Consider the following 56,751-nt stretch of genomic DNA (forward strand, 5'->3'; position numbering starts at 1 on the left):
ACGGGGTGGGGGAACGTTCAGGTCGCGGCGGCGGCGATGCCGGCGCGGCGGCCGAAGAAGCTGCTGTCCCCGAGCGACGTACCGCTCGCGTAGCCGCCTGCGCACACGCCGGAGGTGCAGCGGCCCGCGGCGTACAGGCCCGGGATCGGCTCGCCGGAGACGTGCAGGACCTCCGAGTTCACGGTGGTGTGCAGGCCGCCGAGGGTGAAGCCCGCGGTGCAGTTGCGCAGGTCCAGCGCTGCGACGGGGGTCCCGATCGGTCTGACCCACTCGGGCTTCTTCCCGAGGACGGGGTCGGTGCCGGCCGCGGCGTGCCGGTTGTACACCTCGACGGTGGCCTGCAGAGTGCCCTCCGGCAGGCCCATGTCGGATTCGAGTTCGGCGACCGTCTCCGCCGCCCATTTCGGCGGGAACCGGAAGTACGGAGTGGAACTGGTGGTGGCACAGCCTTCTTCGTAGGAAGCCTCGTCGATGACGAGGTACGCCTGGTTGTCGTTGCGCAGAAGGGTGAGCTGTCCGACGCGTCCGGGGTAGGTGTCCTCGGGGACGTACCGCTGGCCGCGGGCGTTGACGAGAATGCCGCGTGCCATCAGTTGCGGATCGGCGAAGAACGCCACCTCGGTGGCGCCCATGTGCGCGAGGTCGGCGCCGAGGGCCTGAGCCATCCGGATGGAGCAGCCGTCGTGCTCCTCGATCGCGGCGGCCGGCCGGCCGATGAGCTGCGGGGCGAACGCGGTGACCATGGCGTCGTTGTACGCGAAGCTACCGGTGGTGAGCACGACGCCGCGACGTGCCCGCACGAAGACCTCGTCGCCGAACTTCTTCGCGGCGATCCCGACGACCCGATCCGCGTCGTCGACGATCAACCGCTGCACCCGGATGTCGAACACCGGTGTCACCCCGAGGGATTCGGCCGTCTCGGCCAGCGGCTTCATCAGCATGTACCCGCCGCCCTGCTCGCCGGTGCGCTTGTTGCTCATCTGCGGCACGTGGCCGCGCGGAGCGGGCGTGGCGATCTCGTTGAAGGGTGCGGAGTTCTCGCCGCCCGAGTACATCAGGCCCTCGTCGCCGGGGATCTCCCAGCCGGGCTCGCCCCAGAACGCCGATCTGAACACCACTCCGTTCTCGGTGAGCCACCGGTAGTGCTCGACGCTGCCGTCGCAGTAGTCCGCGATCTTGGCCTCGTCGGCGCCGGGGCCGAGGGCGGCGAGCATGAACGTCTTCATGTTCTCGGGGGTGTCCTCGAATCCGAGTTCGCGCTGGAGCGGTGTGCCGCCGCCCAGGTAGACGATGCCGCCGGACAGGGCCGCGGCACCGCCCCAGCCGCCGGTGCGTTCGAGGATCAGCACGTCGGCGCCGGCGCGGGCGGCCTCGATGGCGGCCGAGACCCCGGCGATGCCGTAGCCGGCGACGACGACGTCGGCCTCGTGGTCCCAGGCAGTGATCTCGGCGGCGCGCAGTGGGCGGAAGGCGGCAGTGGTCATGGAGGTGTTCCTTCTCTGTCGTGGACCGTCAGCGGGTCGAGTCCAGCGTGGCGGCGAGCTTGTCGAGGTAGGCGAGGATCTCGTCCTCGGGGCGGTCGGGCAGGCCGAACATCACTTCGGTCACGCCGAGGTCGCGCCACCGCTGGAGCCGGGCGGGGTCGGGCCGGCCGGCGAGGACCACGATCTCCGGGGCGCCGTCGCGGCCGGCTTCGGTCCAGGTGGTCCGCAGCCGTTCGACGCGGTCGTCGATGTCGCGTTCGATCGGGGTGGTGATCCAGCCGTCGGCGGAGCGGGCGATCCACGCGAAGGTGCGGTCGGTGCCGCCCGCGCCGATGAGCACCGGCGGGCGGGGCTGCTGGATCGGCTTGGGCCAGGCCCAGCTCGGGCCGAACGAGACGAACTGCCCGGCGTAGGCCGCCTCGTCCTCTTTCCACAGGGCCTGCATCGCCTCGAGGTACTCGCGCAGCGCGGTGCGCCGTCTTCCGGGCGGTACGCCGTGGTCGGCGAGTTCCTCGGCGTTCCAGCCGAATCCGGCGCCGAGGACGACCCGCCCGCCGGAGAGGTGATCGAGGGTCGCGACGGTCTTGGCCAGCGTGATGGGGTCGTGCTCGAGGGGCAGGGCGACCGAGGTGCCGAGCCGGATGGTCGAGGTGACGGCCGCGGCGAGCCCGAGCGCGACCCACGGATCCAGGGTCCGGCGGTACCGGTCGTCGGGCAGCGTCTCGTTGCCGGTGCCGGGATGTGCGGATTCGCGGCGCACGGGGATGTGGGTGTGCTCGGGGACGTAGAACGCGTCGAAGCCGCGTTCCTCGGCTGCCCGGGCGGCCCGCTCCGGCCGGATGCCGCGATCGCTGGTGAACAGGGTGATGCCGTGACGCACGGACGCTGCCTCCCTACTGGTCGAGTCCAGGCAACTGTAACGCGTTCTAGTGTGCGGTGGAACTCGTTCCAGACAGCTGTCCATTCATTCCGCACGGGTCCGGGCGCCCCGGGACGGGGAGCGCACTACGCTGGCGGACAGACGTACGAAAGGTGAGGACGATGGCGGAGGCGAGCGCAGCATCGCGATCGAAGGTGCGGCCCGCGTCGTTTCTGGGCGCGGACCTGAAGCCGGCCCAGCGCGCCCGCTACCTGAGGATCATCGAGACCGCGAAGGAGCTGGCCTCGGAAGGCGGCTACGACGCGGTCCAGATGCGCGCCGTCGCCGAGCGCTCGGGCGTGGCCCTGGGCACCGTGTACCGCTACTTCCCGTCCAAGAACCACCTGCTGGTGGTAGCGATGGTGCTGCTGTTCGAAGACCTGAGCAACCGGTTCGGCGAGACCGAGATCCCCGGTGACTCGGCGCACGAGCGGATCATGTCGGTGCTGCACGGCTACATCGGCCGGCTCGAGAGCGACCACAACCTCTACGACGCGCTCGTGCGTGCGGCGATGTTCGCGGACGCGTCGTCCTCGGCCGAACTCGACCGGCTCGGAGCGATCATGACCGGGATGTACGCCCGCGCGGCGGGCGTCGAGGTGGTGAGCGAGCAGCTGCTCAACGCGGTGCACGTGATCGCCGACGTGTGGATGTCGAACCTGGTGAGCTGGGCGGCCGGCCGGGCCACCGCGGACCAGGTGATGGCGCACATGGACAGTGTGGTCCGGCTCGTGTTCGACCGGCTGGAGAAGCTCCAGGCGATCGGCTGACGCGATCGTCCGCGTCCGGAGCGTGCACGCACGCCCCGGACGCGGCGGATCAGGCCGGGACCTCGACGATGCCCACGGTCGGGAGGAAGAAGCACGACGTCTCGCCGTTCTGCACCGTGCCGAACACGGCGGCGAGGACGGTCCCCGAGCCGGTGGCGACCGGGGCTGCGCGGACTCCGCCGAGCGGGACCGCACCGGCGAAGAAGTTCTGCACCGCGGTGGCGACGAGCGGCTTGGCGAACTCGGGCACGCCCCCGGGGACGGCGAGCGCCGCGGCCTCGGCGATGGTGCCCATGGGCACGAACCCGCCCTGGAAGGTGTTGACGTTGAACCACGCGACCTGCATCCCGGTGGTGTTCGCGCCGTCCTTCTCCACGCCCATCGGCACGAAGGCGAACAGGGTCTCCCCGGGATCGACGGCGTTGACGGGCCCGACCATCGGGATGTTCAGGTTCGGCCACGGGCCGGGGGCAGCCCCGGCGACGGCGGGGGCGATGCCGAGCGGCAGGCTGCCGCCCTCGGTGCAGAAGGGCGCGCCGGTGGGGTAGAGGAACGGTTCGATGCCGAGGCCGCGCAGGAACTCCACGGCGTCCTCGTAGGCGGAGAGCGGCGAGTCCTCGGCGACGTCGGTGGCGCCCCCGCGCGCGGAGCCGATGGCCTCGGCGGCGGCGACCGCGAGGGCATCGGCGCCCGGCTGGGCCCGGAGCGTCTCGAGGGCGCCGACGAGCGGATCGGGTGCCGGCGCGGCAGCGACGACGGGGTCCGCGGGGGGTTCGGCGGCTGCGACGGCGGGCAGCGCCAGGGCAGCGGCCACGGTGAGGGAGGCTGCGGCGGTGAGCCGGCGCAGCCCGCGCCGGGTGGTCCTGGTGGTCATGCTTCGCTCCTGTACGTGGTCGGAACCGGAACACCGTCCGCCCCGGAGTCCTGCACGGCTCCGGGGCGGAGACCTGCGAGTCACGTGTTACGTGTGTGACTCGTGGTGTTGGTGGGATCAAGCAGAACACAGCGAGAACAGACCGGCCAGTCCGGCGCGGCGTGGTGTTATGCAAACGAAACGAGTCGTGTCCGGTTCGAGACCGGACATTTCACTCGTGAGGGCGTTCGGCCGACTCCAGGCCCGAGGTGTCGTCCGGATTCCGGCGTAGATGCATCAGGCTGGCGGCGAGACCGCCCCACACCAATCCCAGTGCGACGACCATCATCGCGATCGCAGATCCGCTCACAGTCTCTCTCCCGCTTCCGTCGATTCGGTGTGCGCCAACTCGGCGTCCGTCAACCCCCACGGGGCGAACGACAGCGCCACCGCGATCACGATCACCGCCACCTGCACACCCCATCCGAAGGTGGCGACGAGCGCGTCGGGCAGGTCGCCGTAACCCTCGTCGATCCGGTCCACGATCTCGCTGATCAGCATGTACCCGAGCACGACCGGGGTGAGGACGCCGGCGAAGATCCGCCAGAGGAGGCCGACCTTGAACGACGACACCGAGTTCAGGTGATCCTGCAGCTCGGGCAGCCGGCGCAGGCCCCATGCGAGCACGACGAGCGTGGCGAGAGCGACCCCGACGATGCCGAACTGGTTGGCGAAGCGGTCGACGACGTCGAGGGTGTTCAGACCGGTGGTGGTCGGGAACAGCAGAACGGACGTGATCGTCGCGACGCTGCCGACGAGCAGGACCGCCGGCACGCGGGTGAGGCCGGTCTTGTCCTCGACCGCCGACACGCACACCTGGATGATGCTGATCAGCGACGTGAAACCCGCGAAGACGAGCGAGCCGAAGAACAGCAGGCCGAACAATGCACCGCCGGGCATCTGCGAAACGATCGTCGGGAACGCGATGAACGCAAGGCCGATCCCGCCGCTCACCACCTCGTCCACACCCACGCCCTGCGCCTGCGCCATGAAGCCCAGCGCCGAGAACACCCCGATGCCGGCGAGGATCTCGAAGCTCGAGTTGGAGAAGCCGACGACGAGACCGGAGCCCGTGAGGTTGGTCCGGTGCTTGAGGTACGACGAGTAGGTGACCATGATGCCGAAGGCGACGGACAGCGAGAAGAAGATCTGGCCGTAGGCGGCGATCCACACGCCGGTGTCCGTGAGCGCCGACCAGTTGGGCCGGAAGAACGCGTCGAGACCGGTCGCGGCGCCGTCGAGGGTCAGCGCCCGCACCACCATGCCGGCGAACAACAGCAGCAGCAGCGGCACGAAGAACCGGTTCGCGGCCCCGATGCCGCGCTGCACCCCCAGCGCCAGGATGACGAGCACCACGACCCAGATCCCGAGCAGCGGCCACGCCACACCCGGCACGAAGTCGAGGCCGAACGTGGCGTCGGCATCCATCTGCAGGAAGTCCTGCAGGAAGAAGGCTTCCGCGTCGTCACCCCACGCCCGGGTCGCCGAGAAGAACGTGTAGCGCAGCGCCCACGCGATGATCACCGCGTAGTAGACGCCGATGACGAAGCAGATGCCCACCTGCCACCAGCCGAGGCTCTCGGTCGCGCGCTTGAGGCGGTGGAACGCCAGCGGCGGCGACCCGCGGAACTTGTGCCCGATCGCGTAGTCGACGAACAGCAAGGGAATGCCCGCGGTCAGCAGGGCCACCAGATACGGCACGATGAATGCGCCGCCGCCGTTCTCGTACGCGATGTACGGGAAGCGCCAGATGTTGCCCAGTCCGACCGCCGAGCCGATGGCGGCGAGAATGAACACCGACCGGCCGGACCAGACCTCTCTCGTGCGCACCGCTGCGTCCTCAGTCACTGACGTACCTTTCCTCGGTTTCAGACTGTCGACGCTAGCGCCCGCGGGCCTGCTCCGTGGGTGATCCGGGCGGACGGGCACGGCGTGTCGGAGCGGGGCTCAGTCCTGCCACAGTTTGTCGAGTTCGGGGCCCGGTTCCTCGTCCGGCGGGGCCCCGCGGTAGCGCAGGGCGAAGATCACCCAGCCGATGGCCGCGATCATCAGAAAGCTCACCAGCCGGTACACGACGACCGCGGACAGGGCCTGCGCGCCGGTCATTCCGCTGGCCGTCAGCGCGGGCACGAGCACGGCGTCCATCACGCCGAGCCCGGCCGGCAGGAGGGGGATCGCGCGGCTGGCGGCGGTCCCCGCGGCGTATGCGACGGCGATGCCGGCCAGGCTGGGCTTGCCGCCGATCGCGTACGCGGCGAAGGCGAGGCACGCGCCGTCGCACAGCCAGTTGAACAGCGACCAGCCGAACGCCCGGGCGGCGTGGGTGCGGTCGAGTTGGACCGCCCGCAGCTGAGCCACGATGCGTTTCCAGGCCCGGGCACCGGCCTGTGCGGGCTTCTTGCGCAGGCGGTTGACGCCGCGCAGCGCGATGATGCCGATCGATTCGAATGCGTCGGGCCGGCTGGCCGCGTACTGCACGAGCACGACGAACGCCGCGAACCCGCCGAGGGAGAAGATGAGCGAGAACGGGTTGGTGGTGGCGCCCACGAGCAGCGCGCCCACGATGCCGAGCAGTGCCAGTCCTGCCGCCTGCAGCAGACCGGCCATCACGAGCTGCCAGGTGGAGACGACGGGGCTCGCCCCCCACTTGCGCATCTGCCGGTACGTGAAGGTGGTGGCCACCACCGGGCCGCCCGGCAGGGTCACGCTCATCGAGTTCGCGGCGTACGCCACCGACAGGGACTGGCGCTGCGTCACCGTGACCCCGGCCGCGGACAGCAGGGTGCGCTGCACGCGCGCGAAGCTCGACATCTCGGTCAGTGCGGCCAGGATTGCCGCGCCCACCCACCACCAGCGCAGGTCGGAGAGGTTGCCGACGCTGGTCTTCAGCTCCGGCCAGACGAGGACGACCTCGACGGTGAGGACGACGACGAGCACGAGTCCGAGCAGCCACTTGAGGCGCCGGCGCCGGGTCGGCGACATTCCGCCGTTGCCGTTGCCGTTGCCGTTGCCGTTGCCGTGGCCCGGGGTGCGGTCGTGTTCTCCCACGGCCGCGTCCCCGTTCTCACCCGCATCGGTCATGCGGGCCAATTCGCGAGCGTCTTCCGGTACAGGCCCTCCACCTCCGCGACCCGCGCGCCGAGCTCGTCGAGCGTCCAGTCGCTCACGTCGATGGGGTCGAGAACCACCACGTCGACGGTTCCCGGCCGCAGTACCGTGGAGTGCTTCCACAGCACCTCCCCGGCGTTGCGGATCACCACCGGCACGATCGGGACGCCCGCCTGCATGGCGATGTGGAACGCGCCCTTCTTGAACCGGCCGATCTCCGGGGTCAGGGAGCGGGTGCCCTCCGGCGCGATGATCACCGAGGTGCCCTCGCGCAGTGTGTCGACTACGGGACCGAGTGCCGCCTTCGCCTGCTCGGTGTTGGCCCGGTCCACGAACGCGGCCCCGACGAAGCGGAGCACCAGCCCGAACAGCGGGTCGCTCGCCATCTCCTTCTTCGTGACCCCGGTGAAGCTGTGCCGCAGCACCCGCGCCATGATCACCGGATCGAGCTGGCTCTGGTGGTTGAAGATGAAGACCGCGGGACGCTGTGACCAGGCGTTGGCCTCGTTCCGGATGTCGACATCGATGCCGGCGAGGGCCAGCGGGACCTCGCCCGCCAGGGTGGCGATCGAGTCCAGCGCCACCTTCTTGTTGCGGTTGAGCAGGCCGAGACCGACACCGGTCCACACCGAGCCGAACAGGCCGCCGTACGCGGCGAGGGTGCGGACCACCTCTTTGGTGCCCGGCGTTCCGCGCGGCCTGAATCGCAGGATCGGCCAGCCTTGCGCGGCGGCGGTGCGCTCGAGGTTCCGGTCCGGGTTGGTCGGCGTCGGATTGCCCATCGTGGCGAGGAAGTCGGCGTCCTCGCCCCCGTTGGAATACGTGTAGCTCTGCTCGCGATCGATGCTGTTCGCCTCCGCGAAGGCCAGCACGGCCTGTGCTTTTCCGCTGCGCCACAACGACTTTCCGTCCACCCGGCCCGTGAGCACCCCGTCGCGCACCTCGAGCGGGCTGAACAGGACGTGCTCGACGCCGAGCGCATCCGCCGTTGCCTGGATCTGGTAGCGCGACGCCGAGGACGCGATCACCACGGTGTGCCCCGCCGCCTGGTGCGCCCGGATGAGCTGCCACGCCTCGGGATAGATGTGGCCGGCGATCGTGGACGCGAACAACCGGCGCCCGATCTCGTACAGTTCCTCCTCGGTGTGCCCGCCCCACGCCTTGAACGCCACCGCGACGAACCGTTCGAAGTCCGCCTCGGTGTCGTGGCCGCGCAAACCGTTGAGCATGGTGGCGGCGAGTTCGGCGGCGCCGACCTTCCCGGCGAGCAACCGGTCGCGGAAGAAGTGCAGGCCGGAGAAGCCGTGGACGATCGTGCCGTCGAAATCGAAGAACGCCGCGATCTCCGGACCCTTCGGCCCGGTTCGCACCCGCTCGAGCGCTTCCTCGAGGATCACCGCTCCGCCTTTCTGTTGGATACGTCGAGAGATTCGGCGAGCCGGACCCGCTCACCCACCGCGAGCAGCTGCGCCGCGAACTCCTCCCGTCGCTGCCGGATCTCGTCGCCTCCACGTTCCAGCAGCCCGCGGTTGGCGGCAAGCTGCAGCGCCGTCGCGAACAGTTCCGACGAGACCGACTCGGGCCCGAACAGCCGGCCCTGCAGCAGCATCTGCCGGCCGACCGCGACGCACTCGTCCAGGAACGTCTTGCGGTCGACCTGCAGGGCCGGGTCACGCCGGGCAAGGCGTTCGGCGACGACGAGCTGCGCGTCCAAGAAGGACCGCAGCGCGCGGTGCGCCATGAAGAACCCGGTTTCGAGCAGCGCGGTCAGCGCCAGCTCCACATCCGGCAGGGCGTCACGCCAGGACGGCATCAGCAGGGCGATCTCGTCGCGCATGTCGGCCTCGAACCGGTCCCGGTCGGGGAAGAAGAACTCGAACTTGAGCAGGTCGCGCACCGCCTTGGCCTCCTCCCACGCCGCCCGCACCGGGTCGAGGCCGGGATTGGCGTGCGCGTGGAGGACCGCCAGCTCCATCAGGGCGCGGTTGACGAACCAGTGCACGCCGCTGTTGCGATAGAACGCGGCGACCAGGTGCTGCCCGGGCTGGATCGAGTAGACCGGCTCGTCCCCACCGGCGTAGGTGGTGACGACGCCGGCATCGCTCAGCGCGGACAGGACGTTCTCCAGGCCGCCCTCGACGTCGAGGACGTCGAGTTCGCCCTGCGGTATCCCGCGGGCGTCGATGTACCGGCGGACCGGTGCGATGACCGCCCGCACCTCGTCGAGGGTCAGCGCCCGGTCCCGGACACCGAGCAGGGCGAGCGTGACCAGGCAGTTCACGGTGACCGGGGTGTGGCAGTTGATGCCCACGGCCACCTCGAACGCGACCTTCTGCAGCGCCTTGCGGCTGCGCTCGGTGTATTCGGTCTCGTCCGCGGCGGGTTCGCCGGACAGCTCCGGGTCCCCGCTCGCGGCGAGCTGCGAGCGCATCGACAGCGGTTCCCCGAACCGCACGTACACGTTGCCCGCGCGGCGGCGCTGGTTGCGCGCGTACCTCGCCAGCCAGGCCAGACCCTCGGGCTTCTTCTGGGCGCCGGTCTGTTCGGCCGCGACGGCCGCGACCTCGGCGAGCCCCTCGTAGGTGATGGAGACCGGCACGAGCATCGCGTCCTCCACCCGGCCGCCCCGGATCGCGTTCGCGACGTAGTTGAGCAGGCCGTAGCGGGGCGAGCGGAGTTTGCCGGTGCGGGTGCGGCCCCCCTCGAAGTACCACTCCAGGTTGAACCGCTTCGTCAGCAGATATGCGAAGTACTCCTCCAGCGCCGCCTTGTACACGGCGTCGTCACCGAAGCTGCGACGGATGAACACGGTGCCGGTGCGCCGGGCGATCGGACCGATCGGCCAGAACGTCAGATTGGCGCCACCCATGAGGTGGTTCCGCGGGAAGTCGTTCCGGGCCAGCACGTCGCCGAGCACGAAGGCGTCCGCGTAGGACCGGTGCGACGGCAGGAACACCAGCGGGTAGCGGCGGTTGAGGTCGCGCAGACTCCGCAGCCCCGTTTCATCGGCGTGCACGGTCCACGCCGCGGAGTGCAACGGCCGCATCATCTCGGTGAACAGGTCCGTCACCAGCCGGGACTGGACGGCGACGAGTTCCCCGAGCGCGGAGGTCGCGCGTGCCCGCACCTCCTCGGGCGCGATGTTGTGCTCGGTGCTGATCGCGTCGAGCCGGCGCCGGAACGACGCCGAATCCATGATCTGCTCCGCTACCAGCTTCGGCACCTTGTACCGGTCGCCGATGACGGCCCGCTCGGCGCGATCGAGACCCACCACCGCGCGGTGGGTCACGAACCGGGCGAACGACTCGGGTGCCGGATCGCCGTCCTCGGCGAGGTGCCGGGACCGCAACTCGCTCAGCCGTGCCGGCTCGGCGAGGACGATCCGGAATCGGTCGGGGGAACGCCCGACCAGCCACTTCTGCAGGAACCGGTTCGGATTGCGCGGGTTGGTCAGCGCCACGATGTCGGAGAACCGGACCCGCCGCTCGCCGTCGCGAGCCTCCGGCAACCACACCACGCCCACGGGCAGCACCAGGGGATCGTCGCCCCGGCCGACGAGATCCTGCGCGAGACGACGTGGGTCGAGGTCCATCTCCTCGACCGGCCCGTCCGCGCGGTACTCTGCCGGCACCTCGTCCGACCGCAGCCAGTGCGAGATCAACCTGCGCTCGATCGGTGTCGTCGTCTCGGTGAGAACCACCGTCGGGTGCCCGCCGATGTCCGAGTCCCGCCCGTTCGTGCTCATGTCTCCCCATTCCCGGATAGTCCGAATGAAACGTACCGCGGATCGGCCGCCCGCTCCGGCGCAACCACACGAGAGACCTTCGGCACTTCTGCCGGCGCGCGATCCGGTCCACGCTGAGGCAAGGTGGGCAACGTACCGAAGTTCGACAGGCTTCATCGGGGAGGAACTCCGTGACCGGCACCGACCGATCCGAACCGGCGTACGCGGCGATCCGGGAGACCCACACCTCCGTGGTGTTCTTCGTCGGGGGCCGCGTGCACAAGCTCAAGAAGCCGCTCGACCTCGGGTTCCTCGACAACCGGACCCGGCAGGCGCGGGAGCGGGCCTGCCACCGTGAGGTCGAACTCAACCGGCGTCTCGCCCCCGACGTCTACCTCGGCGTCGCCGACGTGCACGGGCCCGACGGTCTGGTGTGCGAGCACCTCGTCGAGATGCGCCGGTTGCCCGACGACCGTCGCCTCGCCGCCCTGGTGCAGCGCGGCGAGCCCGTCGCCGCGGTCGTCACCGCCGTCGCGCGGCAGGTCGCCGCCCTGCACGCCGCGTCGCCGCACGAGCCGGCGATCGACCAGTGTGCCACGGCGCAGTTCCTCGGCGGACTGTGGCGGGAGAGCCTGGATCACCTCGACCGGCTGCCCGTCGGGGCGGAGGCGACGGACCTGCTCACCGCGATCCGGGACATGGCCGGCCGCTATCTCGCGGGCCGCGAGCGGTTGCTCGACGAGCGGATCGCCGCGGGGCGCGCCGTCGACGGGCACGGGGATCTGCTCGCCGACGACATCTTCTGCCTCGACGACGGCCCCCGGATCATCGACTGTCTCGAGTTCGACGACCGGTTGCGCTACGGCGACGCCGCTCTCGACATCGCCTTCCTCGCGATGGACCTCGAACGGCTCGGCGGTGAGGCGGCGGCGCGGCAACTGCTGCCCGCCTACGCCGAGTTCTCTGCCGACGCGTTCCCGTCGTCGCTGATGCACCACTACATCGCGTACCGGGCCGTGGTCCGGGCGAAGGTCGCCGCGCTGCGGCACGAGCAGGGCGACGAGCACTCCCGGGGCAGCGCGCTCGCGCTGCTGGACCAGACCCGGCGCAACCTCGATCGGGGCCGCGTCCGGCTCGTCGTCGTCGGGGGTCTGTCCGCCACCGGCAAGACGACCGTGGCGCACCTGGCGGGGCAGCACCTGGGCGCGACCGTGCTGCGCAGCGATGTGGTCCGAAAGGAACTGGCCGGTCTCGCCCCGACCGCCGATGCCACCGCCGCCGTCGGTGCCGGGCTCTACAGCGCCGCCCACACCGACGAGACCTACGACGAGCTGCTGCGCCGCGCCGCCGTCGCCCTCGGTCACGGCGAGTCGGTCGTCCTGGACGCGACGTGGCTCACCGAGCCCCGGCGGGAGGCGGCGCGGGCGGTCGCCGCCGCCGCGACCGCCGACCTCGTCGAGATCGAGTGCCGGGCGGACCCGGCGGTGCTGGTCCGCCGCATCGTGGCCCGGCGTGAGCGGGGCGGCGACGCGTCGGATGCCACGCCCGCGGTCCTGGACGACCAGCTCCACGTGCGCGACGAATGGCCCACGGCGCGCGTCGTGGACACGAGCGGCGACAGCCTTCCCGACGGCGCGTGGCTCGAACGGGAACTCGGCCCCCGGCCGTGGTGAGGACAGGCTCGCATTGCTACCGCGACGGGTGGAATCGCCCTAGCCTGAGGGCATGTCGACCGATCCCTCGCTCAGCCACGCCGACGTCGAACCGCATTCCGGCGGCATCTCGGCGAAACTGAACTGGCTGCGCGCCGGCGTCATGGGCGCGAACGACGGCATCGTCTCCACGGCCGGTCTCGTCGTCGGTGTCGCTGCCGCCACCACCGACGAATCGACCATTCTCACAGCGGGTTTCGCCGGCCTCGCGGCGGGTGCGGTGTCGATGGCCCTGGGGGAGTACGTGTCGGTCAGCGCGCAGCGGGACACCGAGCGGGCGCTGCTGCACAAGGAACGCCGCGAGCTCGAGGAGATGCCGGACGCCGAGCTCGAGGAGCTGACCGCGCTGCTCGAAGGCAAGGGGATGTCGAGGGTGACGGCGCGCACCGCGGCGAAGGAGATGACCGAGCGCGACGCGCTGTCTGCACACGCCGAGGTCGAACTCGGTATCGACCCCGGGGCGCTGGCGAATCCGTGGGCCGCGGCGCTCTCGTCGGCGGTCGCGTTCACCGTCGGCGCACTCGTGCCGCTGCTCGTGATCGTGCTGCCGCCGGCGGACCTGCGGGTTCCCGTCACCTTCGTGTCGGTGCTCGTGGCGCTGGCCCTGACGGGCTCGGTCAGCGCGTGGCTCGGTGGGGCGCGGCGCGGGCGGGCGATGTCCCGCGTCGTGATCGGCGGTGCGCTCGCGATGATCGTGACGTACGCGGTGGGTCTGGCATTCGGGACCGCGACGGCCTGAGCCCGGTGCCGCCCCGGGACGGGCGGCACCGGACGGTCGTCACTTCTTGCGGCTGATCATGATCGGGCAGGGCGCGTTGTGCAGCAGATTCTGGCTCACCGACCCGAGCAGCGCCCCGGTGAACTGGCTGCGACCGTGACTGCCCACCACGACGAGCTGCGCGTCCTCGAGCTGCCGCAGGATCACCTTGGCGACGGGACCCCGGTCCACGACGCGGCGGACCTCCACGTCGGGGAACTTCTCGTGCCAGCCGGCGAGAGTCTCGGCCAGGACCGCGGATTCGGACTCGCCCACCGCCTCCCAGTCCACCAGCGTCGCGACCGTGCCGACGCCGAGTGCCGCGTCGCCGATCCACGAGTGCACCGCAACCAGCGGTACACCGAACAGGGCTGCGTACTCGAAGGCGTGCCCGACCGCCGCCGTCGACAGCTCACTGCCGTCGACGCCGACGACGATGGGACGGGTGTCCGGCAACGGACGTTCGGTGTCGCCGCGCCACACCACCACCGGGCACGGGGCGTGGTTGGCCACGCGCAGCACGGTCGAGCCGAGCAGGAAGTTCTCCACGGCGTTGGCGCCGGTGGCGCCCATCACCACGAGCCGGGCGTCCTCGGCGGCCTCGAGCAGGGAGTTGGCGGCGGGGCCCGGCCCCATGAAGCCCTGCACCTCGAGATCCGGATGGTCGGAGCGAATCACGTCGGTGACGCTCGCCAGGATCGCTTCGCCGTCCTCCCGGAGCTGGTCGACCATCTGCGACTGGATGAGCACCGCGGCCTCGCTGTAGAAGATCCCTTCACTGGGCAGCGAGTGCACCAGGTGCAGGGGCGCTCCCAGCCGCGCGGCGAGGGCGGCCGCCCACCGGGCCGCACTCGTGGCGACGGCGGAACCGTCCACGCCCGCTACGACGGCATTCCGGTTGGCAAGTGTGCTCATTCGTTCTCCTTCTCGGTGCGTTCTCCGCGCTCGAGGCGCAGGACGAGTGTTTCACGGAACCAGGACCGCCGCGCCGCCGAAACGGCCCGCGGACAGGTCCTCGAGCGCGCGGTCGGCCCGGTCGAGCCCGTACGCGGTGGTGGTGACGTGCAGGTGGTGTTCGTTCGCGAAGCCGAGGAATTCGCGTGCGTCGGAGCGGGTGTTGGCCGTGACGCTGCGCACCTGCCGTTCGCGGAACAGATGCTGCTGATAGTTCAGCGGCGGCACGTCGCTGAGGTGGATGCCGGCGACCGCGAGGGTGCCGCCGGCGTCCAGTGCGGCGAGCGCAGTGGGCACCAGTTCCCCGGCGGGGGCGAACAGGATCGCCGAGTTCAACGGCTCGGGCGGCGCGTCGTATGCGCCCTGTGCCGAGGCCGCACCGAGGTCCAGAGCGAGCCGCCGGGCGGTCTCGCCGCGGGTCATGACGTGTACGCGCGCACCCCGGGCCAGAGCGACCTGCGCGGCGAGGTGGGCGCTGCCGCCGAAGCCGTACAGACCGAGCACGCCGCCTTCCGGAACGTCGGCACGCTCCAGAGCCCGATAGCCGATGATGCCGGCGCACAGCAGCGGGGCGAGTTCGGCGTCCGAGTACCCGGACGGTAGGGGGAGGGCGAAAGCGGCAGGAACGGTGGCATATTCGGCGTATCCGCCGTCCGCGTCCCAGCCCGTGTAGGTGGAGTTCGGGCACAGGTTCTCGTCCCCGCGCAGGCAGTACCGGCACCGGCCGCACGTACTGCGCAGCCACGGGATGCCCACCCGGTCGCCGACCTGGTGCGTGCCGACGTCGCCGCCGACCACCTCGCCGACGATCTCGTGGCCGGGGACGACGTGCGGCCGGTGCACCGGCAGGTCACCCTCGCTCACGTGCAGGTCGGTCCGGCACACCCCGCACGCGAGGACTCGCACCAGCAGTTCCCCGGAAGCGGGTTCGGGGATCGGTTCCCGAACCGGCCGCAGCGGGTGTTCCGCCGCGGGCCGCGGCCGGTCGACCCGCCATGCCCGCATCTCTCCGTGGGTGCTCACGGGCGTCTCCTTCCGTCGTCCGGGCTCAGCATGCCCCCTCGCGGCGGTGGTCGGCCAGGGGAGAAGGACCCGGACGCGGGTGGTTCACCTCCACAGGGGTTTCGATGCTCGCCGCGCCCGTTTCCAGGCACGTTCGAGGTGCGCGACCTGCTCCTCGCCGACCTCGAGTTCGCGCTGGTAGACGACCCCGAGACCGAAGCTCGACTCGGCGGTGTGCTCCTGCTCGGACACCATCTCGAGCAGGTGCTCGCGCGCGACCACCGAGTCCTGGAACTCGCCGAGCAGATCCTGGAAGTCGTCGAAGTGATCGAGGGCGCGTTCGGCGCGCTTGCGGTGCAGCGGCCGCAGCACCTCGATGGCGTAGCGCATCCGCTTGGCGCCCTTGCGGGCCCGATGGACGAGTTCGTCCCGCTCGGCGTGCGTCGCGGCCTCCCCGGCGTGACGCACCCGGCGCGAGACCGTCTTCGCGAGACGCGCGAGCGCGCGGTCGAGATCCTTCGGGCGGACCTGCCGTGCCTCCCGGCCGGCGCCGGACCCGACCGTCCCCGCCGCGAGCCCGTCGATCAGTGTGTCGAGCGCCTCGAGCAGAGCCGCGTAACGGTCCGAGTCGAGGGCGGCGACGGCCTCGAGTCGCGCCGCGTCCGACCGGGCGGAGAAGTACTCGTCGACGCGGGCGCGGATGGCCTCACGCTGCGCCTCCACGGGCACCTCCGCGATGCGGCCCACGAGGCGTTCCCACTGCACCTCCAGGTCCCGCGAGGGGCTGAGTTTCCTTCCCGTCCAACGCAGTTCTTCGACCAGGCCGTCGTCGATCGCGAACGTTCCCGCATACGTCTGCAGCGCGCTGCGGATCCGGCGCAGGGCCTTGCGCATGCTGTGGACGGAGTCCGGAGCGTCCCGGCGCACGCCGATCTCGGCGAGTTCGAGGGTGCGCAGCTCGCCGCGCAGGTAATCGCGCAGGTGTCCGGCCGGACCGGGCACCTGCTCCTCGGCCGGCAGCAGATCGGCCAGCGCCCGATGCAACTTGGAAGGACTCGGTGCCCGCGTGATTCCGGCTTCGGTCAGCCGCTCCTCGACGGCGTCGAGCAGCTCGGTGCCGCCCGACGCGAGCTCGACCTCGATCTCGCGCCATTGCTGCGGTTCGCTGCCCTCCTCCCGCGTCGCCGAGACGTCGTCGACGACGACTTCCGCGAGGACCCGGCCCTCCTCGTCGATCAGGCGATGGCGCCACCGCTGCGTGTTCAGCGCCGCCGCGAGCGTGACGGGACGCGCACGGCGCACCCCGCGCAACAGGGCGAGCAGTTCGGCCGGGGGCCGGTCGGTGTCGTCGCCCAGCGGGAAGCGCACCTCCGTCCGGGTGTCGGTGCCGGCGGGGAGCTTCGTGTGCCAGCCGGCGTCGTGCCCTCCCTCACGGCGGCGCAGGGTGATCCCGGCGCGCAGCAACCGCAGGTCGTCGGTGTCGTAGTACCGCGCGGACAGCTGCTGCAGTTCGGGTTCGGGGTGAGCGTCGACGCCGGGCAGACCCGACAGGTCCGGCAGCTGCTGCCCGTGCCCGACCGTGTACTTGCGTTCCGATTCCTCGACCGTGTCGATCCTGGGCGGCATGGTCATGCGTCCGACTCCTGTTCCGGCAGGTTCCCTGGTGTTCTCCGCGCGCGTCGGCGGCGTCCGTCAGACCACTCTGCCACCCGGTCGCCCCCCTGCGCCTGTCGCCGGCGATCGGCGCAGCGCCCCCGCCGCCGGACGCCGCTGCGGGGCCTGTGCGCGGGTCCTTCGACTCTGGCCGACCGCGTGCCCGCCGGGCGATCATCGAATAACCTGGGCCGGGGAGGACGCAGATGAGGATTTTGGTCACGGCGGCGAGCAGGCACGGCTCGACCACGGAGATCGCCACGGCTCTCGCGGCCGCCCTGCGCGACAAGGGAGCGCGCGTCGACGTCGTCGCCCCCGAGCAGGTCGACGCCGTGGACGGCTACGACGCGGTGGTCCTCGGCAGCGCCGTCTACCTCGGGCACTGGCTGCACCCCGCGAAGACCTTCGTCGATCGGCATGCCGGCGCCCTGCGGGAGCGCGCGGTCTTCCTGTTCTCCTCGGGCCCCATCGGCGATCAGGACCGGCCCGTGAACAGGCCGTACGACGCGTCGCACGCGTCGGAGCGCACCGGCGCGCGGGAACACCGGATGTTCGCCGGGAAGCTGGATCCGGAGGTCCTCGGTGCCGGCGAACGCGTGGTCGCCCGCATGACCGGAGGGCGTACCGGGGACTTCCGGGACTGGGACGCGATCGGAAACTGGGCGGCGCAGATCGTCGAGTCCGTGGGGCGGCAGGCGGTCGAGTCGAGCGGCTGGGGGAGAGACAGCGATGGTCACTGAGATCCGGCCGGACGTCGCCACGATCCGCGATGCGGTCGAGTCGGCGTGCCGGGCGCCGTCCCTGCACAACAGCCAGCCGTGGCGCTGGGAGTGGACGGGCGGACGACTCGAACTGTATGCCGTGGCCGAGCGGATGCTCGGTCGCACCGATCCCGGCGGCCGGCAGCTGCTCCTCGGCTGCGGTGCGGCGCTGCACCACGTCCGCGTGGCGCTGTCCGCCGCGTCGTGGATCCCCACGGTGACCCGGCTTCCGGATCCGTCGCGGCCGGACCTGCTGGCCGTGCTCGACTTCGACCGGCCGCACACGGTCGACGCCCGTGACGCAGCCCTCGCCCTCGCGATCGACGCCCGGCACACCGACCGGCGGCCGTTCGCGGCGCCCACGACCCTGCGCGAGAGCCTGGTGGACCTGGAGAACGCCGCCCGCCGGGAGGGTGCATCGCTGTCGATCCTCGACGCCGGTGCCCGCTCGGATCTCGCGCGGGCGTCGGAACTGAGTACGGCGATCCGCGAGGGCGACGACGCCTACCGGCAGGAGCTGGCCTGGTGGACCGGTCGCGCGGAACCCGGCGACACCGGCGTTCCGGCATCCGCACTGCTCGACGACGAAGCCGCCGGGGACGTCGACGTTGCACGTCGATTTCCCACGGGCGCAGGGAACTTGGACACCGTGCAGCCGAAGGTGGACGCGTCGGCGCTGGCGGTCCTGAGCACCCGGAGCGACGAACGGATCGACTGGCTGCGGGCCGGGGAGGCGATGTCTGCGGTGCTGCTCGAAGCCACCGCGGCGCACTTGGCGACGTGCCCGCTCACCCACGTGACGGAGATCGAGGCCAGCCGGGGCATCGTGCGCACGGCGACGGCACGGACCGGGGAGGTCGCAGGATTCCCTCAGGTGGTGATCCGGCTGGGGGCACGCAGCGCCCGCGGGCTGCCGACCACGTCGCGGCGTCCGGTCGACGAGGTCTTCGTCGACCGGAGCGGAGGGGTCGGATAGTCCCGGGCGGGCAGGTCAGTCGGACGGGTTGCGGTACATCTCGGCGAGTTCCCGGGCGCGATCTCCCGGTGACCAGTCCACGTCGCGACCTTCCAGCTGGGCTTCGAGGACCTCGAATCCGGCGTGCCAGTCGGCACCGTGTGCGTAGGCAGAGTCCTCGTCCTCGACGGTGTGCGTGAGCGTCAGCCAGCAGCCGCCGGAACCGTCCGGCACCAGTTCCCAGTGCAGCACCTCGGCGTCCCACATGTATTCGAGAATGCGTCCGGGGTGCACGGCGATGACGGTGCCCGTGGCGGTGTGGTCGGCGGGCAGCCCGAGGCGCTCGGCCTGCTGCTCGGTGGCATGGAAGACGAGCTGGGCACCGGGGGTCAGATCCAGTTCCACTCGGGCCGGGAACCAGGCGCGCAGATACTCGGGGTCGGTGATGACCCGCCATACGCGGTCCGGGGGATGGGCGAAGGCATGCTGGAAGCGCAGGGCGACGCGACCGTCGTAGGTGCGCGAAACGATGCCGTTATCCATGGGGTCCTCCAAGACGTGAGCCCGCGCGATCAACGGGGTCCTGGTGTGCTGTGCCTCCATGCTGCCAGGTTTCGTGCGCTGACGAAGCGGGTCCGCCGACCTGTGTACGGATCGTCGAACTCCACCGCGCGGGCCAGCAGCTGCAGGGGATTCGAATAGTCTTGGGGCGCAACGTCATATGTGTTCGGGTAGAGGTTGTCGCCGAGGATCGGCAGACCGAGGGAATTCATGTGGACGCGCAGCTGGTGCGTCTTGCCGGTGCGTGGCAGCAGGCGGTAACGGCCCAGGCCGGCGTCCGTGTCGAGCAGTTCGACCCGGCTGAGGGCATTGACCTCGCCCGGCACCTCACGCGCCTGCAGCACGCCCCGTTCCTTGACGATGCGGCTGCGCACCTCCCGCGGAAACCGCATACCGGGCACGTGCCGCGCGACGGCCTCGTACTCCTTGTCCACCCGCCGCGCATCGAAGAGCGACTGGTAGGCCCGGCGCGCGCCGGCGTGGACGGTGAACACCAGCACGCCCGCCGTCAGCCTGTCGAGCCGGTGCGCCGGACTCAGTTCCGGCAGGTCGAGTTCGCGGCGCAACCGCACCAGCGCGGTCTCGGCCACCCACGACCCGCGCGGCGTCGTCGCCAGGAAATGCGGCTTGTCCACCACCAGCAGGTGCTCGTCGCGGTGCAGCACGTCGATCTCGAACGGCACCCGCTCCTCGACCGGCGGATCGCGGTACAGGTACACGAATCGGCCCGCCGCGTACGGGGTGTCCTCGGTGATCGCCGTGCCCGCGCCGTCGACGACCTCGCCGCCTGCGACCTTCTCCCGCACGCGTGCGACGTCGGCGGGGAACCGCGCCGACAGGAACTCCGCCACCGTCGCCCAGGAGCCGCCGTTGGGCAGCCGCAGGCGGGTCGGATTCAGGCCGTCGCGGACGGGCAGCGGAGCGCGGCGCACCCCCGCACGGTAACTGTTTCCGTCAACCGTCCGCGCAGCGACCGGGGTATGGCGACACTGGTGTCGGAACAACCGGGACGAGACTGAGGAGCGGGCAATGGACGATGCGCCGATCGTGGTCGGTATCGACGGATCGGCGCCCGCGCGCGCCGCGCTGCAGTGGGCAGCCGCCGAGGCCGCCGCCACGGACGTGCCGCTGCTGCTCGTCTCCAGCGCGAACGCCGGCGGAATCGGCGCCTCGTCGCCGTTCGTCGACGAACTGCGCTTCACCGCGCGACGGAACCTGGCGTCCGCCGCCGAGTCCGTGCAGCGGGAGCACCCGGACCTGTCCGTCCGCACCGAGCAGTCGAGTCTGGTGGCCGCACAGGCGCTGCTCGGGCACTCCGGCCGGGCACGGATGCTCGTCCTCGGCCGACGTGGGCTCGGCGAGTTCACCGGCGGTCTGGTCGGATCGGTGACCTCGGCGGTGGTCGCGCATGCACGCTGCCCCGTCGCGGTGATCCCCGGCCCCGACGAGGCCGGACGCGGTGCGGACGGTCCCGTCGTGGTCGGCGTCGACGGTTCGCGGGCGAGCCTGCACGCCCTCGACGTCGCTTTCGAGGCCGCCGACCGCTACGGGGCGCCGCTGGTGGCGGTGCACGCCTGGTCGGACCGTGACCTCGTCGACGTGGTGGCCGGCACGCCCGGAGCGACGTGGGACGACGTCGACCAGCAGGAGAGCGTCGTGCTCGCCGAGTCCCTCGCCGGACGCGCGCAGGACTATCCGAACGTCGAGGTGGAACGGGTCGTGGTGCGGGACCGGCCCGTGCGCCACCTGCTCGAACGGGCGGAGAACGCCCGGTTGCTGGTCGTCGGCAGCCGCGGCCGCGGCGGCTTCGAGGGCATGCTGCTCGGCTCGACCAGCCGGGCACTGCTGCACACGACGCCGTGCCCGCTGCTCGTCGTCCGGCGCAGCTAGGGACTACTCCGGCCGGGGCTGCTCGTCCGGCGGCGGAGTGCGGCGGACGGGCAGGCCGAGGGCGCTGCGATCGCAGGCCCGCACCAGGTCGGTCGCCGTGACGATGCCGACGAGGCGGTCTCCCGACACGACGGCCACGAGGTCGAGCCCCGGCCGCAGCAGCACCCGGCTCGCGACCTCGGCGAGCGAGGCGTCGGCCGGTACTCGCGCCGCCGCGGGCAGCGGCCGGGCCCGGTCCGCGACGGTGACGACCGTGCGCTCGCCCTCCGGGACGGGGGTCAGGTCGGCCAGCGACACCACGCCGATGGGCCGGTTCCCGTCGTCGACCACAGGAAACACCCGGTGGTGCGTGCCGCGGGCCGCGACGGTGAGGAGCTGCGCCACGCTCGCACTCCCGGGTGCGGTCACCGGCGACGCCGTCATGACGTCACCGACCCGGGTGTCGCCGAGCTGGTGCCCCAGCGAGGCGTTCGCCAGCTCGGCGTTGGCTGCGGTCCGCAGGAACCAGCCGAGGAGCATCATCCACAGGCCGCCCGCGCTGCCGAGGGCGAGGGTCTCGGCGGCGCCGAGCAGGATCAGCGCCAACCCCACCGCGCGGCCGGCGCGGGCGGCGCCGCTCGCGGCGGCGAGCCGGTCGCCGGTGCGGCGCCACAACACCGCCCGCACGACCCGCCCACCGTCCAGCGGCGCACCGGGCAGCAGGTTGAACACGGCGAGTACCAGGTTGGTCGCGCCGAGCCAGCCGATCGTCGCGGTCACCAGCGCCGGGACGGGCGGACCGAGGAACGAGGCCGCCGCCAGCGCCACGATGCCGATCACGACGCTCGCGAGCGGCCCGGCCAGCGCGATCCGCAGATCGGCCTTCGGGCTCGGCGGCTCGTCGCGCAGTTCGGACACCCCGCCGAGCAGCCACAGGGTGATCCCGTCCACCCCCACTCCGTAGCGGCCCGCCACCACCGAGTGCGCAAGCTCGTGGGCGAGCAGCGATACCAGCAGGCCCAGCGCCGCGGCGACGCCCGCGATCCAGAACTGCGTGGTGCTCGGACCGCTGATCCGCGCCGGCAGGATCGTCGCGGCCAGCAGCCACGACAGCAGCCCGAGCGTCGCGAGCAGCGACCAGTGGGCCCGGATCTCTATCCCCGCGACCCGGCCGAGCCGGACCGATCCGCGCAGCATCGTCAGACCCCCGGTCGGCAGATCATGGTCGGGCACGGCGCGTGGTGCAGCAGCGCCTGACTCGTCGAGCCCAGGAGCAGGCCGCCGAGCAGGCCCCGGCCGTGGCTGCCGACGACGCTCAGCTGGGCCCGTTTCGCCAGTCTCAGCAGCAGGTGCCGGGCGCCGATCTGCTCGACGATCTCGGTGACCGGCACGTCCGGGTACCGCTCGCGCTGCCCCGCGAGACACTCGGACAGCAAGGCCGTCTCTTCGGCCTCGACGACCGCCCAGTCGATCAGCTCCAGCGCCGCGGTGCGGTCCGCGACGTCGCCGGCGCCCCACGCGTGGGCGGCGAGGACGCCGACCCCGAGCGCCGCCGCCATGTCGAACGCAGCGGTGACCAGTGGGCCGGCGTCCGCGCTGCCGTCGATGCCGACCAGCACCGGCCGGCGGTCCGTGCCCGGTTCGGGTGCCGGATCGCCCCGCCAGAGGACGACCGGGCACGTGGACCGGTGGGCGACGCGCAGCGCGGTCGAACCGGCGAGCAGCGACCCGAGCGCACCCGAGCCGGTGGCGCCGAGCACCAGCATCCGGCTGCGGTCGCCGTGTTCGAGCAGCGCCAGATCGGCCGGGCCCGGGTGGACGGTCGTGACCACCTCGAGATGCGGGCGCTGCCGGCGCAGCTCGGCCGCGGTGTCGTCGAGCAGTTCGCGGCCCCACTCGGCGAGACGCTGGCTGTATTCGGCCCGCGCGCGCAGCGCGGCGTCACTGAAATAATTCCGGGGGCCGGGCAGCGCGTGGACGAGCTGCAGGTCCGTGCCGAGCCGCTCGGCGACGGCCGCGGCCCAGGTGGCGGCCTGTTTCGCGGCGTCCGAGCCGTCGATTCCGGCGGTGACGGGCGGCCTGCCGCGGTCGCTGTTCATTGCGTCTGCCTTTCGGTTCGGCTTTGCTCGATAACGATTATGTGCAAGCCTCGTACGGGCCGACGTGGACCTCTACCGTGTTGTTGCGTAACTGTCGGGGCCCCAGTTGTTGTTGATACATGATGTGCTGATGGAGCCTGGTGTGACTCATACTTCCAGAACCAAGGCCGGACCTCGGGGGGCTCGGGCGCTCGTCCGATTCCTGATCGCGGCGCTCGTGCTACCGCTCGCCGTGGCCTTCGCCGGCGCGGGCACCGCGTCGGCGGACCCGTACTCCCGCCTGCGGGAGCACTGGGTGCCCGCGCCGGGCGGTGTCGGCCAGATCAAGGTCCGTATCTGGCTGGCGAACAACGGCAGCAACAAGGCCATGTATCTGCTCGACGGTCTGCGCGCCACCGACGACGTGAGCGGGTGGGAGCACGAGACGAACGCCGCGTGGCTGTCCGACCACGGCGTCAACGTCGTGATGCCGGTGGGCGGCCAGTCCAGCTTCTACACGGACTGGTATGCGCCGAGCAACCTCAACGGTCAGCGCTACACCTACAAGTGGGAGTCCTTCCTCACCGAGAATCTCCCGGACTTCCTCGCCGGCACGTACGGCATCGATCGGTCCAGCAACGCCGTCGTGGGTCTGTCGATGGGCGGCAACGCGGCGCTGATCCTCGCGGCCTATCACCGGGACCAGTTCCGGTTCGCCGGCTCCATGTCCGGTTACCTGAACCTGTCCGCGCCGGGCATGCGTGAGGCGATTCGCCTGGCGATGCTCGACGCCGGTGGCTACAACGCCGACTCGATGTGGGGCCCGCCGTGGAACTCGGCGTGGCTGCGCAACGATCCGTTCGTCGCCGCGCCCAGCATGCGGGGGCTGCCGATGTGGATCTCCGCGGGCAGCGGCCTGCCCGGCCAGCACGATCGGCCGAACTCCGCGATCGGCGTGTTCAACACGGGCAACGCGATGGGACTCGAGGCGCTCGCCCTGGCGCAGAACCGCGCGTTCCAGGTGCGGTTGGCGACCTTGGGCATCAACTCCGCCCACTTCGACTTCCCGGCCGCCGGTACCCACACGTGGGGCTACTGGCAGGACCAGCTGTGGGCGATGCTGCCCATGATGAAGTCCTCCATCGGTGCCTGAACGGTTCTCCCCACCGGCACCGGGCGCCCTGCAGGGCCGCACCTTCGTGGTGACCGGGGCGAACAGTGGCCTCGGTGAGGCCACCGCCCGGGCCCTCGGCGCCGCCGGTGCCGACGTGGTGCTCGCGTGCCGGAACGTCGCCCGGGGTGAAGCGGTCGCGGCGGAGATCGGTCCCCGTGCGCAGGTGCGACGGCTCGATCTCGCCGACCTGGCGTCGGTGCGGGAGTTCGCGGCGGGCATCGAGACCGCCGACGTGCTCGTCAACAACGCGGGCGTGATGGCCGTGCCGCTGAGCCGCACGGCGGACGGTTTCGAGATGCAGATGGGCACCAACCACCTCGGGCACTTCGCGCTGACCGGGCTGCTACTCGATCGGCTCACCGATCGGGTGGTGACGGTCTCGAGCACGAGTCACCGGTTCGGCCGGATCCACCTCGACGACCTGAACTGGGAGCGCCGGCGGCACTACAGCCGTTCCCTGGCGTACGCGGAGTCCAAGCTGGCGAACCTGATGTTCAGCCTCGAACTCGGCCGGCGGCTGGCGGCCGCCGGCTCGCCGCTGAAGGCCGTGGCCGCGCACCCGGGGTACGCGGCCACCGAGGTCGGCACGCACACCGGGACGTGGTTCGACCAGCTGTTCCGACTCGGGAAGAAGGTGCTCGGACGCACCCCCGCCGAGGGTGCGGAATCCGTCGTGGTCGCCGCCACCGATCCGGAGGTGACCGGCGGCTACATCGGACCGGACCGCTTCTTCGAGTTGTACGGCCCGCCGACCGTGGCCGCCTACAGCCGACACGCCGCGGATCCGGAGACCGCCCGGCGACTGTGGGAGCTGTCGGAGCAGCTCACGGGCGTGCGGTTCGACCTGTAGCGAACGGTGCCTGTAGCGAACGCGCCTGTAGCGAACGGCGCCGGACTGCGGCGTCGACGGGACCCCGTGATGTCGTGACCCGTCGGGGTGGAAGATCACGGTCCCGGGGGCGCCGACCCGGGACGCGTTCCTTCCCCCGCGTACTCCGCTCACCGTAGGGTGGCCGACATGACGGCTTGGACCACACGCGACATCCCGAAGCAGGACGGCCGCACCTTCGTGGTGACCGGAGCGAACAGCGGGCTGGGCGCGGTGGCCGCCCGTGCCCTCGGGGCCGCGGGGGCGCGGGTGGTGCTGGCGTGCCGGAACGTGGCCGCGGGCGAGGCCGTCGCCCGGGAGATCGGGCCCGCCGCGCAGGTCCGGCGCCTCGATCTGGCCGACCTGGCGTCGGTGCGAGAGTTCGCAGCGGGTATCGACGAGGTCGACGTGCTGGTCAACAACGCAGGTGTGATGGCGGTGCCGCTGCGTCGCACCGTCGACGGATTCGAGATGCAGCTCGGGACCAACCACCTCGGCCACTTCGCCCTCACCGACCTGCTCCTCGACCGCGTCACGGACCGCGTGGTGACGATGTCGAGCACCATGCACCGGATCGGTCGCATCGACCTTGACGACCTGAACTGGGAGTACCGCCGCTACGACCGGTGGCTGGCGTACGGGCAGTCGAAGCTGGCCAACCTGCTGTTCACCCAGGAGCTGCAGCGCAGGCTCACCGAGCGGCGGTCCGCGGTCGTGGCGGTGGCCGCCCACCCGGGGTACTCGTCGACCAACCTGCAGTCGCACACCGAGTCGATCCAGGACCTGTTCCTGGGCGTGGCGAACAAGCTGGTGGGGCAGTCCGCCCAGACCGGCGCGCTACCACTGCTGTATGCGGCCACCGCGCCCGGCGTCGAACCCGGCGGGTACTACGGGCCGGGCGGACTGTTCGAGATGCGGGGCAGTCCCGAGCGTGTCGAATCCAACTCGCGCTCGCACGACGAGGCCGTCGCCCGTGGGCTCTGGGAGCTGTCGGCGAAGCTGTGCGCGCCCGCCGGATAGCGGCAGCACGTCAGTCCGAGACGCGCCGGATGTAGAGCAGCCGGTCGCCGGTCATGACCGTCTCCACCTCCGGGGACCCGACACGCAGCAGGCGGCCGTTGCGTTCGATGCCCAGGACGATATCCGGCAGGTGCCGCGGTGAGTCGCCGACCTCGTCGGCTTCGACGTCGCGTTCGGCGATCGCGAAGCCTTCCTCCGGAGTGAGCAGATCCTCGATCATTTCCACGACGTTCGGGGTGATGGTGGCGGCTCCGAGCAACCGGCCCGCCGTCTCGGACGAGATCACCACCGTGTCGGCGCCCGACTGGCGCAGCAGGTGGGTGTTCTCCGATTCGCGGATGGCCACGACGATCTTGGCGGCGGGGGCGAGTTCGCGGGCGGTGAGGGTGACGAGTACAGCGGAGTCGTCGCGGTTGGCGGCGACGACGATCGAGTTGCAGTGCGGCACCCCGGCCAGACGCAGCACATCCGATTTGGTCGCCGAGCCCTGCACGGTGACCAGGCCCCGGCCGTTGGCGGCGTCGAGCACCACCGGGTCGGTGTCGACGACGACGATGTCCGAGGGCGCGGCGCCGTCGCCGAGCATCGCATCGACCGCGGTGCGGCCCTTGGTGCCGTAGCCGACGACCACAGTGTGGTTGCGCACCCCGTGTCGCCAGCGTTGGATGCGGAAGGTTTGCCGGGAACTCTCGGTCAGGGCGGAGAGGGTGGTGCCGACCAGGATGATGAGGAAGAAGATCCGAAGCGGGGTGATGACCAGGACGTTGACCAGACGGGCCGCGGGCGTGATGGGAGTGATGTCGCCGTAGCCGGTGGTCGAGAGCGATACTGTCGCGTAGTAGATGCAGTCCAGCAGCGACAGCTCGTTGTCCTGGTTGTCGGAGTAGCCGTCGCGGTCCAGGTAGACGACGAGCACCACCAGGGTCAGGGCGATCAGGGCGTACCCGATTCGGCGCACGATCGCGCGGCCCGGACTGGTCTGCAACTGCGGCACCCGCAGGATGCCCACCAGTGTGAAATCGGGTCGCTCGGTCAGGGTGTCGGAGCGGCTGAACCGGGCCCGGAGCGTGCTACCGGGCACGGCCGGCTTCGTTCGGTGCCGCGGCCCGGCGGGGGCCCGGGGGCGCCTGGTGCGCTGTCGGAGACATCGTCAGCAGCCTACGTCGTTCCGACGGCCGTCAGGTCAGTTCGCTGAAGCGCTCGGTGTTGCGGACCTGGCCGGAGACGATGATGGTGTCGCCCGGAGCGAGCACGGTGTCGGCGGTGGCGTAGGTGAAGCCTTCGCCGGGGCGTTTGATCGCCACGACGGTGACACCGAAATCGGAGCGGACGGCGGTGTCGCCGAGACGCCGGCCGATCGCGAATGCGGGCGGGGTGGTCTTGACCATCGCGAAACCGTCGTCGAACTCGATGTAGTCCATCATCCGGCCGCGGACCAGGTGGGCGACGCGCTTGCCCATGTCGTGTTCGGGCCGGACGACGTGGTGCACGCCGATCTGGCTGAGGATCTTCGCGTGCGCGTTGCTGATGGCCTTGGCCCACACGTTCGGCACCGCCATGTTGATCAACGCCGAGGCCGTCAGCAGGCTGGCCTCGAGGTCGGAACCGATGCCCACGACGGCGCGCCCGTACTCGTGCACCGACAGTTGCCGCAGCGATTCCTCGTCGGTGGTGTCGGCGACCACGGCATGGGTGAGGCGGTGGGCGACCTTCTGCACGACCGCCTCGCTCGAGTCGATGCCGAGCACTTCCGTGCCCTGGGCCATCAACTCCAGCGCCAGTGATTTGCCGAAGCGGCCGAGTCCGAGCACGACCACGACGTCGGAGGCAGGTTTCCTAGCCAATGAAGGGCCTTTCGGTGGGAAGTTCGTAGCGCCGTCCGCGTTCGCGGGCGGCGAGGGCGCTGACCAGGGTGATCGAGCCGATCCGGCCGAGGTACATCAGCAGTACCAGGACGAGCTGTCCCCAGGCCGGAAGCTGAGCGGTGATTCCCGTGGACAGCCCGACCGTGGCGAACGCGGAGGTGACCTCGAACAGCAGCACGTCGAGATCGAATCCGGTGCCGGCGAGCAGGACGATGGTCGGCACCGCCACCAGACCGACGCCGATCAACGCTACCGACAGCGCCTGGCGCTGCACCCGGGTGTCGATGCGCCGGTCGAACACGGTCACCGAACGCTCACCACGGGCCTCGGCCGCGATGACGAACAGCAGCAGCACGAAGGTGGTCACCTTGATCCCGCCTGCGGTGCCGCCGCTGCCGCCGCCGATGAACATCAGCACGTCGGTCACGAGCAGCGTCGCGTCGTCCACCTGCGCGTAGTCGACGCTGTTGAACCCCGCCGTGCGGGGCATGACGCCCTGGAACGTGGCGACGAGCAACTTCTGGCCGAAGTGGTAGTGCTGCAGGGTGCGGGTCCATTCGAGGATCAGCACGAGCGCGGGTCCCACCACCAGCAGCACCGCGGTGACGGTCACGGTCAGCCGGGTGTGCAGGCTCCATCGAGTGCTGCGGCCCCGTAGGTGCCGGGTCACTTCGAACAGGACCGGGAACCCGATTCCGCCGAGGATCACCGCGATCATGAGCGGCACACAGATCCAGGGATCTTCGGCGAAGCCGATCATGTTGTCGCTGTAGAGGGCGAAGCCGGCGTTGTTGAACGCCGAGACGGAGTGGAACACCCCCAGCCACACCGCCCGCAGGGGTGGTTCCTCGTAGCCGAGCGCGAACCGCGCTGCGAGCGCCACCGCAGTGACCGCTTCGATGAGCACGCTCATCCGCACGACGCCGACGACGACCGAGCGGACGTCGCCGAGTCCGGATGCACGCGCCTCGGCGGCGGTGTTCAGTCGGGCCTTGAGGCCGATCCGGTTCGCGAGCAGCAGGCCCACGAGCGAGGCCATGGTCATGATCCCGAACCCCCCGGCCTGGATCAGGGCGAGGATGACGCCCTGGCCGAAACCGGACCAGTGGGTGGGCGTGTCGACGACGACCAGCCCGGTCAGGCACATCGCCGAGGTGGCGGTGAACAGGGCGTCGACGACGGAGGCCGCGGCGTCGGGCCGGCGCGCCGCGGGGGTGAGGAGCGCGGCCGTGCCGACGGCGATCGCTGCGGCGAAGCTCAGCGCCACGACCCTGACCGGGGTCAGGGTCGCCCGCGCCGCCAGTCGCCGCAGCAGGGACGGCGCGGATGCGCCGGCGGGTGTTCTCACCCGGAGGAGACTAGACCCGCTCCGGGTCGCCGGGGAACCGGGTAGAGATGACCGGAATTCGGGCTCCCGCCGCCGGCTCGTGCCACCGGCCGCCGCCGACGAACGTCACCCGTCCCGGGACCTGCGTGGCGCCGCCTCGCGTTCGTCCTGACCGCCGGCGAGCAGGCCGCTGACCCGTTCGCCCGCGGAGTCCAGGGCGCCTCTCGTCTTGTGCGCGGCGGCCTTCTCGGTGAGTTTCCCGGCCGGGCCGCCGACGATGTCCGTCAGGCCTTTCGGCTCGGTGGTGGAGATCTCGAGCCTGTTGACCGCCTCGGCGAAACGCAGGTAGGTGTCCACGCTCGCCACCACCACCCGGGCGTCGATGGTGATGATCTCGATGCCCACGAGCGAGACGCGGACGAATGCGTCGATGACGAGGCCCTTGTCGAGAATGGTGTCGATGACGTCGGCGAGGCCGGACGAGTTCGGCCTCGCCATCGTGCCGCCGCCGCCTCCGCCTCCGGATTGGATGGTCATGATCCGCGCTCCTTGCTGTCGCTCGGCGGTTCGCGTGCCGCCGGTCGCGCGGGGAGAGCACTCCTGGGGCGGTGCGCGTACAAGGGCTATAGCCGCGCACCCCCCGGTCGAAACCCGCCCGTCGACGGAAGTGCGGTCAAAGTCGAGCAAAACAGATACCGTTCGACCGGTTTGTTGATAGCGTCGTCGCAGGCCGGATCCGGGAGCCCGGCCTCGACGTCTCCGCGTCGTCCGGGATTGGACGAGGGGTAGTCCGGGACGATGCGGAGACGTCACGGCGTCCGGCGCAGCACGTGCGCCTCTTGTGCGGAGATGGCAGGGTTACCGCACACGCGGGACGTTTCGGCGCCACGATGGGGGAATGCAGGTGATGAGCCTTCCCGAGGCGCTGTTCGTACTGCTCGAAACTCCGTCGCGTCCACTGCACCTCGGGGCTCTCGTATTGTTCGAACCCCCGCCGGAGGCCGGGGGCGATCACGCCCGCCGCATGTACGAGATCCTGCTCACCCACGACGAGGTGGCGGACCCGCTACGGCGGCGTCCCGTCCGGACCCTGCGCGGAGCCGGTTACCCGTTGTGGTCGCGTCCCGAGAACGTCGACCTGGGATTCCACGTGCGCCACACCGCCGTTCCCGGCTCGGGTTCGATGACCGACCTGCTGGCCCTCGTCTCCCGGATCCACGGGTCCCCACTCGACCCGCTCCGCCCGATGTGGGAGGTGTACGTCATCGAGGGACTCGACGACGGGCGCACCGCGATGTACGCGAAGATCCATCTGTCCCTCGCCGACGGTCCGGCCGGCCTGCGCCTGCTGCACCGGAGCATGTCCACCGACCCCGAGGCCTGCGACTGTCCCGCCCCGTGGAGCCCGGAGGTGGTCGCCCCCCGGGCTCGGCTGTCGACACTGCCCACGTCGTGGCTGCGCGCCGGGCTGCGGGCGGGCACGGAAGTGTTCGCGATGACCCCGGAAATCGGCAGGCTGGTCACCGACGGCGTGCGCCGGCACCGGGTGGCGCTGCCGTGGCAGACACCGCCCACGATCTTCAACGTCGCGGTGGGCCGGGGCCGGACCTTCGCGGCGCGTTCCTGGCAGATCGAGCGGCTCCACGCGGTCGCGACCGCGTCCGGCACCACGATCGACGCCGTCGCGCTCACGATGTGCGCCGGCGGCTTGCGCGCCTATCTGTCCGAGCGGTACGCGCTCCCGGAGTCACCGCTGACCGCGATGCTCCCGGTGCCGATGAACCTCGGTGGGGCCGCGGTCGGTCCCGGCGGTCGTGAACCCGGAGTGGGAGCGATGGTGATCGGCCTGGCCACCGACGAACCCGATCCCGCGGTGCGGCTCGCCCGGATCGCCGACTCGCTCGTCCACACCGACCGGGTGGTCACCGCGCTCAGCGGAACCCAGTTCCTGATGCTGAGCGCGCTGTCGCTGAGCCCGCTCGCGCTCGAGCCGGTGCGGCGGTTCGTCGACGAGATCCCGCCGCCGTTCAACGTGCTGATCTCGTATCTTCCCGGGCCCTCGCGCACCCGTTACTGGAACGGTGCGCGGCTGACCGGCATCTACCCCGTGCCTGCGGTGCTGAACGGACAGGCGCTGAGCATCACCCTCACGGGGAACGACGGCCGGCTCGATCTCGGGGTGGTCGGCGACCGTCATGCCGTGCCCGCCCTCGACCGGCTGGTCGAACTCCTCGAGGGCGCACTCAGCGAACTGGAGAGCGCTGTGGGTACCCGGCCGCGGTGAAGCCGGCGGGCTCGACGGGGTGTCCGCCCCTGCCGATCTGCCCGAGCAGGTCCAGGGTGCGCAGATAGCGACGGACGAGATCGCCGGCCGACAGATCCGACTCCGCGGCCTCACGCAGGGCCGCGGACACCCCGTCGCCCCGGGCCCACCGGTGGATCGCCCGCATCGCCACCGGGTCCGGTTCGGGGCCCTCGGGCAGGCCGTGCCGGCGCTCGGCGTCCGACACCTCCCGCCACAGCCGGACCGTCGCGCGGTAGGCGGCGTCGACGCCGGCCGTGAGGGCCCCGCCGCCGGGAGCCGGACGGCGCGCTTCGCCGAGCACGCTCGACACGACGGCGGCCAGCTCCGCCGGATCCAGGCCCGCCCACACGCCGGTCCGCAGACACTCGGCGACGAGAAGGTCGCTGCCGCAATAGATCCGGCCCAGGATCCGGCCGTGGTCGGTGACCACCGCCTCGCCGGAATACGGATCGGACAGCAGGTATCCGCGTTCGTCGAGCAGGCCGAGGACCCGGTCGAACGTGCCCACCAGCCGGCCGGTGGCGACGGCGACCTGTCCGCGCAGCACCTCGGTGTCGGCGGCCAGTGCCCGCCGGCGCTCGGCGACGGCGATCAGGCGTTCCCGATCGGGGTACCGGTGACCGGGGTGCGAACGCACGGCCCGCGCGAGCGCGGTCACCGCGTCGGCGGTTCCGGTGGTGCGCGCGACGGCCAACCGCTCCCGCAACTGCTGGTACTCGGCGAAACCCTCGGCGTCCCCGAGTTCGGCGTCGAGCAGACGCAGCGTCGCGGCGTTCGTCGTCGCGGCGGAGGCGAGCGCGGCCACCGAATGCTCCGCCTGGAACTGGGCGAAGGACCGTCCGAGCAGGTCCCGGGCTCCGGCGACCCCGAGCCTGTCGACGAGGTTGACGGCCGTGTTGTAGCCCACCCGCAGCGAGCTGTTCAGCGGATAGGTGCGGGTGGAGGCGAGTCCGGCGACGGTGGCCGGCTGCACCTCCGGACTCCACAGCACGACCGCGTGACCCTCCCGGTCGACGCCGCGACGACCGGCCCGTCCCGTCAACTGGGTGTACTCGCCGGCGGTGAGCCGGACCGGTCCGGCGGCGGTGTGCTTGACGAGGCGTTCGAGCACGACGGTCCGGGCAGGCATGTTGACGCCCACGGCGAGGGTCTCCGTGGCGAAGACGATCCGGACGAGGCCGAGGCCGAACAGTTCCTCCACGGCGTGCCGGAAGACCGGCACCATGCCCGCGTGGTGGGCGGCGAAGCCACGCTCGAGTCCGTCGAGCCAGTCGGCGAATCCGAGCGCATCGAGGTCGGCGGGGGAGACCCCGGCCGTGTGCCGGTCGACGATGCGGCGGATGCGGGTGACGTCGGCGGCCTCGGTGAGCCGCAACGACGAACGCAGGCATTCGGCGACGGCCTCGTCGCAGCCGCTGCGGCTGAAGCGGAACCAGATCGCCGGCAGCAGCGACTCGGCTTCGAGCCGCGCGACGAGTTCGGGCCGGTCGACGCCGGCCGGGCCGGGTGTGGCGGAGCGGCGACGCCGGCGCCGGGACGGAACCGCGGGGGCGGCGTCGACGAGCTGGCGATGCGCGACGTACCGCACGAGATTCTCGTCGATCGCCCCGGTGGTGGGGGAGAACAGGTCGAACAGCCGTCCACCGGCGAGCACGTGCTGGTGCAGCGGCACCGGCCGGGTCTCCTCGACGACGACGGTGGTCGCTCCGCGGACGAGGCCCAGCCACGCGCCGAACTCCTCGGCGTTGCTGACCGTCGCCGACAGGCTCACCAGCCGCACGGGGGCGGGGAGGTAGAGGATGGCCTCCTCCCACACCGCCCCGCGTTCACGGTCGGCGAGGAAGTGCACCTCGTCCATCACGACGTGGGTGAGCCCGTCGAGCAGGGGCGAGCGGCCGTGCAGCATGCTGCGCAGCACCTCGGTGGTCATCACCACGACGGGTGCGTGCGGGTCGAGGGAGACGTCGCCCGTGAGCAGCCCCACCTGCTCGTCCCCGAGCCGCGCGACCAGATCGGCGTACTTCTGGTTGCTCAGGGCCTTGATCGGGGTGGTGTAGAAGCACTTGCCGCCTGCGGCGCGCGCGAGGTGGACGGCGAACTCGCCGACGACCGTCTTGCCGGCTCCGGTGGGAGCGCACACGAGCACGTCCCGATCCTCGTCGAGGGCGCGGCAGGCGCGGACCTGGAAGTCGTCGAGGGTGAATCCGAGTCCCGCGGTGAACTGCGCGAGCCGCGGCCCGTCCTGCCTGCACACGCACTCCACGCTACGCGCGCCCGACGGTGGGCCGCGCGGGTGTCAGTCCTCGGTGACCTCGAGCTCGACCTCGATGTTGCCGCGGGTGGCGTTCGAGTACGGGCACACTTGGTGGGCCTTGTCGGTCAGTTCGAGGGCCTGGGCGCGCGGCACGTGGGGGAGGGACACCTCGAGGGTGACCTTCAGGCCGAAGCCGCCGCCGTCGGTGCGGCCGATGCCCACGCGTGCCCCGACCGCCGAGTCGGCGACGTCGGCCTTGTCCTGCCGGGCGACGAGCTGCAGCGCCGAGTGGAAGCACGCCGCGTACCCGGCGGCGAAGAGCTGTTCGGGGTTGGTGCCCTTGCCGTCGCCACCCATCTCGGTGGGGACGGACAGGTTCACGTCGACCTTGCCGTCCGAGGTGCGGGCGCGGCCGTTGCGGCCCTCCCCGGTGGCGAGGGCTTCGGCGGTGTAGAGCACGTGCATGTGTTTCTCCTGTCGGTGGTGTGGGTCAGTCGGCCCGGCGGTGTGTGTCGTCGGTGATGCCGTGCAGGGCGGCGGTCAGGCGGTGGAGCGTGTCGCGCAGGCCGGCGAGTTCGCCGGTGTCGAGACCGATGGCGCAGGCCAGCCGCGCCGGAATGTCCTCTGCCTGTGAGCGCAGCGCGCTCCCGGCGTCGGTGAGGTGGATGCGCACGCGGCGCTCGTCCGTGCTCTGCCGGCGGCGTTCGACGAGACCGGCGGCCTCGAGCCGCTTGAGGAGCGGCGAGAGGGTGCCGGTGTCGAGGTGCAGGGCGTCGCACAGCTCGCGCACCCCGCGACCGTCGCGTTCCCACAGGGCCAGCAGCACGAGGTACTGCGGGTAGGTGACGCCGAGCCGGTCGAGCATGCCGCGGTAGGCGGCGGTGGTGGCCCGGGAGGCGGAGTAGAGCGCGAAGCAGACCTGCCGGTCGAGCGCGAGATCATCGGACACGAGAAATAAAGTAGCGCACCGCTATGTTGTGCACAACTGAAATCGGCGGGGCTCCGACGTGACGCACCTCACGCTCCGAGTGGAATTGACAGGCGGCCCGCCACGTTAGTTGAGTGAGAAAGACTCAAGTCCGAGAGAAAGGCTTCGGAATGCCGGCATTCTTCGGGCCTGGTGGCCCTGGGCGTATCGACATCACCCGCTACCTGAGCCGTGGCACCCAGGAACTCATGGCCGCCGCGGCCCGATTCGCCGCCGAACGCGGTGACACGGACCTCGACGCGCTCCACGTCCTGCACGTGATGGCGGAGCAGGACCCGGTCCGGTCGGTCATGACCCGCGCCGGAGCCGATCCCGCCGAGGTCCTGGCTGCGGTGGAGCAGCGACTCCCGCAGGAACAGGGCCGCAGCGCGGTCACCGCACCCGCCCTCACCGGCGCGATCAAGACGGTGCTGCTCGAGGCGCACCAGCTCACCCGTGCCCTCGGCGCGACCTACATCGAACCGCAGCATCTGTTCGTGGCTCTCGCCGCCGACCAGGAGCACGGGGTCGGGGGCCTGCTCGTCTCGGCCGGGATCACCGCGCAGTCGCTCCAGGCCGCGCTGCAACCCGGTGCGGCGACCGAGGCGACGCAGGAGCAGTCCGCCACCCCCACCCTGGACAAGTTCGGTGTCGACCTGACCGAGCGGGCCCGCGGCGGCGGCATCGACCCCGTCATCGGCCGTGCCGACGAAATCGAGCAGACCGTCGAGATCCTCTCCCGCCGCACCAAGAACAACCCGGTGCTGGTCGGCGAGGCCGGGGTCGGCAAGACCGCGATCGTCGAGGGCCTCGCCCAGCGCGTCGTCGACGGCGACGTCCCGGACAGCCTGCGCGGCAAGCGGATCGTGCAGCTCGACCTGACCGGCATGGTCGCCGGTACGCGGTACCGCGGCGACTTCGAGGAGCGGCTGACCAAGGTGCTCGACGAGATCACCGCGCACTCGGACGAGCTGATCGTCTTCGTCGACGAAATCCACACCGTCGTCGGCGCGGGCGGCGGCAACGAGGGCGCGATGGATGCCGGAAACATCCTCAAGCCCAAGCTCGCCCGCGGGGAACTGCACATCGTCGGCGCCACCACGCTCGACGAGTACCGCAAGCACATCGAGAAGGATCCGGCGCTCGAGCGGCGCTTCCAGCCCGTCACCGTCGGCGAACCCGGCCACGACGACGCGGTCGCGATCCTGCGCGGCCTCCGGGACCGGTACGCCGAACACCACGGCGTGCGATACACCGACGACGCGCTCGACGCCGCCGTCGACCTGTCGGTGCGGTACCTGCCGGACCGGCACCTGCCGGACAAGGCGATCGACCTGATCGACCAGGCCGGTGCCCGGCTGCGGCTGCGCAGCCCGCGCGTCGACGAGACGGCGCTGCGCGAGCAGCTGTCCCGGCTCGAAGCCGACAAGGACCGTGCCGTCGCCGAGGAACGCTACGAGCAGGCCTCGCGACTGCGCGACCAGATCACCGAGGTGCAGGCCCGTCTCGACGCCGGGGCGCCCGCCGACACCGAGGTGCCCGAGGTGACCGCCGAACTGATCGCCGAGGTCGTCTCCCGCGCCACCGGCATCCCCGCGACGCGGATGACCCAGGCCGAGAAGGAGCGGCTGCGCGGCCTCGAGGACGAACTGCACCGGCGGGTCGTCGGGCAGGACGAAGCCGTCCGGGCCGTGGCCCGGGCCGTGCGACGCAGCCGCGCCGGCATGAGCGACCCGCACCGGCCGGTCGGCAGCTTCCTGTTCCTCGGACCCACCGGCGTGGGCAAGACCGAGCTGGCGAAGGCGCTGGCGGAGGTGCTGTTCGGCGACGAACGCAAGATGCTGCGGGTGGACATGAGCGAGTTCGGCGAGCGGCACACCGTCAGCCGTCTCGTGGGAGCGCCCCCCGGCTACGTCGGCTACGGCGAAGCCGGCCAGCTCACCGAGCAGGTGCGGCGCAACCCCTACTCGGTGGTGCTGCTCGACGAGATCGAGAAGGCGCACCCGGACGTGTTCAACACCCTGCTGCAGGTGCTCGACGACGGCCGGCTCACCGACGGTCAGGGACGCACGGTCGACTTCACCAACACGGTGGTGATCATGACCAGCAACCTCGGCTCGGACATCATCTCGAGCCGCGGCGGGGCGCTGGGCTTCAGCACCGGCGATGCCGAGGCGGCGGAGAAGCCGCTGCGGGACCGGGTGATGGGCCGGCTGCGCGAGTCGATGCGGCCCGAGTTCCTCAACCGCATCGACGAGATCGTGATCTTCCGCAAGCTCGACACCGAGCAGCTGCACCGGATCACCGATCTGCTGCTGAACGACAGCCGCAAGCGTCTGCAGGCCAAGGGCATCGAGGTCGAGTTCACCGAGGCCGCCGTCGACTGGATCGCCGAGCACGGGCATCAGCCCGAGTTCGGGGCGCGGCCGCTGCGCCGGTCCATCCAGCGCGCGGTGGACGACCGCATCGCCGATCTGCTGCTCGACGACGTGCTCGTCGAGGGCGGTCAGATCCGCGTCGACGTGGCCGACGACGAGCTCGAGCTCTCGGTGGGCTAGACACCGGCACGCGAAGCGCGGGCGGTGACCGGCATCCGGTCACCGCCCGTCCGCGTCTGCGGCCACGTCAGCCGGCCTGCGTCATCCGGCGAATCGCGTTCAGGGGCAAACGGATCCATTGGGGACGGTGACGGGCCTCGTACACGACCTCGTACACGGCCTTGTCCAGCTCGTACGCGCGCAGCAGCGCGGCGAACTCGCGCGGATCCACGCCGGACTCGCTCGCGTAACCGTCACAGAACGCCGCGGAGTTGCGCTGTGCCCATTCCTGCGCCCGGAACTCGCGCTGCGCGGCAGCGGCCTCCGACGTCGCATCGTGCAGGGAGTGGTGGGCCGCGTAGTCGAACGAGCGGAGCATCCCCGCGACGTCGCGCAGGGCGCTGTCCGGTTCCCGACGTTCGTCGAGGGACTTGGCGGGCTCGCCCTCGAAATCGATGAGCAGCCAGTGCTCGGGGGTGCGCAGCACCTGCCCGAGGTGCAGGTCCCCGTGGATCCGCTGGACCGTCGTCGTGCCGGTGGCCGCAGCCTCCGCGAACCGCGCCCGCACCCCCGGGGCGATCTCCGCCAGTTCGGGTACGACGGCGCCGGCGGCATCCAGGCGGCGCAGCATCCCGTCGACGATGTCGCCCACGGCTCGCTGGGACGTCCCGAGGGACTGCGCCAGCAGCGCGTGCACCTCGGCCACCGCGGCGCCCATCCGCTGCGATTCCCCGGCGAAATCCGTGCCCACCTCGTCCGCCCGCAGGTCCGCCTCGAGCAGCAGGTCCCGCACACTGCCCAGCGCCATCGACCAGCCGTCGGCGGAGTTGGCGGCGAAGTCCTGCACCATCGCCAGGGTCGTGCGCACCCCACCGATCTCGGCGTCGATCCACGCGCGCACCGGGGCCACCGACCGGCAGCCCGCCGCCCCGAGCGCGAGATGCAGCTCCACATCCGGGTTGACCCCCGGAGTGATCCGGCGGAACAGCTTGAGCAGCAACTGCTCGCCGAGCACGACGGAGGTGTTGGACTGCTCGGCGCTGAGCGCCCGTCCCCGCAGACCCTCCTCGATGACCGTGCCGGGCACGGTGTGCAACTCGACCGGGCCGTACACCTGCCCGGTGGCGATCGAGTGCGCGTACAGGTCGATGATCTCCTGATCGCGCAGGCCGTCGTAGGCGTGGGTGCGATCGTCGCCGCTGCCGTCGGGCCGCGGCAGCGCCCAGGGTGCCAGCTCGTCGGGCAGGTGGAGGCGGTAGCCGAGGGGCACCTGATAGATCTGCTCGTCGCCGGACTCGAACTCGACGGTCACCAGCAGGTGGTCCGCCCCGAATGCGGGAGTGTCGGTGAGGTGTTCCCGCAGCTTGATGCGTACGGCGGCGACGGTCCGGCCCTTGGCGGCGAACCAGCGCTGGTGGGGGAGCCACTCGGCCAGCAGGGCCTCGAGCTCCGCGTCGGAATAATGCTGCACGTGTGGCTCCGTCATGGCTGTACCGCCGCCTCGGCCTCGCTGCTCACCGGATGTTCGCCGACGCCTTCCTTCGTCGGATCCGGTTGCAGCGCAAACCAGTAGAAGCCGTGACCGGGCAGGGTGACCATGTACCCCTCCTCCGTGATCGGTGGGAACGGGACGGAACCGGTGAGCTCCACCGGAATCCACCCCGCGAACCGCGACAGGTCCAGGATGACGGCCTGCGGATACCGGGACAGATTGTTCACGCACAGGATGACGTCGCTGTAGTTGCGGTCCGGTCCGAGCGGCATCTCCCGCAGGTAGGACAGGACGGCCGGGTTGGCGCTGCCGAGTTCGGTGAACGCGGCCTTGCCGAACGCCGGATGTTGCTTGCGGACCTGGATCATCCGCCGCGTCCAGTGCAGCAGGGTGTTCGTCGAGTTCATCTGCCGCTCGACGTTCACGGACTGGTAACCGTAGGTCGGATCCATGATCGTCGGCAGGTACAACCGCGCGGGATCCGCTCGCGAGAAGCCCGCGTTGCGGTCCGGGGTCCACTGCATCGGCGTGCGCACCGCGTCGCGGTCACCGAGCCAGATGTTGTCGCCCATCCCGATCTCGTCGCCGTAGTAGAGCACCGGCGACCCGGGCAGGCTCAACAGCAGCGCCGTGAACAGTTCGAGCTGGTTGCGGTCGTTCTCGAGCAGCGGCGCCAGCCGGCGGCGGATACCGATGTTCGCCCGCATCCGCGGGTCGGTCACGTACTCGGCGTACATGTAGTCACGTTCTTCGTCCGTGACCATCTCGAGGGTCAGCTCGTCGTGGTTGCGCAGGAAGATGCCCCACTGCGCACTGCTCGGGATCGGCGGTGTCTGGGCGAGGATCTCGGAGATCGGGAACCGGTTCTGGCGACGCACCGCCATGAAGATGCGCGGCATGAGCGGGAAGTGGAAGGCCATGTGGCACTCGTCGCCGACCTCCGGTTCGCCGAAGTACTCCACCACGTCGCTGGGCCACTGGTTCGCCTCGGCGAGCAGCACGCGGCCCGGGTACTCCGCGTCGATCACCGCGCGGCACTTCTTCAGGAACGCGTGCGTCTCGGGCAGGTTCTCGCAGTTGGTGCCTTCGCGTTCGAACAGGTAGGGCACCGCATCGAGCCGGAACCCGTCGATACCCAGGTCGAGCCAGAAGCGCAGGACGTCGATCATCGCGTCCTGCACCTCGGGATTGTCGTAGTTCAGGTCCGGCTGATGCGAGAAGAAGCGGTGCCAGTAGTACTGCTTGCGCACCGGATCCCATGTCCAGTTCGACGATTCGGTGTCGACGAAGATGATGCGCGCATCCGGGTAACGCTCGTCGGTGTCGGACCACACGTAGAAGTCGCCGTACGGGCCCTCCGGGTCGGTCCTCGACTCCTGGAACCACGCGTGCGTGTCCGACGTGTGGTTCATGACCAGATCGGTGATGACCCGGATGCCGCGCTTGTGCGCCTCGTCGAGAAACAGGACGAAGTCGTCGACCGTGCCGAACTCCGGCAGCACCGCCCGGAAGTCCCGGATGTCGTACCCGCCGTCGCGCAGGGGGGAGTCGTAGAACGGGGGCAGCCAGATGCAGTCGGCGCCCAGCCAGGCGATGTAGTCGAGCTTCTCGGTCAGCCCGCGCAGATCACCCGTCCCGTCGTGGTTCGAGTCGTTGAACGCGCGCACCAGGACCTCGTAGAACACCGCGGTCTTGAACCAGTCCGGATCCACCGCGAGATTTCTGGCATGGGAGAAGTCCTCGGACTGGGCCTCGACCAGGTGTCCGTCGGCGGTGTGTTCCGGTCCTGTCCCCCGAGCGTTCTCGTCGGGTGGATTCGCTCCGGGCGGGCTGACGCCCAGGGATGGGGCGGCAGTTCCGCCGTCCAGGTCTGGCATGGCACCTCCGTGCTCGTCGCTTCGCGGGACAGACTCTCCAAGGGTGCCCCGGTTCGCGCGTTTCCACACCCGAAGCGGCCGACTATCGACCGTGGTCGTGGTGTTGCGTTCCGTCCGGATTCCGGCTGCGCACCGATGTCGGAACCCGGACCTGATCGGCGTGCCGAAGGGGGTGCGTGCCCGCCCCCCGTGCGCGGTTTCGGTAGCCCCCGCTACCGAAACCGCGCACGGGGGGCGCCGTGGCGCGGGGGAGGGCGGCCTGTTACGGTGGTCCGCATGCAGCGCGCATATTTCTGGTTTAGCAGGCCGGCCCGGGGTGGGTCGGTCGGCGTAACCGCGCGCTGACTTCTTCCACCTACGAGCCGGACACGGACCGGCTCGCTGGAATCACCGAAGGTTCAGCCAGGGTCGGCCCGGGAACAGGAACCGAACCCCGATGACCACCAGCACCTCCATCTCCACCGCGAATCTCGACGAACAGCGGACCGTGCGGATCAGCCCGCTCGTCGCTCCGGCCGTCGTCCGCGGCGAACACGCCCCCGACGAGGTCGCCGCCGCGACCGTGCGCTCGGGCCGCGCCGACACCGTGGCGATCCTCGACGGCACCGACGACCGCCTGCTCGTCGTGGTCGGGCCGTGCTCGGTGCACGATCCCGCCGCCGCGATGGACTACGCGCGACGTCTCGCCGCGAAGGCCGACGAGCTGCGTGACGACCTGCACGTGGTGATGCGGGTGTACTTCGAGAAGCCGCGCACCACCCTCGGGTGGAAGGGCCTGCTCAACGACCCGCATCTCGACGGCACCTACGACATCAACACCGGACTGCGCATCGGCCGCAAACTGCTGCTCGACGTCTCCGGCCTCGGTCTGCCCGTGGGGTGCGAGTTCCTCGATCCGATCCTGCCGCAGTACTACGCGGACCTGGTGACCTACGGCGCGATCGGTGCCCGCACCGCGGCCAGCCAGGTGCACCGGCAGCTGTGCAGCGCGCTGTCCATGCCGGTGGGCATCAAGAACTCCACCGAGGGTGACGTGCAGGTGGCCGTCGACGGCACCCGCGCCGCCGCCGCGAGTCACGTGTTCCCCGGCACCGACCTCGACGGCCAGGCCGCCCTCATCGAGACCGTCGGCAACCCGGACTGCCACGTCATCCTGCGTGGCGGCTCCGCGGGCCCGAACTACGATGCCGAGACCGTCGCGGACACGATGGCCCGCCTGCGCAAGGCCGGTCTGCCCGAACGCGTCGTGATCGACGCCAGCCACGGCAACAGCAGCAAGGACCACGAAAAGCAGGTCGACGTCGTCACCGACATCGCCGAGCGGCTCGAGGCCGGCGAGCAGGGCATCGCCGGAGTCATGCTGGAGAGCTTCCTCGAGGCCGGCCGGCAGGACCTCACGCTCGGCCGGGCGGACGAGCTCGAGTACGGCAAGTCCATCACCGATGCGTGCCTCGACTGGGCGACCACCTCCGCCCAGCTCGATCGGCTGGCCGACGCCGTGCGCCGCCGTCGCTCCTGAGGGTGCGGGAACCGTGTCGGGGTGTCCCGCCACGGTTCCTGCCTTCGGCGTTCCGAGGCACGCGGACGGTCGCGGTAGCGTCGGAGGCATGCATCAGCACACGCTGTCGGTGGTCGTGCCGGCGTACAACGAGGAACAGTACATCGGTCAGTGTCTTGCGGCCCTGCTGGAGCAGGAGGCGGATATCCACGAAATCGCGGTGGTGGACAACAACTCGACGGACAGGACGGGCGAGATCGTCGATGCGATTGCCGAGCGGTCTCCGATCGTCCGCCGGATCTTCGAGCCCCGCCCAGGTGTCGCATTCGCTCGAAATGCCGGGTTCGACTGGGCGACAGGAGATCTTCTCGGCAGGTCGATGCCGACACGCGGGTCCGTCCCGGATGGGCCCACACGATCCTCGACTTCTTCGCGCGTGCAGACACCGCGAGCGTCGGAGCCGTCAGTGGACTCAGCAACTCCTACGACTCGCCGTATCGGGAGCTCAAGCGCCGGTATATCGAGCAGCGCGTGCGCAAGGGGTTCTTCGGCGGTGAGCGCCGAATCGACAATCTGCACGGTGCCAACATGGCCGTGCGCCGGTCGGCGTGGCAGCGCGTCCGCGACGCGGTCAGCACGGATGCCGGGATCCACGAAGACCTCGACCTGGCCTTGTGCCTGCGTGAGGCCGACATCGAGATCGCCCAGCTCTCCGACTTGTTCGTCGACATCTCCCCCCGGCGTGCGCTGACGCCGCCGCGGGAGTACACCAAGTACATCCGCTCCGGAACCGCCACGTTCGAACTGCACGGCCGGATGAATCCGGTGCTTCGCCGGATTCTGAGGGCGCACTGGGCGTTCCACGTGCTCGTGTATCTAGCCTATCGGCCCTACGATCCGGAGCAGGGCCGATTCACGCTCACCCGGCTGCTGCGCACACCGCGTGCCCGCACGCTGCCGATCGACGTGGCGGACACCGTCCGCGTATGAGTCCTGCGATGCGGGGGTCCGCCCGACTCGTCCCGGGCGCACCCCCGCATCCGTTCGTGTCAGCGCAGCGGCGTGAAGTCGCGGCTGCCGAGGTAGTCGGGGCGCGGCTTCGGTGCCGAGAACGGCTCGCCGAGCGTGTTCTCGACGCTGTTGAACACCACGAACAGGTTCGACCGGGGGAACGGGGTGATGTTGCCGTTCGAGCCGTGCATGCAGTTCGAGTCGAACACCGTCGCGGAACCGGCCGAGCCGGTGAACGTGGCGATGCCGTGCTCGGCGGCCATCGAGGTCAGCGTGTCCTCGTCGGGTGAACCCGTGGGCGGGACGTGCGTGACCAGCGACTGCTGGTAGTAGTCGTCGGGCGTCGTGCCGGCGCACGAGACGAAGGTCCGGTGCGAACCGGGCATGATCATCAAACCGCCGTTGTAACCGTAGTTCTCGGTCAGCGCGACCGAGATGCTCAGCGCCCGCGGCCGCGGCATGCCGTCCTCGGCGTGCCAGGTCTCGAAGTCCGAGTGCCAGTAGAACGGTCCGCCGCGGAATCCCGGCTTGACGTTCAGCCTCGACTGGTGGATGTAGACCTCCGAGCCGAGGAGCTGGCGGGCGATCCCGGCGATCTCCGGTCGCCGGATGATCTCGCCGACGGTGTCGGAGAGGCGGTGCACGTCGAACACGGAGCGCACGTCCCCGCTGCCGGCCTCCCGCACGACCCGATTGTCGTCGGCCAGCTCCCGGCCCAGACGTGCTGTCTCGTCGAGCAGATTTCCGACGTCGTGCGCCGGCAGGAGCGCGTCCACGGTGTGGAACCCGCGCCGGTCGTACTCGGCGACGGCCGACGCGTCCAGCGGCCCCGCGGCTGATCCCCACACCACCGGATCCGGCCGGGACACGCTCACGCACTTCGTGCGGTTCCGGGTCGGGTAGGCGTCGATGACGGCCGTCTGCATTGTTGCGAATCACCCTCTCGAAGTCGATGACGGTTCTCCTCGACGCTCTCACTCACCGTCGGCGGATGCAACCCGTCGCGGAGATCCGCAGCACGAACATGCGCACTCGCGCATGCGGCGGGAGTAGGGTCGCCCCTGGCTGCCGCCGCACAACAGGATGAGGGGACCATGACCGGGACGATGCGCGCCGCGCGCTTTCATGCCGACACCGGAACCAATGTGCTGGAAGATGTTCCGATTCCGTCGCCGGGCCCCGGCGAGGTGCTCGTGAAGGTGGCGTTCTGCGGGATCTGCCACTCGGATCTGAGCCTGCTGGACGGTACGTTCCCGGCCCTGCTGCCCGTGGTCACCCAGGGGCACGAAGCCGCCGGGACCATCGCCGCCGTCGGGGACGGCGTGACGGGCTGGGCGGTCGGGGACCGCGTCGTCCCCGCCGCGGGCCGACCGTGCCTGCAGTGCCGCTTCTGCCGGCGGGGCGACCTGACCAACTGCCCGAACATCCAGCTGATGGCGTTCGCGTACGACGGGGCGTGGGCCGAGTACACCGTCGCCCAGGCGGGCGGTCTCACCCGTGTGCCCGACAACGTCCCGCTCGAGCAGGCGGCGATTCTCGCCGACGCGGTGTCGACCCCGTTCGGTGCGGTCGTGCGCACCGGCCAGGTCGCGGTGGGCGAGGCCGTCGGCGTGTGGGGAGTCGGCGGGGTGGGCACCCACATCGTGCAGCTCGCCCGGCTGGTCGGCGCCGTGCCGATCCTCGCGTTCGACATCAACCCCGCGGTGCGGGAGCGGGCCCTCGAACTCGGCGCCGACCACGTGTTCGATTCCCGCGACCCGGACCTGGTCCGGAAGGTCGCCGAGGCGACGGGCGGGAAGATGCTCGACGTGGCCTTCGACTCTGCGGGCCTGAAGGTCACCTTCGACCAGGCCCTGCAGTGCGTCATGACGGGTGGCCGCGTGGTGGTGGTGGGGCTGAGCGGGCAGGAGGCCTCCCTCGGCCCCACGGCCACGTTCGGCCTGTCGCGCAAGCACGTCATGGGCCACCTCGGGTACAAGAACGTCGACATCGAGACGCTCGCGGCACTCGTCTCCCGCGGGCGCCTGGACATCTCCCGCTCCGTCAGCGAGATCGTCCCGCTCGAGAACATCGCCGAGGGCATCGCGAAGCTGCGCGACCACGTCGGGGATCCGATCCGGATCCTTGTACAGCCCTGACGTGTCGGGGTGCCGTCGTACCGTCACCGCATGGGTTACGGATTCCAGGTGACGGTCGATTCGAGCAGCCCGCACACGCTGGCGAAATGGTGGGCGGCGGCGCTGGGCTGGCGGGTGGAGCCGAGCAACGAGGACTTCATCCGCGGCCTGGTCGCGGCCGGGCACGCCCGGGAGGAGGACACCGAGATCTTCGAGGGCGTCCTCGTGTGGAAGGCGGGCGCCGCGATCTCCGATCCCGAGGTGCCCGCGCGTCCGCGCGTGCTGTTCCAGCTGGTGCCCGAAGGCAAGACGGTGAAGAACCGGCTGCACTTCGACATCCGGGCGGGGGAGGACCGCGAGGCGCTGGCCGGCCGGCTCGCCGAGGCGGGCGCGACCGTCCTGCACCGGGGCCGGCAGGGGCCGAACGAGTGGATCACGATGTCCGATCCGGAGGGCAACGAGTTCTGCGTCGCGTGAACCGGCGACCTACCGGTACGCGCGGGGGGTCTTGCCCGTCCATCGCTTGAAGGCGCGCCGGAACGCACTCGGCTCGGAGAAGCCGAGCCGGGCCGACAGGGCGTCCACCGCCTCGCCGCGGCGCAACCCGGCGATCGCCGTATCGCGCAGCACCTCCTCGCGCAACTGCCCGAGCGAGGTGCCCTCCTGCCTGAGCAGACGCCGCAGATGCGGGGCGCTCACCGACAGCATCTCCGCGACGTCCTCGGCGGTCGCCGTGCGACCCTCGATGCCCGACTCGAGGATCCGCCGCACCTGCGACGCGGCGGTGGAGTCGTAGTCGCGTTCCGACATCATCAGATTCGGTGATTCGCGCAGATAGTCCTCGAGGGTCTCCTCGGTCTGGACGATGGGCGACCGCAGGGCCGCGTTGTCGATCTCGAGCACCGCGCCGGCGGCCTCGAAGGTGACCGGCACCCCGAAGATCGCGTCGTAGTTCTTCGCCAGCACCGGATCCGGCTCGCCGTAGGGGACCGAGACCGACGCCAGCCGTACCCGGCCCCCGACGAGCCAGGCCGCGAAGCGGTGCAGCAGGATGAGCAGGAAGTCGATGATGACGCGGGTCCTGTCGTCGTACGACTCCAGCACCACCTCGAGCCGGGTCGTCCGCGGCCCCGGGGTGAGCCGTAGCCGCGGCAGCGTCGGCAGCACCTGGTTGACCTGGATCATCCGCTCGAGGGCCTGCGCGAGGTCCCGGCAGTGGATCAGCGTCAGGCACACCACCCGGAACGTGCCGCGGGGTACCGGTCCCGGTCCGAGCCCGAACAGTTCGTCACCGGTGAGTTCCCAGGTCTTCTGGGTGAACCGGGTGACCTGTTCGGGGGTCAGGCGCGCGTGCGGGTGGGCGAGCACCGCGCGGCTGATCCGTGCCGCGTCCAGGGCCGGGGCCAGATCCACCCCGTTCGCCTCGGCCAGTACCACCGAGCGGCGCACGAAGTCGGAGGGAATGGTGGCGGGGGCGGTCATAGTCAGCCGTGCTCCCGCAGGCTGCGCAGCCGCCGGACACCCTCGAGGAGGACGTCGTCGCGCTTGCAGAAGGCGAACCGCACCAGGTGATTCCATTGCCGGGGGTCGTCGACGAAGGCGCTCACCGGGACCGCGGCCACGCCGATGCGCTCGGGCAGGGTTCGGCAGAAGGCGACACCGTCCGTCACACCGACCGGGGTGACGTCCGCGCACACGAAATACGTTCCGGCCGAGTCCAGCACGCCGAATCCGGCGTCGGTGAGCGCAGCGGAGAGCAGGTCGCGCCTGCGCTGCAGGTCGTCGCGCTGGGCGGCGACCCAGGGCTGCTCGTGGGTCAGCGCGTACGCGACGGCGGGCTGGAACGGCGCTCCGGCGACGAAGGACATGAACTGTTTCGCCGTGCGCACCCCGTCGATCAGTTCGCGGGGCCCGAGCGCCCACCCGATCTTCCAGCCGGTGACGTTGAACATCTTCGCGGCGCTGGACACGGTGACGGTGCGTTCGGCCATGCCGGGCAGCGACGCGATCGGCCGGTGCTGCCGGCCGTCGAACACCAGATGCTCGTACACCTCGTCGGACAGCACCAGCAGGTCGCGTTCGCACGCCAGTTCCGCGAGCGCGCGAAGCGCCTCGTCGTCGTAGACCGTCCCCGTCGGATTGTGCGGGGTGTTGACCACCAGCATCCGGGTGCGGTCGGTGACCGCGGCGCGCAGCGCGTCGACGTCCAGGACGAACCCCGATCCGGCACGAGTGAGCGGAACGGTGCGGCGGGTAGCCCCGGCGAGTGCGACGGACGCGGCGTAGGAGTCGTAGTAGGGCTCGGTGAGCAGCACCTCCTCACCGGGCTCGACGAGACCGAGGACGGCGGCGCTGATCGCTTCGGTGGCACCGACGGTGACGAGGACCTCGCCGTCGGGGTCGTGTTCGAGTCCGTACCGGGCCGCCCGGTCCGCTGCGATCGCCCGCCGCAGTTCGGGCGTGCCCGGCCCGGGCGGATACTGGTTGACGCCGTCGGCGATGGCCTGGCGCGCGACGTCGAGCATCGCGCGGGGGCCGTCCGTGTCGGGAAAGCCCTGGCCGAGGTTCACGGCGTCGTGCGTCACGGCCAGAGCGGTCATCTCGGCGAAGATCGTGGAGGCGAACGGCCGCAGCCTTTCGACCGTGCGGACCCGGCGTGAGGACGCGATTTCTGCCATTTCGGCAGCTTAGCCGCGTCCTTCGCGACCCCCGGCAGCGGTCGTGTCACATCCGGCGGGGCTGTCTCGTCCGAAGAGGTGAACGGTCCCGTCCGGGACCCGGGGAACGGAGTAGATCATGGCGCGCATTCCCGCGGTGACACCGGCCGAGGCCGGTGTCGCGACGAAGATCGCCTATCGGATGGCCCGGCGCCGCTTCGGGGAGGTGCCCGAGCCGTTCGCCGTCTACGCCCACCATCCGGCGCTGATGCGGGCGAGCGCCGTGCACGAGACGCTCGTCGAGCGCGCGTCGACGGTGCTGCCGCCGCACGTGCGCGAACTCGCGGTGTACCGGGTGGCCTGGAGCGTCGGGTGCTCCTGGTGCGTCGACTTCGGCACGATGCTGCAGCGGCTCGACGGCCTCGACGTGGACCGCCTCGAGCACATCGCCGACTATGCGACCTCCGACGCCTACAGCGACGACGAGCGTGCGGCGATCGCGTACGCCGACGCGATGACGGGAGCCGGCGGCGACGGCGGTGCGGCCGTCACGGTGACGGACGAGCAGGTCGCCGACCTCGAGCGGCGCTTCGGACGGGCCGGGGTGGTCGAATTGACCTACCAGATCGCGCTCGAGAACATGCGGGCCCGGATGAACTCGGCCCTGGGCATCCACGAGCAGGGTTTCAGCACCGATGCGTGCCGGGTGCCGTAGCTGCAGGACGACGCGGCTCAGGGCAGCACGAGCTGACCGATGGGACCCGGATTCCAGGCGATCTCCCACCGGAATCCGTCGGGGTCCGCGAAATATCCTGTGTAGCCGCCCCACTCGCGTTCGACCGCGTCGGAGACCGGATCGGCTCCGGCGCGTCGGGCGGTGTCCAGCACCCGGTCGACATCCGCTCGGTCGGCGACGTTGTGGGCGAGCGTCACGGGCGGGACGCCGCTCCGGCGAACGGGCCCGACCTCGGCTGCGAAGTGCTGTTCGTCCCACAGGGACAGGACGAGGTGCGGTCCGACCTGGATCATCAGCACCTCGCCGGGCACATCGACGACGGGCGTCCAGCCGAGCCCGTCGACGTAGAAGCGCCGGGTGCGCTCGAGGTCCGCGACGGCAAGGGTGACGAAGCTCAGTCGGGGCTCCATGACCGCGACTCTAACCGTCGAGGCGGACGCCGCGGAGCTTGTCGGGATTGGCCATGTCGTAGGCCGCCCATACCCGCCCGTCACGGACGGTGCAGCCGACGACCCGCCCGGCGAACGCGCGGCGGGTCCCGTCGCCGGGGGAACCGGCGCTGACGAACCCCAGTTCGCCGTTGACGAGCGCCGGCGTGCCGGCCAGGAACGCCTCGGCGCCGTAGCGCTGCATCAGGCCCAGGAAGAACCGGGCGAACCGGTCGGCGCCGACGACGACGTTGATCGCGGTGCGGGTGGTGCCGCCCGCGTCCCCGATCACCCGGGCGTCGGGGTCGAGCGCCGCGACCACCGCCGCGAGGTCCCCGGAGGCGAGGGCCGTCATCAGCCGCTGTACCGCCTCGACGTGCTCGGCGGCCGGCACGGGCGGCGGCGCGGCCGCGACGGCTCGCCGGCCGCGGGAGGCGAGCTGGCGCGCGGACGCCGGCGTGACGTCGAGAATGGCGGCGATCTCGTCGAACGGCACCGCGAAGCCGTCGTGCAGGACGAAGGCGACGCGCTGGGCCGGGGTGAGCGTGTCCAGCACGACCATCGCCGCCATCCGGCTGTCCTCCTGCCGCACAACGGCTTCCAGCGGATCGGGGGAGGACGGTCCGCCGACCGGAGTGACGATCGGTTCGGGCAGCCACTGGCCGACGTAGTTCTCGCGACGTACCGCGGCCGACCGCAGCCGGTCCAGGCACAGACGTCCGACCACGGTGGTCAGCCACGCCCGCAGATCGTCGATCCCGTCCGCGTCCGCGCGGTCGAGTCGCAGCCAGGCGTCCTGGACCGCGTCCTCGGCGTCGGCGACGCTGCCGGTCAGCCGGTAGGCGACGGAGAGCAGGTGCGGCCGATGCTGCTCGAAGGCGTCGGCGAGCACGGCGGTGCGCATGGGCCGATCGTACCGACCGGCATCCGGTTCGCGGCCGGTACGGTAGCGGATCGGACAAGTCAAGGGATTCGCACACGGATGCGCCGAAGCGTTGCCCCGTCGCCGCGGCCCGGGCCAGACTTCCGGAGTCCGATCGCCGCAGAAGGAGTCCACCGTGTACGAGTGTCCGGACTGTTGTCGCTGACCCTCCCGGTGTAGCCCGCCCGTCCGGCCCGTCCGGACGCCGGCACTCGATCTTCCGTTGCTGCACCGCGAATCCCGGTGCCGTGGACGCCTCGCCGTCGCCGCACCGCACTTCTCCGTGCCCGCTGTGCCGGGCCTCCTCGCCGAACGTAAGGGACAACTCTCGCGATGTCGTATTCCATGCTGCGCAGCCGGCTGGCCCGGCCGGTTGCGGTCGCAGCCACCCTCGTCACCCTCGCCGCGGGGGTCGCGGCGTGCTCCCCGGGGTCGGGGACCGCCACCACCGACGACGGGCGCACCGTTCTGCGCTACCAGGGCTCGGCCGGCCAGGTCACCTACCCCGAACTCGCGGAGAGCCTCGGCTACTACGAGAACGTCGCGCTGGACTGGGTGGGTGACACCACCAGCGGTCCGCAGGACATCCAGTCCGCGGCCACCGGGCAGACCGAATTCGGCGGCGCATTCAACGGTGCCGTCATCAAGCTCGCCGCCGCCGACTCGCCGATCACATCGGTCATCAGCTACTACGGCTCCGACGAGCAGTCGTTCAACGGCTACTACGTGCTCGAGGACAGCCCGATCCGCACCGCCCGGGATCTGATCGGCAAGAAGGTGGGGATGAACACGCTCGGTGCGCACCACGAGTTCCTCGTCCGCGAATGGCTCGCCCGGCAGGGGTTGACCCCGGACGAGATCGGGCAGGTCGAACTGATCGTCGTGCCGCCGGTGAACACCGAACAGGCATTGCGGGAGGGACAGATCGACGTGGGCACCCTCGGCAGCGTGTTCCGCGAGACCGCGGTCGCGCGCGGCGGAATCCGACCGCTGTTCACCGACGAGTCCCTGTTCGGGGCGTTCAGCTACGGCACGTACGTCTTCCGCGACGACTTCATCGCCGAGAACCGGGATGCGGTGGCGGATTTCGTGCAGGGCACCGCACGTGCGATCCGCTGGGCGCAGACCACCCCGCGCGACACGGTCATTGCCGAGTTCAAGGAGATCATCGGCAGCCGCGGCCGCAACGAGAGCACCGACCTGGTCGAGTTCTACCAGAGCCCCGGCGTCGCCGGACCGGGCGGGACGATCACGGAACAGGAGATCCGGACCTGGCTCGACTGGCTCGCCCGGAACGGCGAACTGCCCGACGGCACGTTCACCCCATCCGACATCTACACCAACGAGTTCAACCCCTACGCCAACGGCACCTACGAACCGTCGAGCGGTCCGAACGGTGAACCCGTCGAGGAGGCGAAATGAGCACCACCCCGAAGCTCCGTCTCGAGCACGTGACCAAGCGGTTCCCGGTCCGCGGTACGGACACCGCGTTCACAGCCCTCGACGACGTCAGCCTCGACGTCGCCGACGGTGAGTTCCTCGTCCTCGTCGGCCCCAGCGGCTGCGGCAAGTCCACCCTGCTCGACCTGCTCGGTGGGCTGAGCAGCCCGACGTCCGGCCGGATCCTGCTCGACGGACAGCCGATCTCCGGGCCGGGCCTGGACCGGGGCATCGTCTTCCAGCAGTACGCACTCCTGCCGTGGCGCACCGCGCGGCACAACATCGAATTCGGCCTCGAGGCGAAGGGGCTGCCCCGGCGGCAGCGGCGTGAGCGCGCCGAGCACTACCTCGAGCTCGTGGGGCTGCGTGGATTCGGAGATCGTTATCCGCACGAGCTGTCCGGTGGCATGAAACAGCGCGTCGCGATCGCCCGGAGCCTGGCGTTCGACCCCGAGGTGCTCCTCATGGACGAGCCGTTCGCCGCGCTCGACCTACAGACCCGGGAATCGTTGCAGGACGAGCTGTTACGGATCCGCCACGAGACCGGCAAGACGATTCTGTTCATCACCCACGGCATCGACGAGGCGGTCTACCTCGGACAGCGCGTGGCCGTCCTGACGTCCCGGCCCGGACGGGTCGAGGCCGTCGTGGACATCGACATCGATCGCACCGTCGACGACGTCCGCTCCGGCGAGGCGTTCCGACACTATCGACACCGGATCTGGTCCTTGCTGCACTCGGACGTCGAGCGCGCGCAGAACCACGGTGCCGCAATCCAGGAGGTCCACCATGTCTAGTCCGAGCGCCACGTTGATCCACCCCGTCGCGCTCGACGGGGCCCTGGCGGAGCAACGACCCGCACCGGCCCCGCCGGCTCGAGGCGCCGGGACCGGCCCCTGGATCGGTGCCTTCGTGTGGCGCGGGCTCAAGCCGGCCGTCGCGATCCTCGCCTTCCTCGCGGTCTGGGAGATCGCGCCCCGGCTCGGACTCGTCGACGAGGTGTTCCTGCCGCCCTTCACCGTGGTCGCGGACGCCTTCGCCCAGCTGATCGGCGACGGCCGGCTCGCCGAGCACCTCGGTGCCAGCCTGTCCCGGGCCGTCACCGGCTTCGGGATCGCGGTGCTCGTCGCGATCCCGCTCGGTGTGGCGATCGGCTGGTACCGGCCGGTGGCCGAGTTCCTCGATCCGATCCTCGAGTTGTTCCGCAACACCGCCGCGCTCGCGCTGCTGCCGGTGTTCATCCTGATCCTGGGCATCGGCGAGACCTCGAAGGTGGCGCTGGTGACCTACGCGAGCACCTTCCCGATCCTGCTCAACACCGTCTCCGGCGTGCGCACCGTGGATCCGCTCCTGGTGAAATCGGCCCGCTCCCTCGGTCTGCCTTCGTACCGCCTGTTCCAGAAGGTGATCCTGCCGGCCGCGGTGCCGACGATCTTCACCGGCATCCGGATGGCCGCGGCCTCGTCCATCCTCGTGCTCATCGCGGCCGAGATGGTCGGCGCCAAGGCGGGTCTCGGCTATCTCGTCACCGCTTCGCAACTCAACTTCCAGATCCCGAACATGTACGCCGGCATCGTCGCCATCTCTCTCGTCGGTCTGACCTTCAACGGGATCCTCGTCGCGGTCGAGCGCCGGCTCTCCCGCTGGCGCGCAGACCGGTAGTCCCCTCGTTCCCCCACACCTGGAGAGGTTGTCATGTCGCAGTCCCCGAAGCAGTTCCACCTCAACGCCTTCCTGATGGGAGTCGGTCATCACGAGGCCGCCTGGCGGCACCCGCGCACCGACGCGCGCCGCGTCCTCGACGTCGCACACTTCCAGGAGCTCGCGCAGATCGCCGAACGCGGCACGCTCGATTCGGTGTTCTTCGCCGACGGTCTCGCAGTGGGGCCGCGCGTCGAGCACAACGCTCAGGCGATCTTCGAACCGATCACCCTGCTCTCGGCGATGGCCGTCGTCACCGAGCGCATCGGCCTCATCGCCACCGCGTCCACCGGCTTCAACGAACCGTTCAACCTCGCCCGCAAGTTCGCCTCGCTCGACCACATCAGCCACGGCCGCGCCGGCTGGAACATCGTCACCTCCGGAGGTGCCGACGAAGCCCGCAACTTCGGATACGACGAGACCCCCGACCACGCCGGTCGTTACGACCGCGCCGCCGAGTTCGTCGATGTGGCGACCGGTCTGTGGGACAGCTGGGAGGACGACGCCGTCGAACTCGACGTCGAGAGCGGTCGTTTCGCGGACCCGGGCAAGGTCCACCCCGTCGACCACGACGGCCCGCGGTTCTCGGTACGCGGACCGCTCAACACCCCGCGCTCCCCGCAGGGCCGTCCCGTCCTGGTGCAGGCCGGATCGTCGGAGAGCGGGAAGGACTTCGCCGCCCGGTACGCCGAGGCCGTGTTCACCGCGCAGCGCACCCTGGCCGAGGGACAGGCGTTCTACCGCGATCTGAAGGCGCGGGTGGCCGCGGTGGGACGCGATCCGCACTCGCTGAAGGTGCTCCCCGGGATCGTGCCGTTCATCGGCGACACCGAGGTCGCGGCGAAGGCGCTCGAGCAGGAGTTCACCGACCTGATCTCGCCGGCCTACTCGCTGCGTCAGCTCTCCGGGATGGTGGGGGTGGACCTCACCGACCATGCTCTCGACGCGCCGCTGCCCCCGCTGCCGCCCCTCGACCGGATCCAGGGCAACAAGAGCCGCTACGAGCTGGTGAAGAACCTCGCCGAGAACGAGCACCTGACCGTGCGCCAGCTCATCGGCAAGCTCGGCGGCGGACGGGGGCACCGCACGTTCGCGGGCACCGCCGAGCAGATCGCCGACGACCTGCAGCTGTGGTTCGAGGGCGGAGCCGCGGACGGCTTCAACGTCATGCCGCCCTACCTGCCCGGTGGTCTCGAGGACTTCGTCGAGCAGGTCGTGCCGATCCTCCGGGATCGGGGACTGTTCCGCACCGAATACACCTCGACGACGTTGCGCGGCCACTACGGGCTCGACCGCCCGGCCGGCCGGTTCGACGCTGTGCCGGCTCGGGCGGCGACGGCCTGAGTGCACGGGCCCAGTCGCGCGGAGGGAACCCCGCGCGACCGGGGCCGGTCCGCGATACTGGGGATCGGCATGCAGGCCCCGATCTCGAAGACAGGAATCCCACATGCGATTCGGAATGTTCGTCCCCCAGGGCTGGCGGCTCGACCTCGTCGGCATCGAACCCGCCGAGCAGTGGCGGGTGATGCGTGACCTGGCTCAGCGCGCCGACAGCGGACCGTGGGAGTCGATCTGGGTGTACGACCACTTCCACACCGTGCCGGTGCCCACCGAGGAGGCCACCCACGAGGCGTGGTCGCTGGTGTCGGCGTTCGCCGCGGTCACCGAGAGGGTGCGGATCGGGCAGATGTGCACCGCCATGGGCTACCGCAACCCCGCCTACCTGGCGAAGGTCGCCGCGACCGCGGACATCGTTTCGGGCGGCCGCATCGAGATGGGCATCGGCGGCGGATGGTACGAGCACGAGTGGCGCGCCTACGGATACGGCTTCCCGTCCCCGCCGGAGCGGTTGCGCCGCCTCGACGAGGGTGTGCAGATCTTCCGTCAGGCCTGGACCACCGGCACGGCCACCCTGCACGGCCGGCACTACCAGGTGGACGGTGCCGTCGTGCGGCCGCTGCCGCTGCAGGAGGGCGGCATCCCGTTGTGGATCGCCGGTGGCGGGGAGAAGGTGACGCTGAAGATCGCCGCGAAGTACGCGCAGTACACCAACTTCGACGGCACCCCGGAGGGTTTCGCCCACAAGTCGGAGATCCTGCGGGGGCACTGCGCCGAGGTGGGCACCGATTTCGACGCCATCGTGCGCTCGGCGAACTACAACGTCGCCATCGGCCGCACCGAGGCCGAGGTGCAGGAGCGTCTCGGCACGCTGCGGGCCCGGCTCGAACCGTACGTCGGGCCCGAGAAGGCCGACGGTGCGCTCGACGCCTTCCGGGGTCTGCCCGCCGTGGGAACACCCGAGCAGATCGTCGAGAACTTCAGGGCGCTGAAGAAGCAGGGCATGACGTACGCGATCCTCTACTTCCCCGAGGCCGCCTACGACACCTCGGGCATCGAACTGTTCGAGAAGGAGGTCCTGCCCGAACTGCTCTGACCGGCCCCGTCGATCACATCGGCCATCCGTCGGCCGGTACGCGTGGGTCGTCGGGCAACAGGCCCGCGACCCACGCGTCGTGCCGGGACCCGCGCTGCAGTATCCCGCGCCGCTGCACGCCTTCGAAGCGGAAGCCGACCCGGCGGGCCACCGCCGCCGACGCGCGGTGCCCGGCCAGCGCCCGCCACTCGATGCGGTCCAGTTTCAATCCGTCCGAGCGGAAAGCATAGTCGCACAGCAGGTTCACCGACTCCGTCGCGAGTCCGCGGGCGCGGGCAGCCGGGGCAATCCAGTACCCGATCTCCGCCGCCGACGCGTCCCGCTCGATCAACCCGACGGTCCCCAACAGCGGACCGTCGGCGGACGTCCGCACCGCCCATACCGGGCTGTGCGCCGCCCAGCCCGCGGGCACCACGTCGCCGACGAACCGTTGCGCGTCCGCCCGCGTGTAGGGGTCCGGGACCGTCGTCCACCGCACGATCGACCGGTCCCGGCAGGCGGCCGTGATCGCGTCGACGTCGCCCGCCCGGGGCACCGTGAGAACGACGGTGCTTCCGGTGAGGACGACGGGGCGCATGGTCAGCGCAGGTCGGCGGGCAGGTCCTTCGGGTCCAGCACGAGCCGGCGCTCCTCGCTGGCCGCGACCTCGTCCGAGCGGGAAAGCTTGCCTTCGAGCACCTTCCACTCGGTCTCGTCGATCGCGGCGGCGGCCTCGCGCAGCACCGAAGCGTCCCGGGTGCCCCATGCGATCGGCATCGGGCTGACCATCTGCCACACGCCGCTCGTGTTGCGGGTGGTGCGGTCCGACAGCACCGCGACGGACGGCACGCGCTCGCCGACCCGCACCCGGTGCCCCGGTACGGCCGTGACGTCCCGGGCGACCAGGGCGTAACGGTGACCG

51 protein-coding genes and 1 pseudogene (1 of these 52 only partly in view) are annotated in these 56,751 nt (G+C 70.7%); 21 read left to right on the top strand and 31 right to left on the bottom strand.

Going from position 1 to position 56,751, the window contains the following annotated elements:
* Window positions 1-17: 17 nt before the first annotated feature.
* Together RR3_RS06235 and RR3_RS06240 are read right to left on the bottom strand one after the other, a co-directional pair.
* Window positions 18-1,484 carry an FAD-dependent oxidoreductase gene (locus RR3_RS06235; protein WP_010593908.1) on the bottom strand — a complete coding sequence of 489 codons (1,467 nt, stop codon included), beginning with the start codon at window positions 1,482-1,484 and terminating at the stop codon, window positions 18-20.
* Between the two features lie 28 nt (window positions 1,485-1,512).
* Window positions 1,513-2,364, bottom strand: a complete 852-nt coding sequence (locus RR3_RS06240) for an LLM class F420-dependent oxidoreductase (RefSeq protein WP_064065861.1) — start codon at window positions 2,362-2,364, stop codon at window positions 1,513-1,515.
* 161 nt (window positions 2,365-2,525) lie between these two features.
* Here RR3_RS06240 and RR3_RS06245 point away from each other — a divergent pair, with 161 nt between their 5' ends.
* Window positions 2,526-3,173: a TetR family transcriptional regulator gene (locus RR3_RS06245; protein WP_010593910.1), complete on the top strand. Its 648-nt coding sequence runs from the start codon at window positions 2,526-2,528 to the stop codon at window positions 3,171-3,173.
* A gap of 49 nt (window positions 3,174-3,222) precedes the next feature.
* On the opposite strand, the gene RR3_RS06250 is transcribed toward RR3_RS06245, so the two are convergent.
* From RR3_RS06250 to RR3_RS06275, 6 genes are all read right to left on the bottom strand, one after another.
* Complete coding sequence (locus RR3_RS06250) at window positions 3,223-4,047, bottom strand: hypothetical protein (RefSeq protein ID WP_064065860.1); 825 nt, start codon at window positions 4,045-4,047, stop codon at window positions 3,223-3,225.
* Between the two features lie 211 nt (window positions 4,048-4,258).
* Complete coding sequence (locus tag RR3_RS06255; RefSeq protein ID WP_017680887.1) at window positions 4,259-4,396, bottom strand: methionine/alanine import family NSS transporter small subunit; 138 nt, start codon at window positions 4,394-4,396, stop codon at window positions 4,259-4,261.
* Window positions 4,393-5,934, bottom strand: a complete 1,542-nt coding sequence (locus tag RR3_RS06260) for a sodium-dependent transporter (RefSeq protein ID WP_064065859.1) — start codon at window positions 5,932-5,934, stop codon at window positions 4,393-4,395. Before RR3_RS06260 ends, RR3_RS06255 begins: the two co-directional genes overlap by 4 nt.
* Window positions 5,935-6,033: 99 nt before the next feature.
* Entirely contained in the window at window positions 6,034-7,167 is a 1,134-nt protein-coding gene (locus RR3_RS06265; protein ID WP_174557552.1) for a lysylphosphatidylglycerol synthase transmembrane domain-containing protein, read from the bottom strand.
* Window positions 7,164-8,591, bottom strand: coding sequence for an HAD-IB family hydrolase (locus tag RR3_RS06270; RefSeq protein ID WP_064065858.1), 1,428 nt, complete (start codon window positions 8,589-8,591; stop codon window positions 7,164-7,166). The genes RR3_RS06265 and RR3_RS06270 overlap by 4 nt, the downstream gene beginning before the upstream one ends.
* Complete coding sequence (locus RR3_RS06275; RefSeq protein WP_017680883.1) at window positions 8,588-10,939, bottom strand: glycerol-3-phosphate 1-O-acyltransferase; 2,352 nt, start codon at window positions 10,937-10,939, stop codon at window positions 8,588-8,590. The genes RR3_RS06270 and RR3_RS06275 overlap by 4 nt, the downstream gene beginning before the upstream one ends.
* A 170-nt stretch (window positions 10,940-11,109) precedes the next feature.
* Between RR3_RS06275 and RR3_RS06280 the strand changes: the two genes are divergently transcribed.
* Both RR3_RS06280 and RR3_RS06285 read left to right on the top strand, forming a co-directional pair.
* Window positions 11,110-12,591: a bifunctional aminoglycoside phosphotransferase/ATP-binding protein gene (locus RR3_RS06280; RefSeq protein ID WP_040274103.1), complete on the top strand. Its 1,482-nt coding sequence runs from the start codon at window positions 11,110-11,112 to the stop codon at window positions 12,589-12,591.
* Between the two features lie 52 nt (window positions 12,592-12,643).
* Window positions 12,644-13,369, top strand: coding sequence for a VIT1/CCC1 transporter family protein (locus RR3_RS06285; RefSeq protein WP_010593919.1), 726 nt, complete (start codon window positions 12,644-12,646; stop codon window positions 13,367-13,369).
* A 39-nt stretch (window positions 13,370-13,408) separates the two neighbouring features.
* On the opposite strand, the gene RR3_RS06290 is transcribed toward RR3_RS06285, so the two are convergent.
* From RR3_RS06290 to RR3_RS06300, 3 genes are all read right to left on the bottom strand, one after another.
* Entirely contained in the window at window positions 13,409-14,302 is an 894-nt protein-coding gene (locus RR3_RS06290) for a universal stress protein (protein WP_010593920.1), read from the bottom strand.
* Window positions 14,303-14,353: 51 nt separating this feature from the next.
* Window positions 14,354-15,346 (bottom strand): zinc-binding alcohol dehydrogenase family protein, encoded by a 993-nt coding sequence (locus RR3_RS06295; protein WP_064065880.1) that lies wholly within the window; start codon window positions 15,344-15,346, stop codon window positions 14,354-14,356.
* A gap of 102 nt (window positions 15,347-15,448) precedes the next feature.
* Complete coding sequence (locus RR3_RS06300; RefSeq protein ID WP_064065857.1) at window positions 15,449-16,975, bottom strand: CYTH and CHAD domain-containing protein; 1,527 nt, start codon at window positions 16,973-16,975, stop codon at window positions 15,449-15,451.
* Between the two features lie 227 nt (window positions 16,976-17,202).
* Between RR3_RS06300 and RR3_RS06305 the strand changes: the two genes are divergently transcribed.
* On the top strand, window positions 17,203-17,736 hold the full coding sequence (locus RR3_RS06305; protein ID WP_026137801.1) for a flavodoxin domain-containing protein: 534 nt from the start codon (window positions 17,203-17,205) through the stop codon (window positions 17,734-17,736).
* A complete protein-coding gene (locus tag RR3_RS06310; protein ID WP_064065856.1) occupies window positions 17,726-18,733 on the top strand; it encodes an Acg family FMN-binding oxidoreductase in 1,008 nt (335 codons plus the stop codon). The genes RR3_RS06305 and RR3_RS06310 overlap by 11 nt, the downstream gene beginning before the upstream one ends.
* 15 nt (window positions 18,734-18,748) lie before the next feature.
* Here RR3_RS06310 and RR3_RS06315 read toward each other — a convergent pair whose 3' ends face one another.
* Window positions 18,749-19,255 carry an SRPBCC domain-containing protein gene (locus RR3_RS06315; protein WP_003936463.1) on the bottom strand — a complete coding sequence of 169 codons (507 nt, stop codon included), beginning with the start codon at window positions 19,253-19,255 and terminating at the stop codon, window positions 18,749-18,751.
* 29 nt (window positions 19,256-19,284) lie between these two features.
* Window positions 19,285-20,205: a pseudouridine synthase gene (locus RR3_RS06320; protein ID WP_064065855.1), complete on the bottom strand. Its 921-nt coding sequence runs from the start codon at window positions 20,203-20,205 to the stop codon at window positions 19,285-19,287.
* Between the two features lie 97 nt (window positions 20,206-20,302).
* Here RR3_RS06320 and RR3_RS06325 point away from each other — a divergent pair, with 97 nt between their 5' ends.
* The gene (locus RR3_RS06325) at window positions 20,303-21,163 is read left to right on the top strand and encodes a universal stress protein (RefSeq protein WP_017680877.1); all 861 of its coding nucleotides are present in this window, start codon (window positions 20,303-20,305) and stop codon (window positions 21,161-21,163) included.
* A 3-nt stretch (window positions 21,164-21,166) separates the two neighbouring features.
* Here RR3_RS06325 and RR3_RS06330 read toward each other — a convergent pair whose 3' ends face one another.
* The gene (locus tag RR3_RS06330; RefSeq protein ID WP_234420166.1) at window positions 21,167-22,375 is read right to left on the bottom strand and encodes a site-2 protease family protein; all 1,209 of its coding nucleotides are present in this window, start codon (window positions 22,373-22,375) and stop codon (window positions 21,167-21,169) included.
* Entirely contained in the window at window positions 22,342-23,241 is a 900-nt protein-coding gene (locus RR3_RS06335) for a universal stress protein (RefSeq protein WP_064065854.1), read from the bottom strand. Before RR3_RS06335 ends, RR3_RS06330 begins: the two co-directional genes overlap by 34 nt.
* Window positions 23,242-23,371: 130 nt before the next feature.
* Here RR3_RS06335 and RR3_RS06340 point away from each other — a divergent pair, with 130 nt between their 5' ends.
* The 3 genes from RR3_RS06340 to RR3_RS06350 all read left to right on the top strand — a co-directional run bounded on the left by RR3_RS06340 (window position 23,372) and on the right by RR3_RS06350 (window position 26,282).
* The gene (locus tag RR3_RS06340) at window positions 23,372-24,373 is read left to right on the top strand and encodes an alpha/beta hydrolase (RefSeq protein ID WP_234420167.1); all 1,002 of its coding nucleotides are present in this window, start codon (window positions 23,372-23,374) and stop codon (window positions 24,371-24,373) included.
* Window positions 24,366-25,244: an oxidoreductase gene (locus RR3_RS06345; RefSeq protein ID WP_064065852.1), complete on the top strand. Its 879-nt coding sequence runs from the start codon at window positions 24,366-24,368 to the stop codon at window positions 25,242-25,244. The genes RR3_RS06340 and RR3_RS06345 overlap by 8 nt, the downstream gene beginning before the upstream one ends.
* A gap of 168 nt (window positions 25,245-25,412) precedes the next feature.
* Window positions 25,413-26,282 carry an oxidoreductase gene (locus RR3_RS06350; protein ID WP_064065878.1) on the top strand — a complete coding sequence of 290 codons (870 nt, stop codon included), beginning with the start codon at window positions 25,413-25,415 and terminating at the stop codon, window positions 26,280-26,282.
* Between the two features lie 10 nt (window positions 26,283-26,292).
* Here RR3_RS06350 and RR3_RS06355 read toward each other — a convergent pair whose 3' ends face one another.
* From RR3_RS06355 to gvpJ, 4 genes are all read right to left on the bottom strand, one after another.
* Window positions 26,293-27,363 (bottom strand): potassium channel family protein, encoded by a 1,071-nt coding sequence (locus tag RR3_RS06355; RefSeq protein ID WP_010593935.1) that lies wholly within the window; start codon window positions 27,361-27,363, stop codon window positions 26,293-26,295.
* Between the two features lie 97 nt (window positions 27,364-27,460).
* The gene (locus RR3_RS06360) at window positions 27,461-28,126 is read right to left on the bottom strand and encodes a potassium channel family protein (protein WP_225222243.1); all 666 of its coding nucleotides are present in this window, start codon (window positions 28,124-28,126) and stop codon (window positions 27,461-27,463) included.
* Entirely contained in the window at window positions 28,119-29,495 is a 1,377-nt protein-coding gene (locus RR3_RS06365; protein WP_017680870.1) for a TrkH family potassium uptake protein, read from the bottom strand. Before RR3_RS06365 ends, RR3_RS06360 begins: the two co-directional genes overlap by 8 nt.
* Before the next feature lie 105 nt (window positions 29,496-29,600).
* Window positions 29,601-30,011: a gas vesicle protein GvpJ gene (gvpJ, locus tag RR3_RS06370; protein WP_017680869.1), complete on the bottom strand. Its 411-nt coding sequence runs from the start codon at window positions 30,009-30,011 to the stop codon at window positions 29,601-29,603.
* Window positions 30,012-30,372: 361 nt separating this feature from the next.
* Here gvpJ and RR3_RS06375 point away from each other — a divergent pair, with 361 nt between their 5' ends.
* On the top strand, window positions 30,373-31,758 hold the full coding sequence (locus tag RR3_RS06375; protein ID WP_040274123.1) for a wax ester/triacylglycerol synthase family O-acyltransferase: 1,386 nt from the start codon (window positions 30,373-30,375) through the stop codon (window positions 31,756-31,758).
* Here RR3_RS06375 and RR3_RS06380 read toward each other — a convergent pair.
* From RR3_RS06380 to RR3_RS06390, 3 genes are read right to left on the bottom strand one after another with little or no spacing between them, the layout of a single operon-like run.
* A complete protein-coding gene (locus RR3_RS06380) occupies window positions 31,718-34,033 on the bottom strand; it encodes a DEAD/DEAH box helicase (protein WP_040274125.1) in 2,316 nt (771 codons plus the stop codon). The genes RR3_RS06375 and RR3_RS06380 overlap by 41 nt on opposite strands.
* Before the next feature lie 42 nt (window positions 34,034-34,075).
* Window positions 34,076-34,498, bottom strand: a complete 423-nt coding sequence (locus RR3_RS06385; protein WP_010593941.1) for an organic hydroperoxide resistance protein — start codon at window positions 34,496-34,498, stop codon at window positions 34,076-34,078.
* Between the two features lie 25 nt (window positions 34,499-34,523).
* Window positions 34,524-34,982, bottom strand: coding sequence for a MarR family winged helix-turn-helix transcriptional regulator (locus RR3_RS06390; protein ID WP_040274127.1), 459 nt, complete (start codon window positions 34,980-34,982; stop codon window positions 34,524-34,526).
* Window positions 34,983-35,131: 149 nt separating this feature from the next.
* Between RR3_RS06390 and RR3_RS06395 the strand changes: the two genes are divergently transcribed.
* Entirely contained in the window at window positions 35,132-37,558 is a 2,427-nt protein-coding gene (locus tag RR3_RS06395) for an ATP-dependent Clp protease ATP-binding subunit (protein WP_026137798.1), read from the top strand.
* A 67-nt stretch (window positions 37,559-37,625) separates the two neighbouring features.
* Here the strand turns inward: RR3_RS06395 and RR3_RS06400 are convergent, their stop codons facing one another.
* Both RR3_RS06400 and treS read right to left on the bottom strand, forming a co-directional pair.
* Window positions 37,626-39,023, bottom strand: a complete 1,398-nt coding sequence (locus RR3_RS06400) for a maltokinase N-terminal cap-like domain-containing protein (protein WP_029539994.1) — start codon at window positions 39,021-39,023, stop codon at window positions 37,626-37,628.
* Window positions 39,020-40,741, bottom strand: coding sequence for a maltose alpha-D-glucosyltransferase (gene treS / locus RR3_RS06405; protein ID WP_010593946.1), 1,722 nt, complete (start codon window positions 40,739-40,741; stop codon window positions 39,020-39,022). The genes RR3_RS06400 and treS overlap by 4 nt, the downstream gene beginning before the upstream one ends.
* Before the next feature lie 601 nt (window positions 40,742-41,342).
* Here treS and RR3_RS06410 point away from each other — a divergent pair.
* Together RR3_RS06410 and RR3_RS06415 are read left to right on the top strand one after the other, a co-directional pair.
* The gene (locus RR3_RS06410) at window positions 41,343-42,425 is read left to right on the top strand and encodes a 3-deoxy-7-phosphoheptulonate synthase (RefSeq protein WP_010593947.1); all 1,083 of its coding nucleotides are present in this window, start codon (window positions 41,343-41,345) and stop codon (window positions 42,423-42,425) included.
* An 88-nt stretch (window positions 42,426-42,513) separates the two neighbouring features.
* Window positions 42,514-43,394, top strand: a pseudogene (locus tag RR3_RS06415) (glycosyltransferase family 2 protein).
* 59 nt (window positions 43,395-43,453) lie between these two features.
* Here RR3_RS06415 and thpD read toward each other — a convergent pair.
* The gene (gene thpD / locus RR3_RS06420) at window positions 43,454-44,341 is read right to left on the bottom strand and encodes an ectoine hydroxylase (RefSeq protein WP_059174883.1); all 888 of its coding nucleotides are present in this window, start codon (window positions 44,339-44,341) and stop codon (window positions 43,454-43,456) included.
* A gap of 168 nt (window positions 44,342-44,509) precedes the next feature.
* On the opposite strand from thpD, the gene RR3_RS06425 reads away from it, so the two are divergent.
* Both RR3_RS06425 and RR3_RS06430 read left to right on the top strand, forming a co-directional pair.
* Window positions 44,510-45,553, top strand: a complete 1,044-nt coding sequence (locus RR3_RS06425; RefSeq protein ID WP_017682134.1) for a zinc-binding dehydrogenase — start codon at window positions 44,510-44,512, stop codon at window positions 45,551-45,553.
* Between the two features lie 30 nt (window positions 45,554-45,583).
* The gene (locus tag RR3_RS06430; RefSeq protein ID WP_029539995.1) at window positions 45,584-46,009 is read left to right on the top strand and encodes a VOC family protein; all 426 of its coding nucleotides are present in this window, start codon (window positions 45,584-45,586) and stop codon (window positions 46,007-46,009) included.
* Between the two features lie 9 nt (window positions 46,010-46,018).
* On the opposite strand, the gene RR3_RS06435 is transcribed toward RR3_RS06430, so the two are convergent.
* Window positions 46,019-47,014, bottom strand: coding sequence for an AraC family transcriptional regulator (locus tag RR3_RS06435; RefSeq protein WP_017682136.1), 996 nt, complete (start codon window positions 47,012-47,014; stop codon window positions 46,019-46,021).
* Between the two features lie 2 nt (window positions 47,015-47,016).
* Complete coding sequence (locus tag RR3_RS06440) at window positions 47,017-48,210, bottom strand: pyridoxal phosphate-dependent aminotransferase (protein WP_082900279.1); 1,194 nt, start codon at window positions 48,208-48,210, stop codon at window positions 47,017-47,019.
* A gap of 118 nt (window positions 48,211-48,328) precedes the next feature.
* Here RR3_RS06440 and RR3_RS06445 point away from each other — a divergent pair, with 118 nt between their 5' ends.
* Entirely contained in the window at window positions 48,329-48,904 is a 576-nt protein-coding gene (locus RR3_RS06445; protein WP_064065851.1) for a carboxymuconolactone decarboxylase family protein, read from the top strand.
* 17 nt (window positions 48,905-48,921) lie between these two features.
* Here RR3_RS06445 and RR3_RS06450 read toward each other — a convergent pair whose 3' ends face one another.
* Together RR3_RS06450 and RR3_RS06455 are read right to left on the bottom strand one after the other, a co-directional pair.
* On the bottom strand, window positions 48,922-49,335 hold the full coding sequence (locus tag RR3_RS06450; protein WP_010593955.1) for a VOC family protein: 414 nt from the start codon (window positions 49,333-49,335) through the stop codon (window positions 48,922-48,924).
* 10 nt (window positions 49,336-49,345) lie between these two features.
* Window positions 49,346-50,257, bottom strand: coding sequence for a sigma-70 family RNA polymerase sigma factor (locus tag RR3_RS06455; RefSeq protein WP_010593956.1), 912 nt, complete (start codon window positions 50,255-50,257; stop codon window positions 49,346-49,348).
* 351 nt (window positions 50,258-50,608) lie between these two features.
* On the opposite strand from RR3_RS06455, the gene RR3_RS06460 reads away from it, so the two are divergent.
* From RR3_RS06460 to RR3_RS06480, 5 genes are all read left to right on the top strand, one after another.
* Window positions 50,609-51,697 (top strand): ABC transporter substrate-binding protein, encoded by a 1,089-nt coding sequence (locus RR3_RS06460; RefSeq protein WP_040274144.1) that lies wholly within the window; start codon window positions 50,609-50,611, stop codon window positions 51,695-51,697.
* A complete protein-coding gene (locus tag RR3_RS06465; protein ID WP_064065850.1) occupies window positions 51,694-52,512 on the top strand; it encodes an ABC transporter ATP-binding protein in 819 nt (272 codons plus the stop codon). The genes RR3_RS06460 and RR3_RS06465 overlap by 4 nt, the downstream gene beginning before the upstream one ends.
* Window positions 52,505-53,377, top strand: coding sequence for an ABC transporter permease (locus tag RR3_RS06470; protein ID WP_010593959.1), 873 nt, complete (start codon window positions 52,505-52,507; stop codon window positions 53,375-53,377). Before RR3_RS06465 ends, RR3_RS06470 begins: the two co-directional genes overlap by 8 nt.
* A 33-nt stretch (window positions 53,378-53,410) precedes the next feature.
* Entirely contained in the window at window positions 53,411-54,760 is a 1,350-nt protein-coding gene (locus RR3_RS06475; protein ID WP_010593960.1) for an LLM class flavin-dependent oxidoreductase, read from the top strand.
* Between the two features lie 103 nt (window positions 54,761-54,863).
* Entirely contained in the window at window positions 54,864-55,850 is a 987-nt protein-coding gene (locus tag RR3_RS06480; protein ID WP_040274152.1) for an LLM class F420-dependent oxidoreductase, read from the top strand.
* A 13-nt stretch (window positions 55,851-55,863) separates the two neighbouring features.
* Here the strand turns inward: RR3_RS06480 and RR3_RS06485 are convergent, their stop codons facing one another.
* A complete protein-coding gene (locus RR3_RS06485) occupies window positions 55,864-56,427 on the bottom strand; it encodes a GNAT family N-acetyltransferase (RefSeq protein ID WP_010593962.1) in 564 nt (187 codons plus the stop codon).
* A gap of 2 nt (window positions 56,428-56,429) precedes the next feature.
* Window positions 56,430-56,751: the 3' end of a DUF3239 domain-containing protein gene (locus RR3_RS06490; RefSeq protein ID WP_026138092.1), read on the bottom strand. 347 nt of this gene lie beyond the right edge of the window; the window shows 322 of its 669 coding nt (coding positions 348-669); the start codon falls outside the window, past its right edge; it ends in the stop codon at window positions 56,430-56,432.

Source organism: Rhodococcus ruber NBRC 15591 (genome assembly GCF_001894945.1).
Lineage (GTDB): Bacteria > Actinomycetota > Actinomycetes > Mycobacteriales > Mycobacteriaceae > Rhodococcus > Rhodococcus ruber.

Bases quoted from the DNA above. Each gene is read 5' to 3' on its own strand.
- RR3_RS06305 (WP_026137801.1), top strand. From the start codon at position 17,203: ATGAGGATTTTGGTCACGGCGGCGAGCAGGCACGGCTCGACCACGGAG.
- RR3_RS06435 (WP_017682136.1), bottom strand. From the start codon at position 47,014: ATGACCGCCCCCGCCACCATTCCCTCCGACTTCGTGCGCCGCTCGGTG.
- RR3_RS06460 (WP_040274144.1), top strand. From the start codon at position 50,609: ATGTCGTATTCCATGCTGCGCAGCCGGCTGGCCCGGCCGGTTGCGGTC.
- RR3_RS06325 (WP_017680877.1), top strand. From the start codon at position 20,303: ATGGACGATGCGCCGATCGTGGTCGGTATCGACGGATCGGCGCCCGCG.
- RR3_RS06340 (WP_234420167.1), top strand. From the start codon at position 23,372: ATGGAGCCTGGTGTGACTCATACTTCCAGAACCAAGGCCGGACCTCGG.
- RR3_RS06265 (WP_174557552.1), bottom strand. From the start codon at position 7,167: ATGACCGATGCGGGTGAGAACGGGGACGCGGCCGTGGGAGAACACGAC.
- RR3_RS06245 (WP_010593910.1), top strand. From the start codon at position 2,526: ATGGCGGAGGCGAGCGCAGCATCGCGATCGAAGGTGCGGCCCGCGTCG.
- RR3_RS06375 (WP_040274123.1), top strand. From the start codon at position 30,373: ATGCAGGTGATGAGCCTTCCCGAGGCGCTGTTCGTACTGCTCGAAACT.
- RR3_RS06425 (WP_017682134.1), top strand. From the start codon at position 44,510: ATGACCGGGACGATGCGCGCCGCGCGCTTTCATGCCGACACCGGAACC.
- RR3_RS06295 (WP_064065880.1), bottom strand. From the start codon at position 15,346: ATGCGGGCATGGCGGGTCGACCGGCCGCGGCCCGCGGCGGAACACCCG.
- RR3_RS06315 (WP_003936463.1), bottom strand. From the start codon at position 19,255: ATGGATAACGGCATCGTTTCGCGCACCTACGACGGTCGCGTCGCCCTG.
- RR3_RS06385 (WP_010593941.1), bottom strand. From the start codon at position 34,498: ATGCACGTGCTCTACACCGCCGAAGCCCTCGCCACCGGGGAGGGCCGC.
- RR3_RS06285 (WP_010593919.1), top strand. From the start codon at position 12,644: ATGTCGACCGATCCCTCGCTCAGCCACGCCGACGTCGAACCGCATTCC.
- RR3_RS06400 (WP_029539994.1), bottom strand. From the start codon at position 39,023: ATGACGGAGCCACACGTGCAGCATTATTCCGACGCGGAGCTCGAGGCC.
- gvpJ (WP_017680869.1), bottom strand. From the start codon at position 30,011: ATGACCATCCAATCCGGAGGCGGAGGCGGCGGCGGCACGATGGCGAGG.
- RR3_RS06235 (WP_010593908.1), bottom strand. From the start codon at position 1,484: ATGACCACTGCCGCCTTCCGCCCACTGCGCGCCGCCGAGATCACTGCC.
- RR3_RS06350 (WP_064065878.1), top strand. From the start codon at position 25,413: ATGACGGCTTGGACCACACGCGACATCCCGAAGCAGGACGGCCGCACC.
- RR3_RS06335 (WP_064065854.1), bottom strand. From the start codon at position 23,241: ATGAACAGCGACCGCGGCAGGCCGCCCGTCACCGCCGGAATCGACGGC.
- RR3_RS06310 (WP_064065856.1), top strand. From the start codon at position 17,726: ATGGTCACTGAGATCCGGCCGGACGTCGCCACGATCCGCGATGCGGTC.
- RR3_RS06455 (WP_010593956.1), bottom strand. From the start codon at position 50,257: ATGCGCACCGCCGTGCTCGCCGACGCCTTCGAGCAGCATCGGCCGCAC.
- RR3_RS06250 (WP_064065860.1), bottom strand. From the start codon at position 4,047: ATGACCACCAGGACCACCCGGCGCGGGCTGCGCCGGCTCACCGCCGCA.
- RR3_RS06440 (WP_082900279.1), bottom strand. From the start codon at position 48,210: ATGGCAGAAATCGCGTCCTCACGCCGGGTCCGCACGGTCGAAAGGCTG.
- RR3_RS06430 (WP_029539995.1), top strand. From the start codon at position 45,584: ATGGGTTACGGATTCCAGGTGACGGTCGATTCGAGCAGCCCGCACACG.
- thpD (WP_059174883.1), bottom strand. From the start codon at position 44,341: ATGCAGACGGCCGTCATCGACGCCTACCCGACCCGGAACCGCACGAAG.
- RR3_RS06465 (WP_064065850.1), top strand. From the start codon at position 51,694: ATGAGCACCACCCCGAAGCTCCGTCTCGAGCACGTGACCAAGCGGTTC.
- RR3_RS06445 (WP_064065851.1), top strand. From the start codon at position 48,329: ATGGCGCGCATTCCCGCGGTGACACCGGCCGAGGCCGGTGTCGCGACG.
- RR3_RS06290 (WP_010593920.1), bottom strand. From the start codon at position 14,302: ATGAGCACACTTGCCAACCGGAATGCCGTCGTAGCGGGCGTGGACGGT.
- RR3_RS06275 (WP_017680883.1), bottom strand. From the start codon at position 10,939: ATGAGCACGAACGGGCGGGACTCGGACATCGGCGGGCACCCGACGGTG.
- RR3_RS06475 (WP_010593960.1), top strand. From the start codon at position 53,411: ATGTCGCAGTCCCCGAAGCAGTTCCACCTCAACGCCTTCCTGATGGGA.
- RR3_RS06485 (WP_010593962.1), bottom strand. From the start codon at position 56,427: ATGCGCCCCGTCGTCCTCACCGGAAGCACCGTCGTTCTCACGGTGCCC.
- RR3_RS06480 (WP_040274152.1), top strand. From the start codon at position 54,864: ATGCGATTCGGAATGTTCGTCCCCCAGGGCTGGCGGCTCGACCTCGTC.
- RR3_RS06450 (WP_010593955.1), bottom strand. From the start codon at position 49,335: ATGGAGCCCCGACTGAGCTTCGTCACCCTTGCCGTCGCGGACCTCGAG.
- RR3_RS06395 (WP_026137798.1), top strand. From the start codon at position 35,132: ATGCCGGCATTCTTCGGGCCTGGTGGCCCTGGGCGTATCGACATCACC.
- RR3_RS06470 (WP_010593959.1), top strand. From the start codon at position 52,505: ATGTCTAGTCCGAGCGCCACGTTGATCCACCCCGTCGCGCTCGACGGG.
- RR3_RS06300 (WP_064065857.1), bottom strand. From the start codon at position 16,975: ATGACCATGCCGCCCAGGATCGACACGGTCGAGGAATCGGAACGCAAG.
- RR3_RS06410 (WP_010593947.1), top strand. From the start codon at position 41,343: ATGACCACCAGCACCTCCATCTCCACCGCGAATCTCGACGAACAGCGG.